Genomic DNA, 57,671 nt, shown 5'->3' on the forward strand with positions numbered 1-57,671 from the left:
ATCTACACGCGTAAGATCGTCGGCAGCGTCAGATGTGTATAAGAGACAGCAGTACAGGAGTAGCGCTTCCATCAGGAAGGTGCTGCTGACGGCCTGCTCCAGCATCGGCCCGAAGCTGAAGCACACCTCGTCTTCCCCCTGAATCGCCGGCGTGGCCTGGTCGACGGACCTGACGTGCAGGTTCAACTTGGGATGCAAAGCGCTGAAGGCGTCGACCACCGGCGCGAGGACGGTTGACACGACGATCCGCGGCGCCGCGATGGACATGTGGCCGGTGAGCGGCTTGAACGTGGCCTTGCGCACCGCGTCGAGCGCCGCGGCGGCGCCCGCGCGATCACCGGCGCGCTCCGCCGCCCGGGCGACGCCCTCGGCGACGAGGGCCACGCCCGTCCCGGTCAGCAGGGCGGCGGCGTGCGCGACGGCCGGATCGGCAGGATCGGCAGGATCGGCGCGCACTGCGGAATCGGCGGGGACGGCGGGAACCGTCAGGCGCGCATCGAGCGACAGGCGCAGGCCGTCGGCGAGAGGACCGGACGGGAGATGCGGGTCGAGGGCTCCGGCCGCGGGCTCGAGGCCGGAGAGCGTCGCCCGTGGCAGCCAGAGGCCGAGGAGCGATCCGCCGCCCAGCGCGCGCAGGCGGACGGCGCGCTCGGGGTGCAGGAGGCAGAACGCGCCGCCGGGCAGGATCCGCGCCGCCCCGTCGTCGACCCGGAGCACCAGGGGCGCGTCCGCGACGACGACGCCGAGGACCGTGTCCTCCGCGCGCGCCCTCCAGGCCCAGTCGTCACCGGCCGCGAGCGCGTGCCTGGTCGCCTCGGCAGCGGGCAGGCTCCGCGCGGCGAGCGGCGGGACGGACCCGCCCTCGAGCGTGCGCAGCGCGCGGTCGACGATCGCGGCAATCCCCATCTCGCCCTTCCCGGTCCGCGCATGCCTTCTCCCCAGAAGCGACATACTGCCCTGAGATCATAAACCGATATAGCGCACGGGCGGCGAACGAGTCCGTGAACGATGCCCCGCGGTGACCGCGCGCGGCCCGACAGGCGGGGCCGCGGCGCTCAGAGCTTGCGGAGGAGCACCGACTCCACGGCGTGCGACGCGCCTTTGTTCAGCACGAGGGTGGCCCGGTGCTTGGTGGGCATCACGTTCTCGACGAGGTTCGGCAGGTTGATCTCGTTCCAGTAGCCGAGGGCCGTGGCGACCGCCTCGTCGTCGGTGAGATGCGCGAACACGTTGAAGTAGGAGGACGGGTTCGTGAACGCCCCCTCGCGCAGCGCGAGGAAACGGTCCACGTACCACTGCGTGACGTGCTCGAGCTCGGCATCGACGTAGATGGAGAAGTCGAAGAGGTCGCTCACCGCGACGTCGTTCGGCGCAGGAGGGGGCTGGAGGACGTTGAGCCCCTCGACGATGACGACGTCGGGCCGGCGGACCACGACGTGGGCGTCGGGGACGATGTCGTATCGGATGTGCGAGTAGAACGGTGCGCGCACCTCGGCCGCACCGCTCTTCACCCTGGTGAGGAACTCGATGAGGGCGCGCCGGTCGTAGGACTCGGGGAAGCCCTTGCGGTCCATGATGCCGCGGCGCTCCAGCTCCGCGTTGGGGTACAGGAAGCCGTCGGTCGTGACGAGCTCGACGCGGGGCGTGCCGGGCCAGCGACTCATCAGTTCGCGCAGCAGGCGGGCGATCGTGGACTTGCCGACCGCGACGGATCCGGCGACGCCGACCACGAAGGGCGTCGTGTCGTCGTCCTCGCCGAGGAAGCGGCTGGTCGCCTCGCCGAGCCTCTTGGTCGAGGTCGCGTAGAGGCTCAGCAGGCGGCTGAGCGGCAGATACACCTCGCGCACCTCCGCGAGGTCGAGCCGATCGCCGATGCCGCGGATCTCGACGACCTCGGTCTCGCTGAGCGGCTGGTCGAGGTCTGCGGCGAGGCGCGCCCAGTCGGCACGGTCGATGCGGCGGTACGGCGACATCGCCGACGGGGTGGACGGCTCGACGGGCTCGGGACTCACGCTCTCCATCGTATCGGCGCGTATTCTCGTCCCGTGCGTCTGGGAGTGCTCGACATCGGATCCAACACCGTCCACCTGCTCGCCGCCGACGTGCATCCCGGCGGCCGTCCGCTCGCGACGACGAGCGATCGCTCGGTGCTCCGTCTCATGCGGTACCTCACCCCCGCGGGTGCGATCAGCGACGAGGGCGTCGCCGCCCTCGAGGACGCCGTGCGCCAGGCGCGGAGGGTCGCCGGCCAGGAACGGGTCGACGCGCTGCTCGCGACGGCCACGAGCGCCGTGCGGGAGGCGACGAACGGCGCCGAGGTGATCGCGCGGATCGAGGCCGCGCTCGGTCAGCCGCTGCAGGTGCTGGATGGAGAGACCGAGGCGCGGTTGACCTTCCTCGCGGTGCGCCGGTGGTTCGGCTGGGCAGCGGGGCAGATCCTCCTCTTCGACATCGGCGGCGGCTCGCTCGAGCTCGCCGCGGGGTCGGAGGAGCTGCCGGACCTCGCCGCCTCGGTACCTCTGGGCGCCGGACGGCTCACCGTGCAGTTCCTCCCCGACGACCCGCCCGGCGAGGCCGCGGTCGAACGGCTCCGGGCGCACGCGGCCGCGCTGGTGGAACCGATCGCCACGGCGTTCGCGGCGCTCCCGCGACCGGATCACGTCGTCGGCTCGTCCAAGGCGATCCGCTCCCTCGCCCGCCTTGTGGGGTACCCGGCCCCGGGCTGGTCCGGATCGGAACGCATGTTGCTGCCCCGGGAGGCCCTCGGAGCGTGGATCCCCCGGCTCGCGCGCCTCCCCGCGTCCGCGCGCCAGGAGCTGCCCGGCATCACCGCCGACCGCACGTTCCAGATCGTCGCCGCCGCGGTCGCGCTGCACACCGCCATGACCGCGCTGCGCGTGGACGAGCTGGAGGTGTCGCCGTGGGCGCTGCGCGAGGGTGTGCTCCTGCGCTACATCGAGGATCAGGCGCACCGCGCGCCCGAGGACGACCGGACGCGCCAGAAGGAGTGAACCGGCCGCGGAACGGCGCCCTCCGGGATCACTCGAAGACGTCGACGCCTCCTCCCACGCCGCCTCGCGGCCCGCGTCCCTGGACCCCCTCAAAGCTGCGAAACCGCTGGGAAACGAGATAACATAACGGAACGATTCGGGCAGAGGGGACGCTGAACGATGGACTTCGTCGCACCCTCGCACGTGCTCGAGGGACATCTGGGACTGAGCGCGCACGAGGCGGGGATGGTCGCGGCGGAGCGCTATCGGTCCGTGCTGGTGACCGTGCACCGACCTCGGGCCCGCTCCTGGACGTGGCGCGAGCGCCCCCCGGAGGCCGCGCGCGCAGCGGTGCTCTTCCCCCGCGGCGACGACGCCGACGAGCGCCGTCCCCCCGCCGGCCTGTTCGTGCCGCCCGGCGCGACGCAGACCCTCGTCTGGAGCAGCACCTCCGAGATCGTCGCGATCTGGGTGGCCTGGGAGGCACTGCAGGGTCGACAGCGGCACGCGCCGCCCGCCACCTCGGTGCTGCCCGCTTCGCCCATGATCATCGCTTTCCGTGCGTTCTCCCGGACGATCGCCCGCGCCCGCGAAGCGAGCACGCTCGTCTCGCAGTACGCGATCGAACGGCTGCTCACCGACATGACGGCAGGGGCGCTGCGGGAGCTCGCGGCGGTCTCGGCGCCCGACCACGATCCCGTCCCCCTCGAAGAGCGGGCGCGGTCGGCGATGCGGGTGCACCGCGACGATCCGGACTTCACGGTCGCAGAACTCGCCGACGAGCTGCACGTGTCGCTGCGCCATCTGGAGAGGGCCTTCGCGGAGGGGGGAACCACTCCCGCGGCCACCTTGCGGGCGCTCAGGGTCGAGGTCGCGGAGTCTCTGCTGACCGATCCGGATCTGGCAGAGTTGAGCATCGACGAGGTCGCCGCGCATTCGGGGTTCTCCGGCGCCCTGCAACTGCGCAGGGCACTGCGTGCGGCGGGGCTCCCGTCTCCGAGCGCGATCCGCGGGCGCCCGCTCGGCCCGGTGCAGGGCCCTCGGGGATCCTGATCTCCCCGGTGTGAAGATCTCGCCGGAGCGGGCCGAGGAGAGTCGAGAGCCTCGGGGAAGCACCCTGCCCGGGACCGTGCGCGCAGCTGCGGACGCCACTGCGCGTCCTCGATCGGCGCCCGGGACGCACATCGGTATTCCAGAATGAAAGAGTCGTCCACACGGCTTCCGCCGACGTGCTGGATCCGCTAGAGTCGCAACGTTCGCACCTGTCGTCTGCGAATCCGAGCCGTGTGGGAACGGACCGGAAGCCCGTGATGTGGGATCACGGGAGTAGGCGACACCGAGGGGTCGGTTGTCGTGCGATCGCTCCGTCCGCTGCCCGCGGTCGGTCTGGGGAAAAGCACTGGGGAAAGGCGATGACGCACTGGGGATTGCGTTTCACGATGGTTCGTGGAGCCTCGACATGACGTCCGTCGAGGAGGCTCTGAGCCTCACGCGCACGGCTGTCGCCGCGCCGATGCCGATGACGGGCGAGCCCGTCGCGGCCGGCGCATCGGCGGCACCGCGCGCCACCGCCACGCTCACGCGTCGGCGGGACTGGGAGCGCCGCTTTCGCGCGCGCCTGCAGCTGAGCGACTCCGCGACGGTGCTGTGCGCCGTCGCCGTCGGAGCCGCGATCGAATTGCGCGAAGGCGTGACGCCGTCCGGCGTCGCCCTTCGCGCGGTTCTGCTCGCCGTGCTCTGGCTGGGACTGCTCACGCTGCTGCGCACCCGCGACGCGGCGTTGTTCCGTTCGCGCCGGGAGGAGGCGAAGGCGTTGACGAACGCCACCGTCCTCTCCTTCGGCATCGTCGCCATCGCCGTCGTCGTCTGGGGCGGACAGGCGATGCGACCGATGGTCCTGGCGGCGCTGCCGCTCGGCGCGACGGGTCTGCTCGCCGGCCGCCTCCTCTGGCGCGCACGGCTGCAGGCCCACCGGAGGAGCGGCCGATTCGCCTCCCGTGCGCTCGTCGTGGGCGACCGCGACGACGTCGAGAGCGCGATTCGGGCGCTGCTGCCGGCCGAGAAGTCCGGCTACCAGGTCGTTGGGGCGACCCTGCTGGACGGCAATGCGCGCGATCTCCTCGTCGGAGACGTGCGGATCCCGGTGTTCGGGAATGCGCTCACGGTGGGGACCGTCGCAGCGCAGCTCGGCACCGATACGGTCGTCGTGACGAGTCGCCCGGCTGGGGACCCCGACTTCGTCAAGCGACTGAGCTGGCGATTGGAGGGCACCGCCGCCGAGCTGGTGCTCTCCAATCGTCTTCCGGACGTGACCGCCCCTCGCCTGCGGTTCTCCGCGGTGGACGGGCTCCCGCTCATCCGCATGCGACTCACCGAGTACCGCGGCCTCGCGCACGTGTGCAAGCGGATCCTCGACGTGGTCGTCGCGACGATCGCGTTGATCCCGATCGCGATGATGGCCCCCGTGCTGGCGGTGCTCATCAAGCTCGACTCCCCCGGACCGGTGCTGTTCCTGCAGGAACGTGTCGGGCGGGACGGCCGGCTGTTCCGCATGGTCAAGTTCCGCTCGATGAGCACGGACGCCGAGGCGCGACTCGCCTCCCTCGGGGAGCAGAACCAGGGCTCGGGTCTCCTGTTCAAGATGAAGGAGGATCCCCGGGTGACCCGCGTCGGCCGGATCCTGCGCAAGCTCTCGCTCGACGAGCTGCCGCAGTTCTGGAACGTGCTCACCGGAGACATGAGCGTCGTCGGCCCCCGGCCGCCGCTGCCCAGGGAGGTCGTCGGCTACGAGGAGCATGTGACCCGCCGCCTCTTCGTGAAGCCGGGGATCACCGGCCTCTGGCAGGTCTCGGGACGCAGCGACCTCTCTTGGGAGGAGAGCGTCCGCCTCGACCTGAGATACGTCGAGAACTGGAGCGTCCCGGACGACGTCCGGATCATGTGGCGCACCGCCAGGGTGATGCTCCAGCCGAGCGGAGCCTACTGACAGATTTCGGCCGCAGACAGCGGCCGTGCAGGACCGGATCCGCGACCAGGCCTCCCGTCGCCTCCTGTGCTCTTCCTCCCCCAGAGCAATGGCGAAACCCTGGTCGCGGATCCCTAGGACGTGACAATATCGGTGCAAGGGACGCGGTTCGGGGAGGACCGCGGCTGGGGTTACGGCCGGGGAGGGCCGTGGGGAGGCGGCAGCGATGTCGGACGTAGGGGAACGCGGTGGGCGACGATCGCCGCAACAGGGGAACGACCTGCTGGAGAGGATCCGGGTCGTCCGGATCGCGGGCAGCCCGGTGCATCTGGTCGACGAGGAGCAGGCCCAGCGCGTGATCTCGTCGTCCGCCGGTGCCGCGGGACGACGCCCGCTCGCCGTGGCCTCGATCAACCTCGATCACGTCCATCACTTCCCCGTCTTCCCGGCAGAGACCTCCGAGGAGGGACCGGAGTGGTTCAACCTCATCGACGGCGCCCCCATCGCGGCCCAGGCCCGTCGCCTCACCGGCCTCGCGCACCCGCGTCTGGCGGGGAGCGATCTGATCGAGGGGATCCTCATGCGGGCCGCGTCCGCCGGGCTCTCGGTCGGCGTGATCGGCGGCAGCGACGAGGCCACGTCCGCGATGCAGCGGCGGCTGCGTACGGACTGGCCCGCGCTGCGGTTCGCCGGACGCTGGTCCCCCACCCGGTCGGAGCTCGCCGACGACGCCACGCAAACCCGCGTGGCGCACGCGATCCGCGCGGCCTCGGTCGACATCCTCCTCGTCTGTCTCGGCAAGCCCCGCCAGGAGGAGTGGATCCAGCGCTACGGCGCGGCGTCCGGCGCCCGGGTGTTGCTGGCCTTCGGCGCCGTCGTGGACTTCCTCGGCGGACGCATCCGACGCGCACCCGCATGGGTGTCCCGCGCGGGTCTCGAATGGGCGTGGCGGCTCGCGCGCGAGCCGCGTCGCCTCGCGCGCCGGTATCTCGTCCAGGGACCGCCCGCGTATCTGGCCGTGCGACGCTCGCGCACGGAGGGCCGCTCGTGACCGCGCCGGAGGTTCGGCGGACCGGCCTCACGCCGGCGATGCGCGCCGTGCTGATCGGAGTGCTGGCGGTCGTCGTCGTCGGCGTGGCGATCGCCGTCTGGTTCTGGGTCGCGGGGCCGGGGGCCGGATCCGCCGCGCCCGCTCCCACCGCGACGGTCGCGGGGCCGCGTCCCGGCGCCACCCCGACCTCGGGATCCGAGGTGCGCCCGCCCACCGCCACCCCGGGAACCGGTCTGCCTCCCCTGTCCGACGAGACGCCGCTCGTGAAGGCGCCCCTTCCCGCATCGGGCTCCGCCGACGGCGCCGTCGTCGCCGGATTCCCCGAGAACGTGCTCGGTCCGCTGCCCGGATCCACGCTCGGCTCGACCTCGATCGCGACCGAGGGCACCCGGATGCAGGCCACGCTGATCGCATCGAGCACGTCGCCGGAGGACGACATCCGCGCCCACTACCAGCAGCTGTGGGCCGGCCTCGGGCTGCATCCCGAGACCACCTCGGACGGCACGCTCTCGTTCACCGGCGCGTACGAGTCGGTCACCCTCGCGATCTCCTCGTCCGGCACCGGCAATCGCTACACGCTCTCCGGCGTGTTCCGGACGGAGTGAGGCGCCGTGTACATCTCCTTCTCGAACAAGCCCTCGCCGACAGACGAGACAGCCGCGACGGACGCGCCGGACGACAGCGGCGCAGCGAAGCGCACGAAGAGGCCTCGCGGGATCCGCACGGTCTCGTCCACGGTCGTCGCGTTCGGGATCGTCTCGATGCTCACCGACATCTCCTCGGAGTCCCTCACCGCGATCCTTCCGCTGTACGTCACGGCATATCTCGGTATGTCGACAATCGCGTTCGGGTTCCTCGACGGGCTCTACCAGGGCGTGAGCGCACTCGTCCGCATCGCGGGCGGCTACACCTCCGACCGCCTGGACCGCCCGAAATGGGTCGCGTTCGTCGGGTACGCGGTGGCGGCCGTGGCGCGCGTCGGCCTGCTGTTCGGCGCGGGCTTCGGCGTCCTGACGGCCGTGATCTCGGCGGATCGCATCGGCAAGGGGATCCGCACCGCACCCCGCGACGCCGTGATCACGGCCTCGTCGCGTCCCGAGACGCTCGGGGTCTCGTTCGGGGTCCATCGCACGCTCGACAACATCGGTGCGGCGGTCGGCCCGCTGCTCGCCTTCGTGATCCTGCTGCTGATCCCGGACGGGTTCGGGACCGTCTTCGTCGCCTCGCTCGCCTTCGCCGCGCTGGGCGTGGTGATCCTCGGCCTCTTCGTCCCCGACGTGCGCACCCGTGGTCCGCTGGTCCCACGTGGCGCCCCGACCGCAGACGTCCCCGCGGCGGGAACGGCACCGGCACGGAGACGCGTGCGCCTCTCGGAGGTGTTCAGCGGGCCGATGCGCCGCGTGCTGGCGGCCGCGGGAATCCTGGGACTGCTCACGATCGGCGACGGCTTCGTCTACCTCGTGCTGCAGGCCCGCAGCGGCTTCGCGGCGCAGTGGTTCCCTCTTCTCTACGTCGGCACGAACGTCGCTTTCCTGGCCTTCGCGATCCCGCTGGGCCGGCTCGCCGACCGGATCGGCCGGGCGCGCGTGTTCGTCTTCGGCCACGTCGGGCTGCTGGCGGCGTACCTGATCGCGGTCACCCCGCTCTCGGACATCGCGGCCACGCTGCTCTGCCTGCTCTGCCTCGGCGCCTTCTACGCCGCGACGGACGGGGTGCTGGCCGCGCTGGCCGCCCAGCTGACGACCCCGGAGACTCACGGAACGGGCATCGCCGCGGCGCAGACGGTCGTGGCGCTCACCCGGTTCGTCTCCGCGGCCGGCTTCGGAGTCCTCTGGTACACCCTCGGCCGGCAGCCCTCGATGCTGATCGTTGCGGCGCTCCTCATCGTCGCGGTCCCCCTCGTCGCCCTTCTGCTGAGGCCCTTCCTGTCGGCCAGGGGTCAGGAGGTCGGCACGTGAGCGCGCGCCTCAAGTGGATCCTCATCGCGATCGTGGCCGTCCTCGCCCTCGGCGCGACCGCCGGCGTGGGCGCCGTGTCCTGGGCGCAGTATCAGGCGCGGCAGGACCGCCCCTCCTCCGTCGGCACGACCGAGGGCGGGAAGGCGCTCGGCAGCGGGGATCGGATCGTCTTCCGCAACACCGCGGCAGGACAGGGCTACGGTCTCGTCGCCAGCGTGCCGCTCGCGGATCCCGAGGGCACGCGAGCGCTCACCTCGATCGCCTGCGACCGGGTCTCCGCCACGCCGACGCTGCTCTCGTGCCTGTTGTCTGAACGCGGCATCACCCCCCACTACACGGCGCGGCTCTACGACGCCGACGGCACGCCGCAGCAGGAGTGGCCGCTGCCCGGCGTGCCGAGTCGCACCCGCTTCTCGCCGGACGGCTCCCTGGTCGCGACGACCTCGTTCGTGACCGGGCACGCCTACGCCTCGGTCGGCTTCTCGACCGAGACCAGGATCCGCAAGACCGCGAACGGCGAGGACGAGGGAACCCTCGAAGACTGGACCCTGCTGATCGACGGTCAGCAGAGCGCGCCGGTCGATCGCAACTACTGGGGGGTCACGTTCGTCGACGACGAGCACTTCTACGCGACCGTGGGGATGACGCTGACCGGACGGACGTACCTCGTCGAAGGCGACATCGCCACGCACACGATGCGCACGGTCACCGACACCGTCGAGTGCCCTTCGCTCTCCCCCGACGGACGCAGGATCGCGTTCAAACGGGTCACCTCCGGTTCGGGGCCGACCGTGCACTGGTCGCCCGCGATCTACGACATCGCATCGGGCACGGTGTCGGTGCTCTCGGTCGAGAAGCGCTCCGTCGACGATCAGATCGCCTGGCTCGACGACACCACGCTCCTCTACGGCATGCCGAACGGCGCGCCGGGCGACTCCGACGTGTGGCGGCTGGACGCCGACGGATCCCGCACGCCGCAGAAGTTCATCGCGCACGCCTGGTCGCCGACGGTGGTCCACGGCGCGGGGAAGACGCCGTGACCGCTCACTCGGTGCCGGACCGGCCCGCCGTGCGCCCCCGCTCCCGCCGCAGCACGAGCAGCCACGCGGCCGCGGCCCCGACCACGGCCCCGAGCGCGTTCGCGGCGACGTCGCGCAGGCTCGGCGTGCGATCCGGGATCACGATCTGCGCCAGCTCCACCGCGACCGACAGCAGGATCGCGAGCACCGTGCCGCGCCAGGCGTGGCGGAACAGCAGGGTGAGCAGGAAGCCCAGCGGAAGGAAGAGGATGACGTTGCCGGCGAACTCCACCCACCCTGCGCCGAAGGACGCGCCCGTGGCCGCATGGATCCGGTCCCTGATCGCGAGCACGACGGCTCCGTACGAGATCGGTGTCAGCACGATGACCCCCAGGGCGAGCAGATACGCGATGAGGCACCCCATCGCCCACTTCTGGCGTCCGGCCACCCCTGTTCGCACGGTCCTCATTCTGCCCGCAGCGGAGCGTTCCCGGTGAGCGCGGAGCCGAACGACCCGCACCCGGCGTCCTTCGTCGACGAGGGCGAGGTCGATGTCGCCGTCGTCGTGGTCACCTATCGGAACCAGGACGAGGTGCCCGCGCTCCTCGCGTCGCTCCGCGCGGAGGCCGCCGCGACCCGGTTGCGGGTCGTCGTGGCCGACAACTCGCCGGACGACGACACGATGGCGGCACTCGCGCTGCACCCCGACGTCCTCTCGTTCCGCACCGGAGGGAATCTGGGCTACGCGGCCGGGGTGAACGCCGCGATGGAGCACGCGCGGGACGCGCCTGCCGTGCTGATCCTCAACCCGGACCTCCGCGTGGCCCCCGGAGCGATCGCCGCCCTGCTGGCGAGCACAGGGCGTCATCCGCGCGCGGGGGTGATCGCCCCCCGCATCGTCGACGACGACGGAGCGCTCACGCCCTCGATCTTCCACGAACCCGGCGTCCTCAGAGCGTGGTGCGACGCCCTGCTGGGCCCGGTCTGGGCGTCGAGACCTGCGGCGTTGACCGAGTGGGTGCGCTCCCCGGACGCGTACGGCACCGCGCGGCGAGCGGACTGGGTGAGCGGCGCGGCGATGCTCCTCACCCGCGAGGCGATCGCCGCAGTCGGCGAGTGGGACGAGCGCTTCTTCCTCTACTCCGAGGAAACCGACTACTGCCGCCGCGTGCGCGATGCCGGGTTCGACGTGTGGCTGGATCCTGCGGCGACCGTGGCGCACAGTCAGGGCAAGTCCGGCTCCTCCCCTGCGCTCGCCGCCCTGCAGGCGGTGAACCGGGTGCGCTATGTGCACAAGCACGCGCCGGCGCGCGCCGGCGCCTTCCGGTGGGGCGTGCTCGTCGGCGAGGCGATGCGTGCGGCGCGATCGCCGCGGCACCGCGCCGCACTGTCGGCAGTGCGCCAGCCGCGCCGGTGGTCCCTGCTGCCGCACGCGACCTGGTCCGGCTCGGCGGAGCCCGCCCCGCCCACGGTCGTGATCCCGGCCCACGACGAGGAGGCGGTCATCGGCCGCACGCTGACCCCTCTGCAGGGTCCGGTCCGCGCCGGAGCGCTGTCGGTGATCGTCGCGTGCAACGGATGCTCCGACCGCACCGCGCAGATCGCGGCGAGCTTCGACGCCGTCCGCGTCCTCGACCTGCCGGTGCCGTCGAAGGTGGCCGCGCTGAACGCGGCGGACGGGATCGCTGGGGGGTGGCCGAGGATCTATCTCGACGCCGACGTGATGCTGCCTCCGGCGGCGATCCCCGGCCTCCTGCGGGCACTGAGGGCCCCGGGCGTGCACGCGGCGCGCCCCGCGTTCGTGTATGACGTCTCGCACTCGACCCCTCTCGTGCGCGCGTACTACCGCGCGCGGTTCCGGATCCCCGCCATGTCGTCCGCCCTGTGGGGTGCCGGGATCTACGCGGTGGACGAGGAGGGGCACGCGCGCATCGCGCCCTTCCCGCCGCTGGTCGCGGACGACCTGCACGTCGAGAACGCGTTCCCCGCCGCGCAGAAGGCGTTCCCGCCCACACCGCCCGTCGTCGTGCATCCTCCGCGGACGACGAGGGCCCTGCGGGCGGTGATCGCGCGCGCACGGCGCGGTGCCGACGAGCAGGGCGTCGACGACTCCGCACAGACGGCACGCGCACTCCTGCGCACCGTCCACGGCCCAGGGTCGTTCGTCGACGCGGTGGTCTTCGCCGCCGTCACCGTGGCCGCGCGCCGTCGCGGACGCGCACCCTCCTCGCCGCGCTGGGAGCGCGACGAGACGTCGCGAAGACTCCAGGGATAGTGGGATTTCGATATACCACGCTCCCGGAGTCTTGACTCGTAACGATACCGGGTCGTTATATTGAGCTGTCCGCCTGCGCTCCCGCACTCCCGACCACGAGAGCACCCGCCCCATGGCTTCGTCCGCCCACACCCGAAGGTCCCGCCGTTCGCACCGAAGAGTGCGGGCGGTCATCATCGCCGTCGTCGCCGCGCTCGTCGTGTCGGGGACCGCAGCCGCCCAGGCGTCGTGGCGAGGAGCCACCGACGACCCCGCCGCCCGAACGGGCAGCGTCTTCCGCGCGACGACCTCTCCGTCCTCGGCTCCCGCGGACGCCGCGCCGGCCGTCTCCTCGATCCGCGAGGTGTCCGCGCTCGCGGCGAGCGACGACGCGCCGGCCACCGACCCCGACGCGCGCGCGGTGGAGGTGGGCCTGCGCTTCGTGCCCCGGAGCGACGGACGCGTGACCGCGCTGCGCCTCTACAAGACGGATCGCCAGCCGGACGGGCAGATCGCCACCCTGTGGAGCCCACGCGGCGAGGTTCTCGCGCGCATCGCGGTCCACGGCGACGCGGAGACGGGATGGCAGACGGCCGCACTGCCGCAGGCCGTGGCGCTGCGCGCCGGCGCGACCTACACGGTCTCCTACACCGCTCCGCGCGGCGCCTACGCCGTCCGGGAGAACGCCTTCGACCAGCCCGTCTCCACCGATCTGCTGACCCTGCCCGCCGGTGCGGGGGTCTACTCCTACACGCCGGGGCGCCTGCCGACCTCCGTCTACCTCAACTCCGACTACTTCGTCGACGTGGTCTTCGAGGCGGCGCAGTCCACCGATCCCTTCGTGCCGCCGACGACGCCGGAACCGGCCGGCAACACGACCGGAGCGTTCGACGAGCGGGCCGGATCGTCGACCCCGACCGACACCGACCGCCAGTCGGTCGAGCTGGGAATGAGGTTCCAGCCGCGCGTGGACGGGACGATCTCGGCCCTGCGCTTCTACAAGTCGCGGGAGAACCAGGGGCCGCATACCGGCACGCTCTGGAGCGAGACCGGTGACGTGCTCGCCACCGTGCAGTTCTCCTCCGAGACCGCACAGGGATGGCAGACGGCACGGCTGAGCACGCCGGTCCCGGTCTCACGGGGCAAGACCTACGTCGTGTCCTACCTGGCGACCGCCGGAGCGTACATCGCCGACACGGGATACTTCGATCGGGGCCTCACGACCCCGCTGCTGAGCGTTCCCGTGAGCGCCGGCGTGTACGCGTATGGGAGCGGCTCGTTCCCCACCGAGGTGTACCAGAACTCCAACTACTACGTCGACGTCGTCTTCACGGCAGGCACCGCGACGCCGGATCCGACGACCACGCCGACACCGACGCCGGATCCGACACCGACGCCCGATCCGACGACGACACCGACGCCCGATCCGACACCGACGTCCACGCCCTCCCCGACGCCCAGCAGCACCCCGACGCCGACCAGCACTCCGACACCGACGACCCCGTCCACGCCGGACCCGGTCGACCCATCGACACCTCTCCCCGGGGTCACGCTGCGCGCCGTCGACGGAGGCACGTCGTACTACGGCCAGTACCGCAACGGGCTGCCCACCTCATCGGCCTACTTCCCCGTGGGCGTCTGGTTCGAGAGCGTGCTGTCGCCCGCCGACACCGCGGCCGACAAGGCCATCGGCCTCAACACCTACGTGCAGCTCACCGAGAGCTCCGATCTGTCCCTGCTCGCGCCGGCAGGGATGACGGCGCTGCTCACCACCCGCACGGACAGAGCCGCCGGATACCTGATGTCCGACGAGGCCGACATGTGGGCCGGCCCCGGCTCCAGCCCGTGGACGGGCCTGTATCCCGGCGAAGGCGACATCTGCGCGCCCGCGACCGCGACGTGCGGGTACAGCGTGCTCGAGGCGAACCTCAAGGACGCACCGTCGGGCATGATGACCTACGCCAACTTCGGCAAGGGCGTGACCTTCTGGGACAGCAACGCCCAGGCCGCCCGCTACCTGACCTACGCCGATCTCGTCTCCGCGGACAACTACTGGTTCACCGACCCCAACATCTGCGGCTTCTCCGAGGGCGGCTGGGGGCCGGGGAACGGGGTGGATCCGCTCTCCCCGTCGCAGTGCCGCCTGGCCGCGAACTACGGCTGGACCGTGGACCGGCTGCGCACCCTCGTCTCCCCGCACGAGAGCAAGCCGGTGTGGGCCTTCGTCGAGGTGGGGCACCCCTTCGAGGACGACGGGGCGCCGACGATCACAGGGCCCCAGATCCGCGCCGCGGTGTGGAGCTCGATCATCCACGGCGCCAGGGGAGTGATCTACTTCAACCACAACTTCGGCGGGAGCTGCATCTCGCAGCATGTCCTGCGCGACGCGTGCGGGAGCGCCGTGCGCGGCATGGTCCGGGACGTGAACGCGCAGATCGCGACGCTCGCTCCGGTCCTGAACGCGCCGTTCGTGGACGGCCTCGTCCGCACCACCGGGAGTGTCGACACCTCGGTCAAGGTGCAGGGCGGATCACTGTACGTCCTCGCCGGGGCGGCGACGAACGCGGCGCAGGACGTCACGATCACCTCCCAATGCCGCGCACCGTCGTCGGTCACCGTCCTCGGCGAGAACCGGACGATCCCGGTCGTCGACGGCACGTTCACGGACCGGTTCGCCGACGGCAACGCCGTGCACATCTACCGGTACGACGGCGGGACCTGCGGCATCGGCTGATCCGGTCCGCCCGTGCCGTCCGGTGCCGGCCCCCCGGGGCGCGGATCGACGACGACGGGCATCGGGCGCGGGGCGTCCTCCGGGTCGCGGTGTTCCACGCGCAGGTGGTCGCCGAGACGTCGGTGGGCGTCGACGTGCTCGCCGTCCGCGGAGCCGATCGTCCGCACGGCCGCGCACAGACCGACGACGAGGAAGAACACTCCCGCGGAGATCGCGAAGCTGAGCCCGTCGAAGAACAGGAAGAGCAGGGCGACGGTCGCCATCGACGCCGCCACGGCGCGCCCCAGGGTCCGGGTGTCGTCGAACGGCGTCCGCCGCGCGACGGAGGCCGCGGACCAGATCGCGACGCCGACGAGCCCGGCGAGCGCCAGCACCCCGAGGATCCCGAGCTCGATGAGCATCAGCACCCACTGGTTGTCGAAGATGTAGTAGCGGGCGAGGAAGGTCCCGAAGCCGTCGCCCACGAGCGGTGACGTCGCCAGGAACTCGGGGACCTGGGCGAACGCGTTGGTCCGCGACTGGGTGCTGGGATCGCTGCCCGCGCCCGTGAAGAGTCCGAGGATGGTGCTGAGCAGTCCGGGAACCACGACCACGACGACCGCGATCGCCGCGAGGGCCGCCAGGCTCACCCTCCACCGATACGCGCGCGGCAGCGCGGGCACGGAGGCCACGATCGCGATCGCGAGTCCGATCGTCGCGGAGCGCGACACGGCCAGCACGGAGACGACCACGATGAGCGCGGGCGGCACCCACCACCACCCGCGCGCGGAGGTCTTGGCGCGGAACCCGCCGAGTGCGGCCGCCGCGATGGCGAGCGGGAGGATCGCCGCCATCGCCGCCGTGAACTCGAGAGGATTCGTCGCGGTCGCCGCCGCGCGCGTGAATCCGCCCCGGTCGTCGACGCCGCCCACGTCGATCGCGATGCCCGGCAGAGCGGAGAACCAGTCCAGCAGCGTCGACTTGGTCAGGAACTGCGCGAGCCCCAGCACGGCCAGACACGTCGCGCCGATCACCAGCACGCGGATCAGCGTGGCGACGTCGTTGTAGGTGCGGAGCCCGTCGACCGCGATGAGCACCACCCCGGCCCAGGACAGCAGCCGCAGCATCGCCGTGAACGCGGGGCTGATCTGATCCGCCGGCTGTCCGCGCAGCAGCGCCGCCGCGAAGCTGACGAGCGCGATCACGAGCAGCAGCCCGAGCAGCCACCGCACGGGCTGGCGGACGGGGACGACGTCGTGCGCCCTGGTCTGCAGGCGCGTCAGCATCCAGACGACGAGCAGCACGATCCCCCAGAGCATCGCCGGGCGTCCGAGCGATCCCAGCGAGCCGATGGTCATGTTCGACGGGAACGCGAACAGCAGCACCACGTAGATCGTCAGGAGCGTGACCGCTCCGCCCCTGCGAGCGCCGCGGAACGAGCGGTGCAGGCGCGCTTCGACCGGCGGGGCCGTGAGCCGCGGGACCCGCGCCGGTTCCCCGGTCACCGCGCGCTCTTCGAACCGGCCCGGGGATGCCCGCGCAGGGCGAGAGCGGGATCCTCGTCGTCCGCGTCGGGATCCTCTCGGACGTCCGCCGCGTCGTCCGCCGAGTCCGGCGCGTCGTGGCGTGCCGTGCGGGCGTCGACCGCGGGCTCGGGTTCCTCGTCCCGCGGCTCCTCACCCCGGGCCTCCTCGTCCCGAGCCTCCTCGTCCCGCAGTTCGTCGTCCCGCGGTTCGTCGTCCCGCGCGTCGTCGTCCCGCGGATCCCCTCCCGGCACGCGGGTCGACGCCGACCGCTCCGTCGCGGTGTGCCGGCGCGAGCGCGTCGCCAGCCCGTCGACCAGGCTCGCCACGAGGATGGCGACGACGAGCACACCGATCCCCACTCCGCCCGCGGCGATGATGCGACCGCGTTGCTGCGGCGTGCCCTTCTCGTCGACGGAGAGGGTCGACAGCGTGATCCGCTCGTTCTCGGGGATGCTCTCCTTCGCCTGCAGCTGCTTCAGGGTGTCGGCGTTCGCGGCGACCATGAGCGCGAGGACGCTCCCTGCCGTGCGGTCGTCGTCCGCGGTCACCTTGGTCAGCACGACCGGCCCCGAGGCCACCGGATCCCGGAGGACCTCGATCTGCACGCCCGGATGCCGGGCGAGCACGGGCTGCAGCGCGGATTCCGAGCCGACGGTGCGCACGAGGACGTCGGCGGGTGCGGTGAGGCCGCCGAGGTAGAGATACGGGTTCGTGGCGCCTTCGGGCAGCGTGCCCCGTCCCGGCAGCAGGAGCTGGGAGGCGGTCCGCTGGTACGCCGGGTGGACCGTGGTCCACACCCCCGCCGCCGCCACGAGAGCGAGCACGATGCCGGGGACGACGATGTACCACCGTCGGAGCAGCCCCCTCAGCGTGTCCAGAGCGTTCATGCGGTCTCCCCCTTGATCTCGCCCGGCGCCGGAGTCCAGGCGTGCGTGCGTGCGTGCTCGCGTCCGCGCGCGTGGCCGCGTCGCCGGATCTTCGAGCGGTCCAGGACCAGGGCCACGCCCCAGCCGATCAGCGCGCCCGCCGCCGCCATCGCCAGATAGGCGAGGATCTGGGAGGAACGCGTCGCCGTGACGTGCTCGATGCGCATCGTGAGCGGCTCGACGTGCACCCGGATGCGCTGGTCGGCATCCGCGACGACGGACTGCTCCGTCGCCACCACGGTCTGGATCTCGGCCAGGATCCGCGCCTGCTCGTCGGCGACCCATCGCTCGGTGCGGCCGACGACCTGCACCTCGATGATCGCCGAACCGTGGCTCGCACCCCACTGGGTGCCCTCCTGCTGCAACCCGACGAGCGCACCCTGGCGCACGCCCGCGCCGTAATAGGGAGCATCCCCCCGCGAGTACTGCGGCGTGGGCCTGCCCTGATTGACCTGCGCGGCGACGGTGCCTGCGAACGCGATGATGCTCTCGTTGTTCGTCCCGTTGTCGGGAGTGAGCGTGCTGGCCGCAGGGAGGGTGAACGAGACGACCGTGCGCGTGCTGTAGGTGCCGCCGTCGCGTGCGAAGAGCACGGCGAGGAGGCACGCCGAGACGACGGCGATGGCGAACACGTACCACCGTCGCCGGATCACCCCCAAGACGTCTCGAAGAGTCACCGGATCCCCTCCCCTGGGATCATGCTAACCGCCTACCCCCGATCGCAGATCGGAATCCGCTCGCGGACTCCTCGGCACCCGCTGTGTCTCCTCCGCGGCCGCGACGAGGGCGTTCAGCCGATCCGCGCGCTCCCGCCAGCTGTGCGCACGCGCGAACGTCTGCCGTGCGCGCTCCTGCGCGGGGTCGTCGGAGCGTGCGATGAACGCCCGGACGGCCTCCACGAAGGACGCCGTGTCGCCCGCGACAGCCACGTGCGGCGTGTCCAGCCAGCGGGATGCAGGCAGCTCCGTCGACACCACCGGCAGGCCGTGGGCCAGGTACTCCAGGGTCTTCAGCGGCGAGCTCGCGCGGTTGAACGCGGTCGGCAGATAGGCGGTGAGTCCCACGGCGGCGTCCGCGAGCCGCGCCTCGAGCTCCTCGGACGGCACCGCGCCCTGCCAGTCGGCGAGGGGATGTGCGAAGAGGGTGCGGAAGGCGTCCTGCACGGACGCGTCGCGGGCCACCATCGGACCGACGATCCGCAGGGGGATCCCCGCGTCGAGGACCGCCTGCAGCGCGCGGATGTCGGTGCGTTCGTTCAGCTGCCCCATCACCACGGCGATCGGCAGACGTCCCGGGGCGCGCGGGGTGCGGTCCGGGATCGCGGGGGCGCCGTTGGGGAGCACCGCGCTGAGGCCGGCCGGCCACGCCCCGAGACCCTCCTGCAGCGGTGGGGACACGACCGCGAGCGCATCGGCGCGGCGCGCGTTGCGCCGCAGCGTACGCCCGATGAGCCGCGCGGAGAGCCCCATCATCCCGGCGCCGGCGACCCAGTCGTCCGTCACGTAGAGCACGCGCGCCGCCGCGTCGTCCGCCGGGAGCGGGGCCAGCGGGTTGGCGACGACGATCGCCGAGCCGGGGTACGCGCGACGCGCGCGACGCAGCGCGATCCGCCGCAGCAGGTCGCTCAGCCCGCGTGTCGGCCACCGGGTCGCGCCGGGCGGTGCGGCGATCCGGTACCGGACGACGCTCCCCGTCTCCTCCGGCCGCGGCACGAGCGCCGAACGCCAGCCCCGCCACGCACGACGGCTGGGCGGATCCATCCAGACGACGGTGCGATCGGCGACCAGCTCCTCGACGATCCTGCGATCCGTGCCGCGGGTGTCGTCCCATCCGACGCCGGCGAACCAGATCAGCGGCGCGGGGCGGACGTCGTCGGTCATGACGGGACCCGCTCGGCGTCGCGGCGCGCGGCGACGGGGCGCGCGTTGAAGTCGTCGAGGGACTCCCGTCCCAGGACCCGGCTGATCCGCTTGCGCGCGTAGTAGCCCGCATACCGTGCGAGCGCGGCGATCTCCGCACCGACCTGTCGCTGCGATCCCTCGGCGAGCGCCTCGCGGTACACCTGGAGCTGCACCGCGCTGGCCCGTGTCAACGAGAACCGGGAGCGGGCGAGCTCGAGGCCGTACTCCCCGAGCACGGCCCGCAGCGACGGGGCCGCGAGCAGCGGAGCGAGCTCGGCCTCGAGCGCATCGGCGCCGCCCTGCTCGCCCTCCCCGACCCCGTACCAGCCCGTCCAGGAGAACCGGTCGACGGTCTCCGAGGTCAGCGTCCGCCAGAAGCCGGATTCGCCCTGCACGATGAGCGGCTTGCCGAAGGCGAGGGAGCGCAGGGCGGATCCGCCCATGCCGAGCGCGACGTCCGCCACGGCATAGGCCGGTCGCGGATCGTCGAGGCGCCCGGTGAGCACCACGGTCCCCTCCCCGTGTCGCTCGTTGACGCGGCGGGCGCGCTCCGCCACCTCGTCGCGGGCAGGACCGTCTCCGACGAGGACCAGCCGCACCGGGAAGCGATCGGAGATCCGTCCGACGACGTCGATCGCGGCGAGGGTGCCCTCGAGCTTGAGCTCGCGGGCGAAACGGGTGACCGAGACCACGTTCACACGCCCGTCGTCGAGGCCGTACCTCATGCGGAACGCATCGACACCGACGGGCAGGGCAGGGTCGTTGAAGGCGAGGTCGACGGGCGGCTCGATCGTGCGGACGCGCGGGCGGCCCGCACGGCGCTCGACCGCGGCGATCTGCTCCGTCCCCACCACGAGCTCGACGTCGTGGGGGATGAACGGCGGGACGGACATCGACATCACGGTGCCCACGACCCGCGCGGGGGATCCGAGCGCCGCCGCGAGCACCGCGTCCAGCACGGGTGGCCACTCGTAGCCGTGGATCACGTCGACACCGCGCGCGCGGACCAGGTCGACGAGTGCCCTCGCCGTCGTCGGCGACGGCCGTCGGCCGGGCGGCGGCGCCTCCACGAACTCGAGGCCGAGCTGGTCGATGCGGCCGTTCAAGGCGCCGGGGCGCCCGAAGACGAGCACCTCGTGTCCCAGATCGCGCACGCCCGCCGCGAGCTCGATCGCGTTGAGCTGGCTTCCGCCGATCCCGAGGTCGTGCGGGTACACGATCACCTTCATGCCGGACTCCCCTCGACGCCGACGCCTCGGAAGGCCGCCACCGATCGTCGCGAGCACAGCAGCGCCCCGCCGATGACGGCGGTGCAGAACAGCCCGGCCAGCAGCGACGCGACGAACGCCCCCGGCACGAACGCCGAGATCAAGAGGCTGCCGCCGAGCGCCACGAGGCCGAACAGCAGCGGCACGAGCGTCGTCCTGGCGAGGGCGACGAGGTGCACACCGGCGCGCCCCAGGGCCCAGCCGTAGCAGCCCACGAGCACGATGCCGGCCACGACGAACTGGGCGAGCGCGACACCGCCCGTGCCGCCGAGCCTCGCCCCGATCAGCAGGGCAGGGATGAGCAGCGCAAGCCACACGAGCTGGACGATCAGGAGGGTCTTCGACTTGCGCAGCACCGCCAGGAAGTCATAGGAGAGCTCGAACACGATGCGGATCGCGGCCTGCAGGGCGAGCCACTGGAGGGCGAGGGCCGCGGGCTCCCACTGCGGCCCGTAGACGAAGGAGACGATCGGAAACGCCGCGCCCGCGATGAACGCGCAGGCCGGCAGCGCCACGGCCGTCAGCAGCCGCAGACCGTCGCGGAAGGTGCGGTCCATGAGGTCGCGCTGCGCCTGGATGCGGGCGAAGGCGGCCGGGGCGACCGCGCGGATCGGCTGCGACAGGATCATCACCGGCCAGCTCGCCAGGTTGAACGCGAGCAGGTAGAACCCGAGCGCCTGCGTGCCGAGCGTGGTCCCGACCACCAGTTGGTCGGCGTAGCCGACGGCGAAGACGACCAGACTCGATCCCGCCAGCGGCAGGCCGAAGCGCAGGAGCGGGCCGACGACCGCACGATCCCAGCCGAAGCGGATCCCGGACGGGCAGAACGCGACGAGCATCCCGGAGAACACGACCGAGGCGACCACGCGGCCGATGGCCAGGCTCATCGCCCCCCAGCCCAGGGCGGCGAGGACCACGGAGATTCCGGCGCCCAGCCAGATGTTGACCTGGTCGGCGGCCGCACGGCGCCCCTGCTGGAAGTCCCGCTGCAACAGCGCCGCCGGGGTCGCCACGATCCCGTTCAACGGGACGCAGACGAGCATGAGGCGCACGACGTCGGTCGCCGACGGGTCGCCCATCGCCGCGGCGAACGCGGGGGTGAGCATCCAGGCGACGAGGAAGAAGACCAGGCTCGCCGCGGTCGAGATCGTGGCGACCGTCGGGGCGATGCGCCGCGGATCGCCTTCCCAGCGCACGATCGCCAGGCTGATCCCCAGCTCGTTGAAGCTCAGCACCGCCGCGAGGGCGACGAGGGCCACCGCATACGTGCCGAACGCGTCAGGGCCGAGGAGGCGTGCGATCGCGATCGAGATCAGCAGGGTGCCGAACTTGCCGATCGCCGTGTTCGCGAAGCTCCAGACGAGCGCCCTCCGCGCCCCGGGGGCCGCGCGGGCGCCCTTCCTCTCCCCCGTGGTCACCATCACTCACGCCACCGCTGCGCGCAGCGCCGCCGCCACGGCCTCCTGCTGGTCGGGCCGCAGGTGCGGGAACATCGGCAGGGAGAGGATCCGCGCGGCGGCGGCCTCGGCGACCGGGAACTGTCCTGCCCGGTGTCCGAGACCGGCGTACGCCTGCGTGAGCGGGACGACGGTCGGATAGTGGATGCCCACCCCGATGCCCGCGGCGGCCAGTTCGGCCATCACCCGGTCGCGGTCCTCGACCCGCACCACGTACAGATGCCAGACGTCCTCGTTCCCGGGGCGGACCGAGGGAGGCCGCACGCCCTCGATGTCCCCGAGGAGGTCCGCGTAGCGGGCGGCAGCCTCGCGGCGGGCGGCGTTCCACCCGTCGAGTCGGCGCAGCTTCGCGCGGAGGACGGTCGCCTGGACCGCGTCCAGACGTGCGTTCATCCCGATGTGGTCGTGCACGTACTTGACCGCGCTGCCGTGTGCGGCGAGCGTGCGGATGAGCGCCGCGGCGTCCGCGTCGTCGGTCATCACGGCGCCGGCGTCGCCTGCGGCGCCCAGGTTCTTCCCCGGATAGAAGCTCGTCGCGGCGATCCGGGCGAGCGATCCCGCGCGCCCCTGCCTCGAGGTCGCGCCCTGCGACTGCGCCGCGTCCTCGACGATCACGAGGCCGTGGCGCTCGGCGATCGGTGCGATGCGCTCCACCTCGGCCGTCTGGCCGAAAAGGTGCACCGGCACGATCACGCGGGTGCGCGGCGTGATCGCGGCCTCGACCGCGTCCGGGTCGATGAGCAGGTGTTCGTCGTCGACGTCGACGAACACCGGGACGGCACCGATGCGGGACGCGGCCTCCGCCGTCGCGATGAACGTGTTGGCCGGCATGATCACCTCGTCGCCCGCGCGCACGCCCGCGGCGCGGTACGCGAGTTCGAGAGCATCGGTCCCGTTCGAGACGCCCACGACGTGGCGGACGCCGATGTAGTCGGCGTACTCGCGCTCGAAGGCCTCCACCTCTGCGCCGCCGATGAACCCTGCGGTCTCCAGCTGTCGCCGCCACACGGGAAGGATCTCCTCGGCGACCTCCGCCTGCTGCGCGGCCAGGTCCAGGAATGGGACGTTCATCTCTTCTCCCCCAGGTTTCGCGCCGGCACCCCGGCCCAGGTCTCCCCCTCCGGCACGTCCTCGAGGACGGCCGCTCCCATGCCGACGACGGCGTCCGCGCCGATCGCGACCCCTTGTCGTACGGCGGCGTTCATGCCGACGTACGCGGCCTCGCCGATCCGCACCCCGCCGCCGAGGGACACTCCCGCAGCGAGCGTGGCGAAGTCCGCGAGTACATCGTCGTGGGTGATCGTGCTGTTCGGCATGACGACGACGTGACGTCCGAGCGTCGCGTCCGCCGTGACCACGACCGCGTCGAGCAGGATGCTGCCGGCGCAGATCATGCTGCTCGCGCCGATGCGCGCGGACCGCGCGGCGAAGATCTCGTAGCGGTCTTCCCGGACCCCCGCGTCGGCGAGCCGGCGGACGATCCCGCGGCGCCCCGCGCCCGGCCCCACGCACACGAGGAGCTGCTCCGGGCGCTCCGCGGCGAGCGCGACCGGCCCGAGCACGGGGAAGCCCGCGAACTCGCCGCCGTGACGGCTCTCATCGTCGTCGAGGATCCCGGTGACGCCGGCGATCCCCGCCGCGACGACCTCGCGTGCGAGCCCGCTCGCACCGATCAGGAGTAGTCCCTCGCTCACGATGTCGCCCCCTGCGGATCGCGGAGCACCGCGATCACGCGGTCCTGATCAGCGTCGGTGAGCGCGTGGTAGACGGGGAGGATGAGCGTGCGTTCGTTCAGTCGCTCCGTCACGGGCAGGCCGCCCTCCGGCACCCGGTCGCGGTACGGCGGCTGGCGGTGCGCGGCCATGATGCCACGACGGGCCGAGATGTCCGCCGCGGCGAGCGCCTCGAGCAGTCCCTCGCGGTCGAGCGGGTACCGCTCGTCGACCTCCACCCAGAAGGACTGCACGTTGCCGGTGCCGTAGGACGGGTCCTCGACCGCGCGCAGGCCGGGGATCGTCGCGATCGCCTCCCGGTAGCGATCCGCGATCGCGCGTCGACGGGCGACGATCTCCGGCAGCCGCCCGAGCTGCACGAGCCCGACCGCCGCCTGCAGGTCGGTCATCCGGAAGTTGAACCCCACCTCGGTGTACTCCTCGGCCGGCGGCAGCGTGGAGCGATGGCGGTCCGCGGCCGAGACGCTCATGGCGTGCTCGCGCAGGTGCCTGGCGCGGTCGGCCCAGTCCTCCCGCGTCGTGGTGAGCATGCCGCCCTCCCCGGTCGTGAGGAGCTTGCGGGGGTGGAAGGACCAGGCCGCGATGTCCGCGCCCGCGCCGACGGGGCGGCCCTTGTAGGTCGACCCTGCGCCGCAGGCCGCGTCCTCGATCACGACGATGCCGAGCGGATCCGCCACGGCGCGCACGTCGTCGAGGTCGAGCGGAACGCCGCCCTGATCCACGGCGATGACGGCGCGCGTCCTGGGCGTGAGCGCTGCGCGCAGGGTCTCGCCGGTGATGTTGCCGGTCTCCGGATCCACATCGGCGAACACGGGGTCGGCACCGACGTAGCGCACCGCGTTGCTCGTCGCGACGAAGGAGAACGACGGCACCACGACATCGTCGCCGGGGCCGATGCCCGCCACGATCAGCGCGAGGTGCAGCGCGGTCGTGCAGCTCGTCGTGGCGACGGCGTACGGCGCCTGCACCGCGGCGGCGAAGTCCTCCTCGAAGCGCTTGACACGGGGGCCCTGCGCGACCCAGCCGGACGCGATCGTCTCGGCGACGGCGTCCGCCTCCTCCTGACCGAGCCAGGGGACCATGACGTTGATGCGCGCGCTCATCGCACGACCTCGGCACGCCCTGCGGAGATCTCCTCGCGCAGCGGCCGCCACCACTCGACGAGCTGGGCGAGTCCGTCCTCGAGGCCGATCGAGGCGCGGAAGCCGAGGTCGCGCTCGGCGGCGGAGACATCGGCGAGGCGGCGCGCGACGTTGTTGACCGTGCGCGCAGGTCCGTACTCGACGCCGAGGTCCGACCCCATCACGCGCAGCAGCGTCTCGGCCAGCTCGCGCAGGCTCGTCTCGGCGCCGCTCGCGATGTTGTAGGTGCCCTCGACGATGTCGCTCTGCGCGGCGAGGACGTTCGCGCGCGCGATGTCGGGCACGCACACGAAGTCCATCGTCTGCGTGCCGTCGCCGAAGATGAGCGGCGGCCTGCCATCGGCGATGCGCTCCATCCAGCGAACCAATACTTCGGTATACAGGCCGTGCACGTCCATACGGGGGCCGTACACGTTGAAGTAGCGCAGCAGGACGTAGTCGAGGCCCTTCATCGCGCGGAAGCTGCGGATCAGGCCCTCGTTGAACGTCTTGGCGGCGCCGTAGAGCGTGTCGTTGTTCTCGTGGTGGTGGCGCTCGGTCGTCGGGAAGTCCTCCGCCATGCCGTACACGGAGGCGCTCGACGCGGCGACCAGCTTCTGCACGCCGTGCGCCGCCGCGGCCTCGACGACGTTGAAGGTCCCGTCCACGAGCACCTCGAGCGCGAGGCGGGGCTCCTCGGCGCACTGCGTGATCCGGATCGCGGCCTGATGGAACACGATGTCCTTGCCCGCCGTGACCTCCTCCACCGTGTCCCTGTCGCGGATGTCCCCGTCGATGAGGGTCGCGCGTCCGGTGGCGAGCGCGTCGTCCAGGTTGGCGACGCGTCCGCGGACGAGGTTGTCCAGCACGTCGACGTGATCCGCGCCGGCCTCGAGCAACTGGTCCACGAGCGTGGATCCGATCGTGCCGGCGCCGCCGGTGACGAGGATCTTCGCTCCTTCGATGCGGGTCATGCCATCTCCAATCGGGTGGTGGTCTGGACGGGGAAGGGTGCGCCGGAGGTCTCGAGGCTGCCGCGGGCCGCTTCGAGGATCGACAGGACCCGGAGCCCCGAGGCTCCGTCCGTGCGCGCCTGCCGGCGGTCCCGGATCGCGGCGGCGAACTCGGCGGTCATGTTCGACAGCGCCTCCTTCTCCTCCAGCGCGGGCGCCCAGGTGTCGCCGAGCCGGTAGGAGATCTGGGCGGCCCTCGCGTCGCTCGTCGTCGCCTTCGACTGCTCCGCGAGATCGACCCCGCGGTCGTAGACGCTCACCCGCTGCTGCGGGTTCAGGTCGTCCCAGACGAGCGTGCGGCGCGTGCCCCCGATCACCATCTGGCGGATCTTGGTCGGGCTGAGCCAGTTCACGTGGATGTGCGCGATGGCACCGCCCGCGAGGGGCAGCGTCAGGTAGCCGATGCAGCTCTTCCCCGTGCGCAGCGGATCGGCGCCCACGGCGGTCACGGACTCGGCATCGAGCCCCTGCGGCAGGATGAAGTCGATGATCGACAGATCGTGCGGGGCGAGGTCCCAGAACACGTCCACGTCGGGCTGGATGAGACCGAGGTTGATGCGCACGCTGTCGACGAAGAGGATCTCGCCGAGCTCGCCCGCCGCGATCAGCTCACGGATCTTCAGCACCGCCGGGGTGTAGCAGTAGGTGTGGTCCGCCATGAGCACGAGACCCTTGTCCCGCGCCGTCTCGACCATCTCGACGCCGAGCGCGCGGTCGGCCGCGAGAGGCTTCTCGACCGTGACGTGCTTGCCCGCGGCGAGCGCGGCCATCACGATCGGGTGGTGCGTGCGGGCGGGCGTCGCGACGGCCACCGCGTCGATGCGCGGGTCGGCGAGCACCTCGTCGAGACGCGTCGACACGGCCACGCCCCCGACCCGGTCGGCGACGTTCCTCGCGCGCTCCTCGTCGAGGTCGCAGATGACGGCGAGGTCCCAGTCCGGGCTCGCGGAGAAGTTGCGTGCGAGGTTCGGGCCCCAGTATCCGGCCCCCACCACGGCTACGCTCAGCCGTTCAGTCACTTCGGTCCTTTTCTGTCGTGCCGGCCTCCCCAGACGGCACCACGGCCTACGGGGTGGGCGTGAACGTCACGTCCACCCAATAGTTGTTCGCGGACAGGTTGGAGGGGAAGTCTGCGGAGTAAACCCAGGCGCTGCCGTTGGCCGGCGTCGCGAAGGGCGCTGCGGTCGTCGCGTCGGCGAGCGTGCCCAGGTCCACGGCGTAGCGGCCGGTGGTGCTGTAGAGCCCGACGCGGTACTCGGTCCCCGGCGTGAGGGTGACCGGAGTCGCGAACTGCGCGGTCTGCCAACCGTCGGCGGTCTCGCCGAGGAAGACGACCTGCGCGAGCTTCTGCCCGTCGGCCTGCCAGAGGTAGCCGGTGTGCTGGCCCGTGTTCGCGCTGCCCTTGTAGAAGCGGATCCCGGTGGCCTTGCCCGCGGTGTCGACCGTGAACCGTGTGGCGACCTGCACGGCCGCGGAGTCGTTCCACGCCGCGTTCGCGGGGAGGGCGTCTCCGAAGATGGTCTCGGCGTCGAGCACCGGAGGGGCCGCGGCGGTCGTGAACGACCACGAGCCTCCCGTCACCGTCGCCCCCGGGACGGTCACCGTCACCGTGTACGTCGCGCTCCAGCTCAGCGGATCGGTCGGCGCGAACGCGACCGTCCCTCCCGCGGCGTCGAACGTCGACGCACCGGAGACGGCGCCCAGCGGGCCCGTCAGCGAGATCGCTGCCGTGGACGGCGATCCGGCGAGCACCGCGCTGATGCGGTCCGTGGGGGCCACGCCCGTGGCCGAGGCACCCGGGGTCTGCGACGTCAGGGCGTACGTCGGCGCGGCGGGTGCCGGCGCGGGGTCCGCCGCGGGCGCGGCGCTCGTCGTCGGCGTCGGCGAGGGCGTCGGCGTCGGCGAAGGCGTCGTGGTCGGCGAGGGCGTCGGGGTCGGCGTGGACGCGTCGGTGGACGGCGCTGCCGGTGCGGCGACCTTCGCGGCCACCCCTGCGCCGAAGGTGACCTCGGCATCGACGAAGTACCCGGACGAGTTCCACGACGAGGTCGGGAAGCCCCCGCCCGTCCCATACCGGAACAGGCCGTTGGCGGGCGCCAGGCCCACGATCTTGCCGTTGGCCTTCTCGTTGTAGAAGTAGCCCGGAGCGCTCGCGTAGTGGCCGTTCGGCGCGTAGTACGAGACGACGTAGGTCGTGCCCGCCGTGAGCGCGACCGGCGACGAGAGCACCGCGCGCTGCCAGCCGGTCGCCGTCTCCCCGGTGAACGTCACCTGGGCGAGCCGTGTGCCGTCGGCGGTCCAGAGCGAACCCACGTGGGTCCCGGAGTTGCCCGTGCCCTTGTAGAACCGGATCGCGGTGGCGCTGCCGGCGTCCGTCACGCGGAAGGCGGTGCCGACCTCGACCGCGCCGGAGTCATCCGCGGCCGCGGTCGCCGGGGCGTCGGTTCCGAAGAGCGTGCTCCCGGTCGGCGTGACCGTCGCGGCCGTGGTGAAGCTCCACGTCTCCAGCGTCTTCCCGGCGAGCGCCACGGTGACCGTATAGGACGTGCCCGCGGCCAGAGCGGCCGAGGGAGTGAAGGTGAGCCGTCGGGTCGAGGCATCGTAGGCGCTCGTGCCGGCGATTGCGGCTCCCTGGGCGACGGCGACCGAGATCGCCGGGGACCGTCCCGTCACGTCGCGGTCGAACGTCGCCCCGATCGACCCGTCGACCGCCGCGTCGGTCGCGCCCTTCGCGGGACTGTAGGACGAGAGCACGGGCGTGTCGTCCGCCGGGGCGAACTCCACGTCGACGAAGTAGTTCGTGCTGTTCCACGACGATGCGGGCATCGTGCCGCCGGTGCCGTAGCGGTACCGTCCGTTGTTCGAGGTCTCCGAGACGAGTGCGCCGCTCACGATCGCCGTCGACAGGCCGCCGGACGAGTACGAGTACGCACCCTTGGGCGCGAGGTAGGAGACCGTGTAGACGGCCCCCGGGGTGAGCGAGACCGGCGTCTGCAGCGAGGCGCGCTGCCATCCGGACGCGGACTCCCCCGCGAACGTCACCGTGGCGAGCCGCGTGCCGTCGGGACCCCAGAGCGATCCGACGTGCGTTCCCGTGTTCGCGGAGCTCTTGTAGAACCGGATCCCCGTCACGCTCCCGGCGGCGGTGGCGTGGAACGCCATGCCCAGCTCGACCGAGCCGGTGTCGGTGTCCGCCGCCACCGTCGGGGTGCGGTCGCCGAGAAGCGTCGTGACGGAGGATCCGCTCGCCGCGACCGCGAAGGACCACGTCGTGTCGGAGACCGTGCCTCCCGAGGCTCCCTTGAGGCCGGTGAGCGAGGCGGTCACGGACGCGCCCGCCGGAAGCGCCGCGGAGGGTGTGAACGTCACGGTGCGTGCGTCGGCCGACAGCGCCCACGAGCCGGCCACGGCCGTCCCGTTGACCCGGACCGTGCCGGTGTAGCCCGTCGCGATCGCGGCGCTGAACGTCGCGGCGATCGTGCCGTTCGCCGGAACGCCCGTCGCCCCGGTGGTGGGCGAGGTCGCCACGAGCACCGGCGCCTGGGCGGAGGGCTGGAAGACGACGTCGACGAGATAGCCGGTGGAGGACGCCGTCGTCGGGAACGCGTTCTGGTACGTGAACACGGAGCCGTTCTGCGGGACCGTCAACGGCCCGCGGGTGAAGGCGGCGCTGAACCGTCCCGGCGTCGCCGAGTAGCCGCCCGCCGGGGCCACGTACGACACCACGTAGGTCTGGCCCGCGGTGACGTGCAGGGCGGTGCTCAGCTTGGCGGTCTGCCAGCCGTAGAGCGAGGAGTCGTCGAACGTGACGCTGGCCAGCTTGGTCCCCGTCGAGCTCCACACCGCGCCGGTGTGCGATCCGCCGTTGCGGGCGCCGCGGAAGTACTTGATCGCGGTGATGTCGCCGTCCTGCGAGGGCGTGATCGTCACGCCCAGGGTGATCAGGGTCGAATCGGTGTCCGCGTCGATCGTGGGACGCTCGCTCTCCGAGAAGAGCGTGCACGGGCAGGTGCCCTCCGGCAGGTCGGCGGTCTGCGTGGTGAAGGACCAGGCTCCTCCGGACAGCGTCAGGCCGGCGGAGTCCTTCGCCGCGGGTGTCGCGGTGTAGGTGGTCCCCGCCGCGAGCTGCGCGGTCGGCGTGAACGTGACGGTCTTCGACGTGGCGTCGTAGGAGGAGGATCCGGCGACGGCCGTGCCGCTCGCCGTCTTCAGCGCGATCGACGCGCTCGACGCGACCACCGCGCGGTTGAAGGTCGCCGAGACCTTGATGTTGAGCGCGACGCTCGTGGAGGTGGCCGCAGGCGTCCTCGCCACGACCGAGAGAGGCGATCCGTCGACCGAGGTGAACGTCGCGTCGACGTAGTAGTTCGCGTCGCCGTAGGTGCGCGTCGGGAACTCGCCGGGGTTGCCGTAGACCCCGGGGCTGGCCGCGCCCACGCCGCTGGCGACGGTGAGCGGCGTCGAGGGCGTGGCGTGGTACGGCCAGTACCGTTCGACGTAGGCGTAGCGCCCCTTCGGGGCGGTGTACGAGACGATGTAGCTCGTTCCGGCGGACACGGCGACCGGCGAGGAGAACTGCGCGGTCTGCCACCCGCTCGCGGTCTCGTTGGAGAACTGCACGGTCGCGAGCGACTGCCCCGAGGCCGACCACAGCGTCCCGGTGTGCACCCCGGTGTTGGCCGAGCCCTTGTAGAAGCGGACGCCCGAGACGAAGCCGTCCGTCGACGGGGAGAAGCGCAGGCCCAGCTCGACCGCCTGCGTGTCGTCGGCGGACGCCTGCGCGGGCACCGTCGTCCCCCACACCGTGTACGGCCCCGGCACCGTGATGGTGCGCTTCGTGCCCGCGGCGGAGTAGTTCCCGCTGTCGTCCATCGCGCGCGCGGCGATCACGGTCGACCCGTACCCCTGGATCACGGTCGTGTAGGTCCAGGACGTGGTGCCGGTCGCGGGATGCCAGGTCGTCCCCCCGTCTGTGGACACCTCGACGCCGGCGACGCTCCCGCCGGTGTCCGACGCCGTCCCGCTGATCGTGACCGTCGTGCCGTGCGCGATGCTCGCGCCGGCCGCGGGGGTGCTGATCGTGGTCGTCGGCGCCGTCGTGTCGGTGCTCTTCGTCGCGGCGGAGAGACCGCTCATGAGGCTGCCCGGCTGCGCCCCCATGTCGGCGAGCAGGTTGACCTGCGCCTGCTGCATGCGGACGTCGGCGGCCGCGCCGTTCCCGTCGTGCTGCTGATCGAGTCCCCAGCCCCACTGGATCGTGCCGGCGCCGAAGACGAGCGCCCCGCTGGCCGCGCGGTACATCGTGAGGTGGTGCTCGGTCGTGCCGGGCACGACGACGCTGCCGTAGTCGGTGAGGTACTGCGGAGTGCTGCCCACGGTCGTCGAGAGACGGAAGAGCCCCGCCGGGCGGAAGCCGTTGTCGACGTCCTCGTCCGATTCGTAGCCGATCGTGTGCGCGGCGAGCGCCTGACTCGATCCGCTCGCCAACGACGCGAGACTGGTGTTGCGCCATAGCCGCAGCTTGCCCTGCGCGCTCGTCACGGTGATCGGCAGATCCGTGTTGTTGCTCATGAAGATCGTGCCGGTGAGCCCGTTCTCCGGCAGCGTCCCGCCCTGGGCGGCGGTCGCGAAGCGCGGATCGCGCCAGGTCCCCGTCCACTGGGTGGTCGGATCGATCTTCGCGTTCGCCCAGGTCTCCTTGTAGGAGACCAGCGTGCGGTACGCGGCGCCCCCTGGCGCGGTGGACGCCTCGTAGCGGGTGCGCCAATAGACCTCGTTCCCCGAGAGGAACTGCAGGTTCACCCCGGCGTCCCGAGCGGCCTCGACGTTCTTGCGCTGCGCTCCGGACCAGTACTCGTCGTGGCCGACGGACAGGAACGTCTTGTGCGTGAGCAGCTGTGAGCCGCTGCGATCCGTATCGACCCCGGCGATGTAGGTCATGTCGTAGCCGTTGCGCTCGAGGAACCGCACCGTCGCGTACTCGGAGCTGAAGTAGAAGTCGCGTCCGTCGTTGTCGCCGCGGGTCGCGAACGGACGGTTGTAGCTGATCTTGTAGGCGCGACCGTTCGCGGCGCCCTGGTAGAAGTCGGATCCGCCGTACGTGTTGTAGGCCTGCCAGGTGGGATCCGAGGTCTGGAAGACCACGTCGGAGCGGCTGCCGTCGTTGCGGACGATGAAGATGATGTGGCTCGCGCCGCCGGTGTCGTTGCGGGTCAGCTTCGCGATGTAGACCCCCGACACGGCGCTCGACGGCACGGCCCAGGACGCGGAGACGCCCCAGGTCCCGCAGTCGTACAGCTCGGTGGACACGTCGGAGATGCACTGGGGCTGCTTCTGCGGAAGCGCCGCCGTGACGGGCACGGACTGGATGAACCGCGCCCCGAGGCCCTGATACCAGCCGGTGCGGTAGATGTCGACCTTGTAGGACGTGGCGTTCGTGTCGACCTTGAAGTCGATCGTGGAGCCGGCGTTCACGCTGATGTCCGAGGCGAAGCCCTGGATGCTCGAGTCCCCCGCGCCGTCGATGTCCCAGACGTCGGGGCTGGTGCCGGGTTTCGAGTTCTCGCAGACGATCGGATTGATCGTCGCCCCGCAGGAGCTGCCTGCGGCGTTCGCCGACATCGGCAGGTCGAAGGCGACCAGCGCCGTCAACGCGATGATGAGCGCGACGACGAGCGTCAGCGCACGCCGCGCACGGCGCGCGATACGCAGTTCCCCAAAAATGCTCATGTCCCCAGTTCTCGATCCTCGGATCCGAGACGAGCTGCGCTGACCGAACATCTCCCAGCAGATGTTCCGCCCCTCATCATCACCCCAGATGAGACGAGAGCGCGAGCTTCCCCGATCGGCATGCTAGCGCACTCGACAGCCTCCCGTCACGCATTTCGGCGTTCTGATATTCCGGAAGTCCGCTCATGGCGACTCCCTCCCCGTACTCGGCGCTCTGCGGGGGCTGCGGGAGGGGGGCGCTGCACTCCTATGCTGAAGTCACTCGCCCCACGGAGGTCCTCATGAGCAGCGCAGCATCCCCGTTCGTCGCCCCGTCCGCCGACGTCGACCCGCGTGCGGAGATCGGCGCCGGCACGCGCATCTGGCACCTGGCGCAGGTCAGGGAGGGCGCCAGGCTCGGCACCGACTGCAACATCGGTCGCGGCGCCTACGTGGGACCGGACGTCGTGATCGGCGACAACTGCAAACTCCAGAACTACGCGCTCGTGTACGAACCGGCCCGCCTCGGCGACGGCGTGTTCATCGGCCCTGCCGCCGTGCTGACCAACGACGAGTTCCCGCGCGCCGTCACCGTGGACGGCACGCTCAAGTCGGGCGACGACTGGCACGCGGTGGGCGTCGAGATCGGCGACGGCGCGTCGATCGGCGCCCGCGCGGTGTGCATCGCCCCCGTGCGGATCGGTGCGTGGGCGCTCGTGGCCGCCGGCGCCGTCGTGACGAAGGACGTCCCGGCGCATGCGCTCGTGGTCGGGGTGCCCGCCCGTCGGATCGGGTGGGTCGGTCGCGCGGGCCGTCCGCTCACCCCGCAGGACGGGGAATGGGTGTGCCCGGAGACCGGAGAGCGGTATCGCGAGGCGGACGGCGGGCTGCAGCGCGTCGGGTGAGCGACGCGCTGCGGGCGCCGGCCGCGCTCAGCCGAGATGCTCGCGGATCAGATGCTCCGCGATCGCCATCGAGCTCGTCGCCGCAGGGGACGGGGCGTTGCGCACGAGCGTGACCGCGCCGACCCGGTCGATCGCGAAGTCGTCCAGCAGCTCTCCCCCTCGACCCCAGGCCTGCGCCCGCACCCCGGCCGCGGTCGTGCGCCGCAGATCCGAGGACCGCAGCTCGGGGATGAAGCGCCGCGCCTTTCCGAAGGAGCGCGGCTTGAGCAGCGAAGCGCTGATCTCGTCGACGCCCATCCGCCAGTGCTGCCTCGCCAGGGGCCAGGCGCCGGGCCACCGCAGCGACTCCCACGTGTCCCTCGCCGACCAGCGCCCCCAGCTGTACCCCTCCCGCGCGAGCGCCGGCACGGCGTTGGGTCCCACGTGCACGTCGTCGTACACCCCGCGGGTGAAGTGCACCCCGAGGAAGGGGAATCGCGGATCGGGGACGGGGTAGATCATGCCGCGCACCAGATCGGCGCGCTCGGGACGCAGCGCCCAGTACTCTCCGCGGAACGGGAGGATGCGCGGAGAGGGATCGGCGCCGACGAAGCGGGCGACGACATCGGACTGCAGCCCGGCGCACACCACGACGCGATCGAAGACCTGCTCGGACACCGGAGTGACGACGCGCACCCCGTCACCCTCCGCACGCATCGCCGACACCGTGCTGCCGAGCAGGATCCGGCCGCCCTCGGCACGCACGTCCTGCGCCATCGCCTCGGTGATCGTCGCGTAGTCGACGACCGCCGTGTGCGGGGAGTGCACGGCGGCGACCCCGTGCGCGTGCGGCTCGATCGCCCGGATCCCCGACGGGTCGTCGATGCGCACCAGATCGGGCACGCCGTTGGCCCGCGCCCTGCGCTCGATCTCGTCGAGGGCACCGCGTTCGGCGTCGTCCACCGCCACCACGAGCTTTCCGACCTCGCGGTACGGCAGGCCCTTCTCGGCGCAGTAGTCCCGGATCAGCCCGCGACCGCGCGCGCACAGCATCGCCTTGAGCGAGCCCGGCGCGTAGTACAGGCCCGCGTGCACGACCCCGGAGTTGTGCCCGGTCTGGTGCGCGGCCAGACGCTGCTCCTTCTCGATCACCGTGACCTCGTCGCCGCGCCGCGCGAGGGCGCGGGCCAGCGCGACGCCGACGATCCCCCCGCCGACGATTCCCACCCTGTTCCCCATGCGGTCAGCATATCCACGGCCACGATCCCAGGATTTGGGCACCGCGTGTCGATGCCCTAAGCTTGACCCTTGGTGTGCGATCACTGCTGGTCGCACGCACGAACGTGAGCCCTCCACTGGCGTGTTCCGCGAGGAACCACCCCGGAGTGGGATTCACGAACCTCTCCGTTCGATTCAAGAAAGCAGCACTATCGTGACGCGCACTTACACCCCGAAGGCCGGGCAGGTCCAGCGTGACTGGGTCGTCATCGACGCCACCGACGTCGTTCTCGGTCGCCTCGCCTCCCACGCCGCAGCGCTCCTGCGCGGCAAGCACAAGGCCACCTTCGCCAACCACATCGACTCGGGTGACTTCGTCATCATCGTGAACGCCGACAAGGTCGCGCTCACCGGTCAGAAGCTCGAGAAGAAGATCGCCTACCGCCACTCGGGCCACCCGGGCGGCCTCAAGGCCGTCGCCTACTCCGAGCTGCTCGAGAAGAACCCGGTCCGCGCCGTCGAGAAGGCGATCCGCGGCATGCTCCCGAAGAACAGCCTCGGCCGCCAGCAGCTGTCGAAGCTCAAGGTCTACACCGGCTCCGAGCACCCGCACGCCGCTCAGCAGCCCAAGACGTACACCCTCGACCAGGTCGCCCAGTAAGCGCCGCTTTCACGAAAAAGGACATACTCGTGGCTGACATCCAGGACACCACCGACTTCCCGCAGAACTTCACCACCTCGACGCCCGACGCCGAGACGGTGGAGACCGCCCCCCGCCCCGTGCTCAGCGTCCCCGGCGCTGCCGTGGGCCGTCGCAAGCAGGCCATCGCCCGCGTGCGCCTCGTCCCCGGCGCCGGCACCATCACGGTGAACGGCCGCTCGATCGAGGACTACTTCCCGAACAAGCTGCACCAGCAGCTGATCAATGACCCCTTCACCGTGCTGAACCTCGCCGGTGCCTACGACGTGATCGCCCGCATCTCCGGCGGCGGCCCCTCGGGCCAGGCCGGTGCCCTGCGCCTGGGCATCGCCCGCGCGCTGAACGAGATCGACGCCGAGAACAACCGCCCGACCCTGAAGAAGGCCGGATTCCTCTCGCGCGACGCTCGCGTGAAGGAGCGCAAGAAGGCCGGTCTCAAGAAGGCCCGCAAGGCGCCGCAGTACTCGAAGCGCTAAACCCTACAGTTCCTTCATGGCCCTGTTCGGTACCGACGGGGTGAGGGGGCTGGCCAACGGTCCCCTCACCGCCGATATCGCGCTCACCCTGGCCCAGGCGACAGCTGTCGTCCTGGGCCAGGGCCGTATTGCCGAGGCCCGCAGGGCCGCCGGCAAGCGTCTCACTGCGGTCGTCGCCCGCGACCCGCGGATCTCGGGGCAGTTCCTCAGCGCCGCGGTCGAGGCGGGACTGGCCTCCTCCGGGGTGGACGTGCTCGACGCGGGCACGCTGCCCACCCCGGCCGCCGCGTTCCTCATCGCCGACATCGACGCCGACTTCGGCGTGATGATCTCGGCGTCGCACAATCCAGCGCCCGACAACGGCATCAAGATCTTCGCCCGCGGCGGCGTGAAGCTGCCCGACGTCGTGGAGCAGCGCATCGAAGAGGCGATGTCCGGCGACAAGCTGCGCCCCACCGGCGCCGACGTCGGCCGCGTGCAGCGCTTCTCCGACGCGGAGGACCGCTACGTCATGCATCTGCTGGCGTCCCTGCCGCACCGGCTCGACGGCCTGCACGTCGTGCTCGACTGCGCCCACGGCGCCGCCAGCGGGGCCTCGCCCGAGGCGTTCCGCCTGGCCGGCGCCAAGGTGACCGTCATCGGCGCGGAGCCGGACGGCATCAACATCAACGACGGCGTCGGATCCACGCATCTGGACAAGCTGGCCGCCGAGGTCGTGCGCGTCGGAGCCGATGTCGGCATCGCCCACGACGGCGACGCGGACCGCTGCCTCGCCGTGGACGCCGAGGGCGCGATCATCGACGGAGACCAGATCATGGCGATCCTGGCCGTCGCGATGAAGCAGCGCGGCCGACTCGTCGAGAACACCCTCGTCGCCACCGTAATGAGCAACCTGGGCCTGCACCGCGCCATGGCCGAGCACGGCATCACCGTGCGCCAGACCGCGGTCGGCGACCGCTACGTCCTCGAGGACATGAACGCCGGCGGCTACTCCCTCGGCGGGGAGCAGTCCGGCCACGTCATCATGAGCGACTTCGCCACCACCGGCGACGGCGTGCTCACCGGGCTGCACCTGGTCGCCGAGATGGCGCGCCAGAAGAAGACCATGGCCGAGCTCGCCTCGGTGATGACGGTGTTCCCGCAGCGACTGGTCAACGTCAAGGGCGTCGACCGGACGCGCACCGACGACGAGATCGTGCAGCGTGCGATCCGCGCGGTCGAGGCGGAGCTCGGCGACACCGGGCGGGTCCTGCTGCGCGCGTCCGGCACCGAGCAGCTCGTCCGCGTGATGGTCGAGGCCGCCGACGAGGCGACCGCGGAGCGGTGCGCGCACCAGCTCGCGGAGGTCGTGCGCGAGCGTCTCGCCCTCTGACCCGCGGATCCCGATCCGCCGTGCGCTCCCGGTGCGTTCACCGGAAGTGCACGGCGGTTCGACCGACCGTCGTGCCTAGAATCGTGCCGTGACCTCAGGGCGGGATCCACGATCGGCGCGAGGGGGCTCCGACGACGCCTCCGGCTCCCCCGCGGCCTCCGCAGGGGCTGCCGCGGGCCCCGACGCCCCGCGCGGGCGCCCGGAGCGTCGGCCGCTTCTGCGCAGCGTGCGCTTCTGGGTCCCCGTCTCGATCCTGATCGTCGTCCTCGCCGTGGGCGCGATCGGCGCCGCCGTCGCGAAGCACCTGTACGACCAGGCGATGTCGGCGAAGTCCGACCTCGAGACGGCGATCCCGCTTCTCGACGACGTGCAGCAGAAGCTGCTCGCGAACGACCCGGCGGGCGCGAAGGCCACCGTCGCGCGGATCTCGACGCTCACCTCCGACGCGGCGCGTCGCACGAGCGGATCGCTGTGGACGAACGCGGAGTGGGTCCCGGTCGCCGGACCGAACCTCACTGCCGTCCGGGTGACCGCCGACGCGGTGAACACCCTCGTGCGCGACGCGGTCACCCCGCTCACCGCCGTCGATCTGGGGGCGCTGATGCCGAAGGACGGCGGGGTCGACCTGGCGCACCTGTCCGCCCTCGCCGCCGATGTCGAGACCGCGGACCGGAGCATCGCCGCGGTCCGCGCCCGGATCGGGACGATCGACCGGGCGGCGCTCGCTCCGCCGGTCGCCGATGCCGTCCACCGGCTGGACACCGCGCTCGCGAGGATCGAGCCGATCCTCACGCCCGTGCACAACGCGCTCACGATCCTGCCGCGGGCCCTCGGCGCCGACGGGCCGCAGCACTACCTGCTGATCTTCCAGAACAACGCCGAGTCGCGCGGCACCGGGGGCAATCCCGCGGCGATCGCGATGCTGACCGCGCAGGACGGCCGGCTCAGCCTCACTCAGCAGGCGGGGTCGCAGGACTTCGTCAACGGACGCGCGGATCCGGTCACCACGCTGAACCCGCAGACCGAGGCGCTGTACGGATCCAAGATCGGACGGTACATCCAGGACTCGACGCTCTCGCCCGACTTCACCGAGACCGCCGCGATCGTGCGCGCGTTCTGGGCGGAGTCCTTCGGCACGCCCGTCGACGCCGTGGTCTCGGTGGATCCCGTCGCCCTCGGCGACCTGTTGTCCGCGATCGGCCCGGTGCAGATGCCGGCTCCGTTCGACAGGACGCTCACGGCCGAGAACGCGGTGCCGCTGCTGCTCAACCAGGTCTACGCCGACTATCCCGACCCCGCCGTGCAGGACGCCTTCTTCGCGGCGGCCGCGCGGAGCGTCTTCGAGGCGCTGCTGAGCAGTCACGCCGAGCCGAAGGCGCTGCTCGGCGCCCTCGTGACGGCCGCGGACGAGGGACGGCTGATGTACGCGACGGACGACGCGGATCAGGCCCGCCTCCTCGCCGGGACCCCGGTCGGCGGAACGCTCCCGACCGACAACGCCAAGACCACCGACCTCGGCGTCTACCTGGACGACGTCACCGAGGGCAAGCTCGACTACTACCTGCAGCTCGGCATCGCCGCGTCGAGCACGCAATGCCGCACGGACGCCGCCCCGACGTTCACGACCACGGCGACGCTGCAGAACACCCTCGCCCCCGACGCGGTGGCGGGCCTCGCCCCCTACATCTCCCCCGCCCGGTTCTTCCCGAAGGGCGACATCTCCACGGACGTCTACCTGTACGGCCCGGTCGGCTCGACGCTCACCGGCGTCACCGTCGACGGAACGCCGGTGGATGCGACGGGCCTGCCCCACCTCGGCCGCACGGCGGTCAGGGTCAACGTCCTCACCGCGCCGGGGCAGACCGCCACGGTCGCCGCGACCTTCACGGCTCCGGTGGGGGACTACGGGCCGCTCGCCGTGCGTCACACGCCGATGGTGCGCCCGACGACGGTCGCGCTCGACAGCCCGGGGTGCACGCGGCGGAAGTAGCCCGGCGGGCGACGTCGCGAACATCGGGATGGGCGTCGCCGTCGTGCTCGTACTCTCCGCCGCGGTGCTGCTGAGGGCGCTCGCGGGCTGACGACCGCCCCGACGGCGCCTAGGGCCTCCCCAGGCCGCGGTAGGTCCACCCCGCCGCGCGCCAGGCGCCCCCGTCCAGGCAGTTGCGACCGTCGACGACGATCCGGCCGGTCGTGAGCGTCGAGGCGTGCTCCGGGCTCAGCTCCCGCCGGTACAGGTCCCACTCCGTGACCAGCACCAGGGCGTCCGCCCGGCGGATCGCCCTGTCTCGATCCTGCTCGTATTTGAGCTGCGGATGCGCGATGCGCGCGTTCCCGATGGCCTGGGGATCCGTGACGGTCACCTTCGCGCCGAGTCCGCGCAGCCGGGTCGCCACGTCGAGCGCCGGGGAGTCGCGGACGTCGTCGCTGTACGGCTTGAACGCGGCGCCGAGCATCGTGATCCGACGACCGACGACGGAGCCCCCGAACGACTCGACGACGAGACGCACGGCCTCCGCACGCCGACGCAGGTTGATCGCGTCGACCTCGCGGAGGAAGCCGACCGCCTCCCCCTTGCCCAGTTCCTCCGCACGCGCGGCGAAGGCCCTGATGTCCTTCGGGAGGCATCCGCCGCCGAAACCGATCCCCGCGCCGAGGAAGCGTCGTCCGATCCGCTCGTCGTGGCCGAGGGCGTCGGCGAGCAGCGTGACGTCAGCGCCCGACGCCTCGGCGATCTCGGCCATCGCGTTGATGAACGAGATCTTCGTGGCGAGGAAGGCGTTGGCAGCGCCCTTTACGAGCTCTGCGGTCTCCCGGTTGGTCACGAGGAACGGGCTGCCTTCGGCGATCGGGTCCGCGTACGCCTCGCGCAGGCGTCGCACCGCACGACGGCCCGCCTCGTCGTCGCCGGCGCCGACGACGAGGCGGTCGGGGTGCAGCGTGTCGTGCACCGCCCATCCTTCGCGCAGGAACTCCGGATTCCACACCAGGGTCGCGCCGCGCTGCTCGATCGCGGGGGCGAGCTCCGCGGCCGTCCCCACGGGAACGGTGGACTTGCCCGCGACGACGTCGCCCTCCCGGAGATGGGGCAGGAGGCCCGTCAGCGCCTCGCGCACGAAGCGCAGATCCGCCGCCGAGGCTCCGGCGAGCTGCGGGGTGCCGACCGCGAGGAAGTGCACGGCGGATCCGGCCGCGTCCGCGACGTCCGTCGAGAAGCGCAGCCGCCCCGATCCGATCCCCGCGGCCAGGAGCTCGTCCAGACCCGGTTCGTAGAACGGGGCCGTGCCGGCGGCGAGCGCCGCCGCCTTGGCCGGGTCCGCGTCGACGCCGACGACCTCGTGGCCGAGCGAGGCCATCGCCGCCGCATGCACCGCACCCAGGTATCCGCAGCCGATCACCGACATCCGCATGCTCAGAGTTCACCGGCGCCCCCTCACCGGCACACGGCGCCGAGGGGTCCGCGGGGTGACGGGTGCGTGAACGATCGGCGCGGCCCGTCGTTCTCCTCGACGCTCAGGGCGTCGTGTCGCGGGCGGTGCCCTCCGTGCCCGTGACCGTCGGGCTCGTCCCGGTCTCGGACTCGCGCCGCTTGAGGTGCGCGGTCACGAGGATCGGCAGGTGGTCGGACTGCCCCTGGGGAAGCGTGCGCACGGAGTCCACGACGAACCCGCTCGCCGCGGCGAAGTCGTAGAAGCCGCGGAACACCCGGTACCGCGTGTAGGTGTGCTGATCGCTCATGACGAGCTCGTAGCCGTCGTCGCGCATGTGCTCCGACAGCCGTTCCTTGAACACGGGGTAGTTGAAGTCCCCGACGATGAGCTGCGGAAGGCCCCAGCCGAGCTCGGACAGCTCGGAGAGCGCGGCGCGGATCTGGTCGCGACGAAGGGCGTTGCGTGCGGTGAGCGGCGCGGCGTGCAGCGACGCGACCAGGAAGTCCCGCCCTGCGTCGATGTCGCGGAGCCGCACGCCGAGCAGACGCTCGTGCGCGGGGCGCAGCACGCGGTCGTGCAGCGACTTCTTCACCGACACCGAGGCCGCGTCCACCAGGTGGAAGGCGCTCGGACGGTAGTACACCGCGAGCCCCAGGCGATTGCGCTGCGTGGTGTCCGCGATCACCAGGTCACCCGCGACCGGCGGCAAGGACTCGGTGTCGCCCTCCTGGACGCACAGCACGTCGGCGTCGTTGGCCTCGGCGAGGTCGTCGAGCTCGTGCGCGGCACGGTGCTTGCGCAGGTTGTAGGAGATGATCCGCATCGTGGTCCCACCGTACCCGTGCGCCCTGGGCGAACCCGGGATGCGCCCGGGAGTTCATCAGGTGTTCCCGGGATGCGCCAAGCCGTGCGTCGCCGCGTTCAGCCGTCGAGGTCGCGACGGTTGCGGGTCTGCTCGGCGCGCGCCGCGAGCAGGGCGTCGGCGGGGTATCCGACCTCCGTGAGGGTGAGACCCCGGGCCGGGAGCACCTTGAACGCGCTCGTGCGGGTCAGCTCGTCGCGGAGCCGGGCGAGGTCCTCGACCGCGAGACGGCCCTCCCCCACCGCCGCGCACGCCCCGACGAGCGCGCGCACCATGCTGTGGCAGAACGCGTCGGCCTTGACCTCGGCGACGAGCACCCCCGCGGCATCGCGCGTCCATCGGTAGTCGAGCAGAGTCCGGATCGTCGTCGCCTCCTCGCGCGCCTTGCAGTAGGCGGCGAAGTCGTGCAGACCGATGAGCGTCTGCGCGGCCTCGTCCATCGCCTCCGCATCCAGCGACGCGGTCTGATGCGTCGTGTCGTGCCGCAGGAGGGGATCGTACCCTGCGCGCCCATCCGCGAGGCGGTAGCGGTACCGGCGCCACACGGCGGAGAACCGGGCGTCGAAGCCGTCCGGGGCGAGCGAGGCGCGGGTCACCGTCGCGTCGGGATACCGCCCCAGCACGCCGCGGATCCGTCGGGCGAGCGACGCGGCGGGATCGGCCGCTCTCGTCCCGTCGCGGGTGACCACACGCGACCACTGCCGCTCGTCGAGGTCCACGTGCGCGACCTGGCCGGTCGCGTGGACCCCCGCGTCGGTGCGTCCGGCCACGACGAACTGCGGATCGGAGCCGCCCTCGTCGGGGCCGACGATGCGGGCCAGGGCGGCCTCCAGCGTGCCCTGGACGGTGCGCAGTCCCGTCTGCCTGGCCCACCCCCGGAAGTGGGTGCCGTCGTAGGCGATGTCGAGACGGATGCGCACCGCCTCAGGCTACCCTCCCCCTGCACGACGGAATCTGCACTGGGACTGAGTGCCGTCGTGTGCGACACTGAATCGCAACGCAGCAGAAGACCGGCACCCGGGCCGGCACGACCGAGATCGAAGGAGATCCCATGGTCCGCAGCACGTTCGCCGATGTCGAGATCCCCGCGGTCCCGATCCACGAGTATCTGTTCGGCGGCATCTCCGAGCACGACCTCGACCGCACGGCCCTGGTCGACGGCATGTCGGGGGCGGAGACCAGCTACCGCCAGCTGATCGGCCAGATCGATCTGTTCGCCGGGGCGCTCGCCGCGCGCGGGATCGGCGTCGGCGATGCCGTGGGGCTGCTCTGCCCCAACGTGCCGGCCTTCGCGACGGTGTTCCACGGGATCCTCCGCGCGGGCGCCACGGCCACCACGATCAACGCGCTCTACACCGCCGACGAGATCGCGAACCAGCTCCGCGACGCCGGGGCGACCTGGCTCGTGACCGTGAGCCCGCTCCTCCCGCAGGCGCAGGCCGCCGCCGCACAGCTCGGGATCCCGGCGGACCAGCTCATCGTGCTCGACGGCGCGGAGGGGCATCCGGATCTGCGCACCCTCCTCGCCGAGGGGCATGCGGCGCCGGACGTCTCCTTCGATCCGGCGACGCATGTCGCGGTGCTGCCCTACTCCTCCGGGACGACGGGGCGGCCCAAGGGCGTCATGCTCACGCATCGCAACCTCGTCGCCAACGTCGCGCAGAGCTCGATCTCGATCGAGCTGAACGACGACGATCGGGTGCTCGCCGTCCTGCCCTTCTTCCACATCTACGGCATGACGGTGCTGCTGAACCTCGCAGTCCGCGAACGGGCGACCCTCGTCACGATGCCGAAGTTCGACCTGACGGAGTTCCTCCGGATCGTCGCCGAGCAGCGTACGACCTGGCTGTTCATCGCGCCTCCGATCGCGGTCGCCCTCGCCAAGCACCCGCTCATCGACCAGTACGACACGTCATCGGTCGCCGTCGTGTTCTCCGGGGCGGCGCCGCTCGACGGGGCCCTCGCGGCCGCGGTCGCGGAGCGGCTCGGCTGCACGGTGCGCCAGGGGTACGGCATGACCGAGACCACCCCCGTCACGCACACCATCCCCGTCGATCGCGACGACATCGACCTCTCCTCCGTCGGTCTGCTGCTGCCGAACACCGAGGCCCGGTTGCGCGCGGAGGACGGATCCGAGGTCGAGATCCCTCTCGAGGGCACGAGTGCCCCCGGCGAGCTGCTCATCCGCGGCCCCCAGGTGATGAAGGGCTATCTGAACCGTCCCAATGCGACCGCGGACATGCTCGACGAGGACGGCTGGCTGCACACGGGAGACGTCGCGACGGCCACCGCGGAGGGCGTGTTCCGGATCGTCGACCGTCTCAAGGAGCTCATCAAGTACAAGGGCTACCAGGTCGCTCCGGCGGTGCTCGAGGCCGTGCTGCTCGAACACCCCGCGATCGCCGACGCCGCCGTGATCGGCGCTCCGGACGACGATGGTCAGGAGGTGCCCAAGGCCTTCGTGGTGCGCCAGCCCGGCGCCTCGCTGGACGAGGACGAGGTCACCGCGCATGTCGCGGCCCACGTGGCGCCGCACGAGAAGGTGCGCCTGGTCGAGTTCATCGACGTGATCCCGAAGTCGGCGTCCGGCAAGATCCTCCGCAAGGATCTCCGAGCCCGCCCCTGAGCCTCGCGTTCCCCGGATCCTCGCGTTCCCTCAGCCGCCGTCCGCCGCGGCCCGCGACGGGTCGGGAGCCCGGCGGAAGACGACGAAGTGGTAGAGCAGGAACCGGACGAGGACGACGACCACGATGCTCCCCACGTTCACGGTGTTCAGCATCGCGAGACCCGCGGGTCGCCCCGTCGCGAGGAGCACCCCCTCCGCGCCGAGCCACAGCAGCCCCGCGCCGAGCGCCGTGCAGACGACGTTCACGGTCAGGAACAGGATGATCTCGACGCCGCGACGGCGACGGTCGCGATGCCGGAACGTCCACTCCCGGTTGCCGAAGTAGGCATTGACCAGCGCGACCGTCGAGGCGGCCACCTTCGCGATCACCGCGTTCCATCCGAAGAGCCCGACGAAGAGGTTGAACACGCCGATCTCGATGAGGGTGCTCAGCGCGCCGACGATGAGGAAGCGGGTGCCGACTCCGGCGAGACGGCGCAGGCGGTGACCGCGGTCCATAGCGCCATTAGACTACCGCGGGAACAGGCACGGTCCCCGTCGCCTGCCGTTGCGGATCCTGAGGTACGAGTGCCCTACGCCCATCTCGCCGTCGTGATGCCGGCCTACAACGAGGCCGAGGGGATCGCGGGGTTCATCGACGAGATCCGCCGCGCCGTCGCACCGCTCGCGGAGCGCGTCACCTTCGTCGTCGTCGACGATCGCTCGGCCGACCGCACGGCCGCCGTGCTGGCCGGCGTCGACGATGTCCAGGTCGACTCCCGGCCCGTGAACAGAGGGCACGGCCCCACCGCCCTCGTCGCGTACCGGCGCGGTCTGGCCCTGCACCCCGACGTGCTCGTGCACGTCGACGGGGACGGCCAGTTCCTCGGATCCGACCTCGCCGCCGCGGTCCGGGCGCTCGGTCGCACCGGCGCCTCGGTCGTTCACGGGGTGCGACGGCACCGCACAGAGGCATGGCATCGCCGGGTGCTCACGCTGTGCGTGCGGCTGCTGATCGCCTCGTGGGTCGGTCGCGGGATCCCCGACGTCAACACCCCGCTGCGCGCGTATCGCCCCGATGCCGCGCAACTGCTCGTGGACCTCGTGCCGAGCGACGCGCTGGTCCCGCACGTGCACTTCTCCCTGGCCGAGGCCCGGGCCGGGCTGGACGTGCGCTACCTGCCTGTGCAGAGCATCCCTCGTCGCGGATCCGAGGCCACGGGCACGATGTGGGGTCGCGCGGCGAGACCCTCGCTCCCCCCGAAGAGGCTCCTCCTGTTCGCACGGGACGCCCTGCGCGAGACGTGGGCCTGGTCCCTGCGCCCCGGCGCACCACTGCGCACCGTCGCACCCGCCCCCACGCGCGCCGTGGGCCCGGCGGAGGCCGAGCCCACGGCCGACGAGGACGCGCCGCCCTCATGACCTCTCGGCTCCGCACGACCGCGTTCTGGGTCCTGCTCGCCGTCCTGGTCACGGCGAACGCGATCGTGATGCTGCACAGCCTTCTCGTGCTGCGCTTCTGGGAGGACGAGGCGTTCAACCTCACCGTGCCGCGCAACCTCCTCGCCGGGTGGGGCTACACGAGCGACGGCACGCTCTCCGGTTCCACGCCGACCCCCTTCGACCCGCGCATCTCCACGGGACCGGTGGTCCTGCTCCCCGTCGCCGCCGTGCTCGCGACGGGACTCGATCCGATCCTCGGTGCCCGACTGATCCCCCTCGCCTACTGGCTTCTGCTGCTCGGGGGACTCGCGGTCCTCGGTCGCCGCCTGAGCGGACGCTTCGGCGCACTGACGGCCGTGACCGTGCCGCTCGCCTTCGACACCGCGGGCGGGTTCTCCCCCATCCAGGGACCCGCCGATCTGCTCGGCGAGGTCGCCGCCGCCGCCTGGATCGTGTGGGGGCTCGTCGTGCTCCGCCGCCGCCCCTGGCTCGCGGGGTTGTTCCTCGGCCTCGCCGTGCAGGCCAAGCTCATCGCCGTGCTGGCGCTGCCCGCGTTCGCGGTCGCGCTGTTCCTCCTCGCGCCGCCCGCTCCGTTCGCGGCGCGGGCGGCGGCCACCCTCCGTCGCGGGATCCTGCCACTGCTGCTCGCCGCCGCGCCGACCCTGCTCATGGAGCTCGCGGCGCTCCTCTCCCTCGGTCCCGACGGTTACGTGCGACATGTCCGATCCCTCGGGCACTTCGTGCTGAGCGGGGGCCAGCAGTACGCGCCGACGACCATCCCGGAGAAACTGGCCACGCTCGCCGAGGCCTGGTTCGTGCCGTGGCCGTTCGTCCTCGCCGCGGGCGTCCTCGGCCTGACGGCGGTCGTGGCCGCCGCGCTCGCCCCGGCTCTCCGGGCCGAGGGCAGGATCCGCGGCTGGCCGCCGCACGGCCCGCACCTGCGCGCGCTCGGGATCGGCTCCGCACTGGGCCTGCTCACGTTCGTGGGCTGGTGGGCACAGGCGTCGCAGCTGCCCCTGTGGGTGCGTCACCCCGCCGTCGGGGTGTTCGCGTTCACGCCGGTCCTCGCCGCGGTCGTCGTCCGTGCCGCGACGGCCCTCTGGCATCGCTCTGCCCACGGAATCCCCGCCGCCGTACGCGGCGCGCACGTCGCCAGACGCGCCGGGGCCCTCCTCTCCCTCGCGATGCTCCTCGTCGTGGGGGCGGGCGGCGCGATCGCGGACACGGCGAGGGCGCTGAGCCCTCCTGCCGCCGAGACGCTCGCCCAGCAGCGCGCGGCGGTCGTGCCGGTCGCCGCGTGGGTGCGGGACGAGGGGGTGCTCTGGATCGCCGCCAAGCCCTGGGGCGGCCCCGTCTCGTCGATCGTGCTCAGCGGCGCCCACGTGGGCCTCTTCGACGCACCGGCCATGCGCGAGACGCCCACGCTCGGCGGCGCACCGTGCGCGAAGGGCTCGGCGCTCGTGTCGGCCCGCGCCATCGTCGTCTGCCCGGCCGGCTGAGGACCGCGCCGGGCGCCGCCGGGGAACGACGAAGCCCGCCGTCCCGGACGGGACGACGGGCTTCGATCGAGTCGGACCCGGAGGTCTTACTCGGCCTTCTCCTCGGCAGCGGCCCCGGCCGGAGCCTCGGTCTCGGCGGCGGGGGTCTCGACGACCTCCTCCTCGACGACCTCGGTCTCGGCGGGAGCCTCGGCGGCGGGCTTCTCCGCCTTCGCCGGCTTCGCGGCGGCCTTCTTCACCTTGGGGGTGACGGGCTCGAGCACGAGCTCGATCACGGCCATGGGCGCGTTGTCGCCCTTGCGGTTGCCGACCTTGGTGATGCGCGTGTAGCCGCCCTCACGCTCGGCGACGAGCGGCGCGATCTCGGCGAACAGGACGTGCGTCGCCTCCTTGTTGCGCAGCACGGAGAGCACGCGACGGCGCGCGTGCAGGTCGCCGCGCTTGCCGAAGGTGACGAGGCGCTCGGCCAGCGGACGCAGGCGCTTGGCCTTGGTCTCGGTGGTCTTGATCGACTTGTGCACGAACAGCTGGGCGGCGAGGTTCGCGAGCAGCAGACGCTCGTGGGCGGGGCCGCCTCCGAGACGGGGACCCTTGGTGGGCTTGGGCATGATTGTCTAACTCCTGGATCGGAAGGGTGCGGGTATCAGAAGGATTCGTCTTCGGAGCCGCCGTAGAAGTGGGCGCCGTCGAAGCCGGGCACCGAGTCCTTCAGCGACAGGCCGAGCGAGACGAGCTTGTCGCGCACCTCGTCCACCGACTTCTGTCCGAAATTGCGGATGTTCATGAGCTGCGTCTCCGAGAGGGCGACGAGCTCCGACACCGTGTTGATGCCTTCGCGCTTGAGGCAGTTGTACGAGCGGACGGACAGATCGAGGTCCTCGATCGGCATCGACAGCTCGTTGGAGAGGACGGCCTCGACCGGCGCCGGGCCGATCTCGATGCCCTCGGCCTCGACGTTCAGCTCACGGGCGAGACCGAACAGCTCGGTCAGCGTGCGACCGGCGGAAGCGACGGCGTCGCGCGGGACGATCGAGTTCTTCGTCTCGACGTCCAGCACCAGCTTGTCGAAGTCGGTGCGCTCGCCGGCGCGGGTCGCGTCGACGCGGTAGCTGACCTTGAGCACGGGCGAGTAGATCGAGTCGATCGGGATCTGACCGGCCTCGGCGTACTCGCTGCGGTTCTGCGCGGCGGACACATAGCCGCGGCCGCGCTCGATCGTGAGCTCGAGCTCGAACTTCGCGGTCTCGTTGAGGGTCGCGATGACCAGCTCGGGGTTGTGCACCTCGACACCGGCCGGAGCGGAGATGTCCGCCGCGGTGACCTCACCGGCGCCCGTCTTGCGCAGGTAGGCGGTGATCGGCTCGTCGCGCTCCGAGGAGACGACCAGCTGCTTGATGTTGAGGATGATCTCGGTGACATCCTCCTTCACACCGGGGATGGTGCTGAACTCGTGGAGGACGCCGTCGATGCGGACGCTCGTCACGGCCGCGCCGGGGATCGACGACAGCAGGCTGCGACGCAGCGCGTTGCCGATCGTGTATCCGAATCCGGGCTCGAGCGGCTCGATGATGAACCGGCTGCGGTTCTCGGAGATCTTTTCCTCGGTGAGAGTGGGACGCTGTGCGATGAGCACTGTGTGTTCCTTTCGATCACGTGCCCGCTATATGACACGTGTGGGTGAGGTCTTGAGTTGTGGAGGAAACGCGGGTGAGGATCCCCGGATCCGATGCGATCGGATTCCGAGGATCCTCAGAGGGCGTCAGACGCGGCGGCGCTTCGGCGGGCGGCAGCCGTTGTGCGCCTGCGGCGTCACATCCTGGATCGAGCCCACCTCGAGGCCGGCGGCCTGCAGCGAGCGGATCGCGGTCTCGCGGCCGGAGCCCGGACCCTTGACGAGGACGTCGACCTTCTTCACACCGTGCTCGGCGGCCTGACGGGCGGCCGACTCCGCGGCCATGCCGGCGGCGTACGGGGTGGACTTGCGCGAGCCCTTGAAGCCCACGCCACCGGACGAGGCCCACGCGATGACGGCGCCGGACGGGTCGGTGATCGAGACGATGGTGTTGTTGAACGTCGACTTGATGTGGGCCTGGCCCAGCGCGATGTTCTTCTTCTCCTTGCGGCGCGGCTTGCGCGCGGCGGCCTTGGGTGCAGCCATGAAAGTTTCTCCTCTTCCCTAGGCCGCTTAGCGGGCCTTCTTCTTGCCGGCGACGGTGCGCTTCGGGCCCTTGCGGGTACGCGCGTTGGTCTTGGTGCGCTGACCGCGCACCGGAAGGCCGCGGCGGTGACGCAGACCCTCGTACGAGCCGATCTCGACCTTGCGGCGGATGTCGGCGGCGACCTCACGGCGCAGGTCACCCTCCACCTTGTAGTTGCCTTCGATGTGGTCGCGCAGCGCGACCAGCTGGTCGTCGGTGAGGTCCTTGACGCGGATCGACTCGTCGATCTCGGTGGCCTTGAGGATCTCGACCGAACGGGTACGGCCGATGCCGTAGATGTACGTGAGGGCGATCACCACGCGCTTGTCGCGCGGGATGTCGACGCCGGCAAGACGTGCCATGCGGTAACTCCTGGAGTGTGGTGGAGGTGTGGAACAGGATCGGTGCCCGGGCCTCCGCCCGAGGTGTCCCCCTCACGGGTTCTGATCCTGCCTGTGTGATGTGGTCGTTGAGCGAGAGCAGCGAGACGAAACGCCGCGATCGCCCACGCGACCGATATTGAGTTGTTCCTGCAAGAGGTTTCGGCCCGGTCGCCTTCGGCGTCCTCGCTCAACCGTGACGTTCGCGTGTCAACGCGGCTGCGCCGCATTGACACGACTCACGTCAACCCTGGCGCTGCTTGTGGCGCGGGTTGCTCTTGCAGATCACCATGACGCGGCCGTGACGACGGATCACCTTGCAGTGATCGCAGATCGGCTTGACGCTGGGGTTGACCTTCATATTGCTTCCTTCTCGCTGTCTTCACCGGGCAGGCGCGGACGCCTGGGGTGTTACTTCTCGACCGGCCTAGCGGTAGCGGTAGACGATGCGGCCGCGCGTGAGGTCGTAGGGCGAGAGCTCCACGACGACGCGATCCTCGGGGATGATGCGGATGTAGTTCTGCCGCATCTTTCCTGAGATCGTCGCAAGGACCTTGTGCCCGTTGCTGAGCTCAACGCGGAACATCGCGTTGGGCAGAGCCTCGGACACGACGCCCTCGATCTCGATGACACCGTCTTTCTTAGCCATAGCCTCGCTGACGCTTCTGCAGACCGGTCGATCTGCGGTGGGTGGGTGGGTGGAGCTGTGCGGATCCGGACACGCCGGTTCATGGCGCAAAGCACCAAGGATCTATGGTAGTCCGGATCCGCGCTTCGGGCAAATGCCCGCCAGGTCACTGACCGGTGGTGACGCCGTGCTTGCTGAGGAACGCGGTGAACTTGGCGGTGTCCGCGCTCTTCTGCAGGTCGAGGCGCTCGCCGTTGATCTCGATCGTGGGCGTGCCCTGGATCTTGTGGGAGGTGGCCTGCGCCGCCGGGTACTTGAGGAACGTGCCGTCCTTGATGCACGACGCCGCCTTGTCGGCGCCGACCGTCTTCGCGTCGTCGGTGAGCTGCGCGTCGGTGGGTCCGGCGGTGTTCTCGGCCGGCTGGTTGGTGAACAGCAGGTTGAGGTAGTCCAGGAAGGTGCTCGCGCTGCTGTCCTGCGCCACGCAGTAGGCCGCGGCCGCGGAACGCGACGAGTACTGGTTCTGCGAGTAGCGGTCGAGGATCGCGATCGGGTGGTACTCGAGCGTGATCTTGTTCTCTTTCGCGAGCCCCTGCAGCTGCTGGCCGTAGGTCGTCTCGAAGTTCTTGCAGATCGGGCACTGGAAGTCCACGAACAGCGCGATCTTGTCCTCGCCCTTGCCGACCGTCAGGGCTCCGGTGTCGGAGTTGACGATCGAGCCCTTCGGGGCCGGCCCGGCATCGGTCGCCTTGTTGTTCATCCAGACGACGAGACCGATCAGCGCGAGGATGACCACGACGACCGCGGCGGTGATCCCGATGACGAACCCGTTGGTCCTGCCCTTGGCAGCGGCCATTGCACATCCATTCTTCCGGGACCCGCCCGTGCGGATCCGACGACAGTGTTCCTATTCTGCCCGCACGCGGCTTTGAAGCCCCCGAAAGCCGCTCAGGCGAGGGGGACGGGGACGATCCCGAACGGCGCCAGTCCTGCGGCGCCGCCGTCCTCGGCCGTGAGCACCCAGATGCCGTCCTCGTGCCGGGCGACGCTGTGCTCCCAGTGCGATCCGTCGGAGCCGTCGACCGTCGTGACCGTCCAGTCGTCGTCCTCGACGTAGGTCTGGTCAGAGCCCGCGGTGACCATCGGCTCGATCGCGAGCACCAGCCCTGGCTTCACCTCGGCACCGCGATCCGGGGTGCGGTAGTTGAAGAGGCTCGGCGCCTCGTGCATCTTGCGTCCGATGCCGTGCCCGACGTACTCGCGGAGGATCCCGTAGGGACCGCCGAGAGCGCTCGGACCCGCTCCGAGGATGTGATCCTCGATCGCCGCGCTGATGTCCCCCAGGTGACGTGCGGTCGCCATCGCGGCGACACCCGCCCACATCGACCCCTCCGTCACGCGCGAGAGCGCGGAGCGCGCCTCGACCAGGGCGGGCTGCTCCGGATCCGGCACGACGAGGGAGATCGCGCTGTCCCCGTTCCAGCCGCGGAACTGCGCGCCGCCGTCGATCGACACGAGGTCCCCCGGCTGGAGCACCCGGGATCCGGGGATCCCGTGCACGACCTGATCGTTGACCGAGATGCACGTGGCATGCCGGTAGCCGCGCACGAGCTTGAAGTTCGACTCCGCACCACGATCGACGATCACCCGATCGGCGATCGCGTCGAGCTCGCCGGTGGTGACGCCGGGGCGCACCGCGGCGCGCACCGCCGCGAGCGCCGCCGCCGTGATGAGGCCGGGCTCCACCATGGCCTCGAGCTGGGCGCGGCTCTTGTAGATCGACCGCCGGAACGCCACGTCAGACCGCTGCCGTGCGGGCCAGACCGCGCGCGGCGAGCGCGGCGAAGATGCGCTCGGTGATCTCGTCGAGACCGCCGACCCCGTCGATGCGGTCCACGATGCCCTTGGCGCCGTACGCCTCGAGGATGGGAGCCGTCTCGCGCTCGTAGATGTCGAGGCGATGCGAGATCGCCTCCGGGGTGTCGTCGGCGCGGCCCTGCTCCGTCGCGCGGAGCTCGAGACGCTGGATGCTCTCCTCGCGCGGCACGTCGAGGAGGATCACGGCGTCGAGCGACGTGCCCTGCGCGGCGAGGAAGTCGTCCAGGTGGACCACCTGCGCCGCGTTGCGGGGGTAGCCGTCGAGCAGGAACCCGTTGGCCGCATCCGGCTGGGAGATCCGATCGCGCACGAGGGCGCCGGTCAGCTCGTCCGAGACGAGGTCGCCCGTGTCGAGGACGGCGGTGACCTGCTTGCCCAGATCCGTGCCCTCCTTGATGTGGGCGCGGAAGATGTCGCCCGTCGAGATCACGGGGATCCCGTACGCCTCGGCGATCCGCACGCCCTGCGTGCCCTTGCCGGATCCCTGCGGCCCGACGATGAGCAGCCGGGCGGTGTTCTGAGCGGATGCCGTCATCGGAGGAGCCCTTCGTAGTGGCGCTGCTGCAGCTGCGCGTCGATCTGCTTGACCGTCTCCAGACCCACGCCGACGATGATGAGGATCGAGGCGCCCCCGAACGGGAAGTTCTGGTTCGCGCCGACCGTCGCCAGGGCGATCAGCGGGATGAGCGCGATGATGCCGAGGTAGAGCGAGCCGGGCAGCGTGATGCGCGTGAGCACGTAGTCGAGGTACTCGGCGGTCGGGCGCCCCGCGCGGATGCCCGGGATGAAGCCGCCGTACTTCTTCATGTTGTCGGCGACCTCGACCGGGTTGAACGTGATCGCGACGTAGAAGTACGTGAACCCGATGATGAGGAGGAAGTACACCACCATGTAGATCGGGTGGTCGCCCTTGACGAAGTACGTCATGATCCAGGTCGCCCACGCCGGCGGCGTCTTGCCGTCCTGCGGGATGTTGAACTGCGCGATCAGCATCGGGATGTAGAGCAGCGAGGAGGCGAAGATCACGGGGATCACGCCCGCCATGTTGACCTTGATCGGGATGTAGGTGTTGGTGCCGCCGTAGGTGCGGCGGCCGACCATGCGCTTGGCGTACTGCACCGGGATGCGCCGCTGGGACTGCTCGATGAACACGACGAGCGTCATGACGACGATGCCGATCACGAGCACGAGCAGGAAGGTCTCGAAGCCCTTGGTCTGCCAGATGCTCCACATCGCACCGGGGAAGGTCGCGGCGATCGAGGTGAAGATGAGCAGCGACATGCCGTTGCCGATGCCCTTCTCGGTGACGAGCTCGGCGAACCACATGATGAGGCCGGTACCGGCGGTCAGCGTGATGATGAGCAGGATCTGCGCCCACCACACGTCGTTCGTCAGCAGCTGCTTGCAGGAGGCGACGCCGGTGCTGCCGAACAGCTGCCCGCTGCGCGCGACCGTGACGAGCGTCGTCGACTGCAGCAGCGCGAGCGCGATGGTCAGGTAGCGCGTGTACTGGGTGAGGCGGGCCTGACCGGCCTGACCCTCCTTGTGCAGCGTCTCGAAGTGCGGGATCACCACGCGCAGCAGCTGGGTGATGATCGTCGCCGTGATGTAGGGCATGACGCCGAGGGCGAAGATCGACAGCTTCAGCAGGGCGCCACCGGAGAAGAGGTTGACGAGACCCAGCAGGCCCTCTGTCCCCGAGTTCTGCGCGAGGCAGTCGGTCACGTTCGGGAAGCTCACGAACGGAGCGGGGATGGTGGCTCCGAGGCGGTAGATCGCGATGATCGCGATCGTGAAGCCGATCTTGCGACGCAGATCCGGCGTGCGGAAGATCCGCGCGATGGCGCTAAACAAAAGCATGCCTCCTGAAAGGGATGACGCCCGAGCAGGGACAGTCGCTTCCCAGGGTAACGCAAGAGGGGCCGGAGCAATCTCCGACCCCTCTCGACAGGGTGTTACTTGACGGATCCGCCGGCGGCGACGATCTTCTGCTCGGCAGAGCCGGAGACCTTGTCGACCGACACGGTCAGCGCCACGGCGATGTCGCCGTTGCCCAGGACCTTGACCTTCTCGTTCTTGCGAACCGCGCCCTTGGCGACCAGGTCGGCGACGGTCACATCGCCCCCGGCCGGGTAGAGCTCCGCGAGCCTGGCCAGGTTCACGACCTGGTACTCGACGCGGAACGGGTTCTTGAACCCGCGCAGCTTCGGGGTGCGCATGTGCAGCGGCATCTGCCCACCCTCGAAGCCGACGCGCACGGTGTTGCGGGCCTTGGTGCCCTTGGTGCCGCGACCGGCCGTCTTGCCCTTGGAGCCCTCACCGCGACCCACGCGGGTCTTGGCGGTGTTGGCGCCGGGGACCGGACGCAGGTGGTGCACCTTGAGCACGCCGGGTCGCGAGGCCTGGGCCTCGGCAGCCTTGGCGGCGGCCGGCTTCTTGGCGGCGGTCTTCGTCGCCGCTTCCTTCTTCTCAGCCATTAGTCGATCTCCTCAACCTTGACGAGGTGAGCGACCGTGCGGACGTAGCCGCGGGTCTGGGCGTCGTCGGGACGGACGACCGAGTCGCCGATCCGCTTGAGGCCGAGGGAACGCAGCGTGTCGCGCTGGTTCTGCTTCTCGCTCACCTTGGACTTGACCTGCGTGACCTTGAGGCGCGCAGCCATCAGGCACCTGCCTTCTGCGCAGCAACGGCCTCGGCCTCTGCGCGGACGAGACGCGCCGGGGCGACCTGGTCGAACTCGAGGCCACGACGCGCGGCGACCGCACGGGGCTCCTCGAGCTGCTTCAGGGCCTCCACCGTCGCGTGCACGATGTTGATCGTGTTCGACGAGCCGAGCGACTTCGACAGCACGTCGTGGATGCCGGCGCACTCGAGCACGGCGCGGACCGGACCACCGGCGATGACACCGGTACCGGCGGCGGCCGGACGCAGCAGCACGACGCCGGCAGCGGCCTCGCCCTGCACGGGGTGCGGGATGGTCGACGCGGAGCGCGGGACGCGGAAGAAGTTCCGCTTCGCCTCCTCGACACCCTTCGAGATCGCGAGGGGGACCTCGCGGGCCTTGCCGTAGCCGACACCCACGAGACCGTTGCCGTCGCCCACCACGACGAGCGCGGTGAAGCTGAAGCGACGGCCACCCTTGACGACCTTCGACACGCGGTTGATGGTCACGACGCGCTCGAGGAACTGGTTGTCCCCGCGGTCGCGCGAGTTGCGGTCGCGTCCGCCCTGACCGCGGTCACGGCCACCACGGCCGCCGCGGCGCTCGTCGCGCTGCGGAGCCTCGGTACCGGCCGCCGTCTCGGCGGGAGCCGTAGCCGTCTCGGTCACTTCGTTCTCCTTGTTGTCACTCACAGTGCCAGACCCCCTTCGCGGGCGCCGTCGGCGATGGCCGCGACGCGACCGGCGTACCGGTTGCCCCCACGGTCGAACACGGCCTCGGAGACACCGGCGGCCTTCGCACGCTCGGCGACGAGCTCGCCGACCTTGCGGGCCTTGGCGGTCTTGTCACCGTCGAACGACCGCAGGTCGGTCTCGAGGGTGGAGGCGCTGGCCACGGTGCGGCCCTTGCTGTCGTCGACGAGCTGCACGAAGACGTGACGCGCAGAACGGGTGACGACGAGGCGCGGACGCACCTCGGTGCCCTGGATCTTCTTGCGAAGACGGGCGTGACGACGCGAACGGGCGTCGGACTTCGTCTTGATCGCCATGGTTACTTACCACTCTTTCCGGCCTTGCGACGCACGACCTCGCCGGCGTAGCGCACGCCCTTGCCCTTGTACGGCTCGGGCTTGCGGATCTTGCGGATGTTCGCAGCCGCCTCGCCGACGGCCTGCTTGCTGATGCCGCTGACGGTGAGCTTGTTGTTGCCCTCGACCGTCAGGGTGATCCCGGCGGGCGGGTCGACCAGGACGGGGTGCGAGAAGCCCAGGGCGAACTCGACCGAGCTGCCCTTCTGCTGCACGCGGTAGCCCGTGCCGACGACCTCGAGACCCTTGGAGTAGCCCTGGGTCACGCCGATGATGTCGTTGCTGATGAGGGTGCGGGTCAGACCGTGCAGCGAACGCGAGGAGCGCTCGTCGTCCGGACGGGTGACGAGAACCTGGTTCTCCTCGACCGACACCTCGATGGGGGAGGCCACGGTGAGCGAGAGCTCGCCCTTCGGGCCCTTCACCGAGACGTCGCGGCCGTCGACCGAGACGGTCACGCCCGCGGGGATCTCGATGGGAAGTCGTCCAATACGCGACATTTCAGATCACCACACGTAGGCGAGAACTTCTCCGCCCACGCCCTTCTGCTCTGCCTGGCGGTCCGTGAGGAGCCCCGAGGAGGTGGACAGGATCGCGACGCCGAGGCCGCCGAGCACCTTGGGGAGCTCCGTGGACTTCGCGTACACGCGGAGGCCGGGCTTCGAGACGCGCTTGATGCCGGCGATCGACCGCTCGCGGTTCGGGCCGTACTTCAGCTCGATCGTGAGGTTCTTGCCGACACGGGCGTCGGAGACCTCCCAACCGGCGATGTAGCCCTCCTGCTGGAGGATCTCGGCGATGTGGGTCTTCAGCTTGCTCGACGGCAGCGTCACGGAATCGTGGTGCGCCGAGTTCGCGTTGCGCAGACGGGTCAGCAGATCTGCGACCGGGTCTGTCATCGTCATAGTTGTCTTCTTTCGTTCATGAGGTTCCGGCTGCCGTTACACGGCAGACGGCCTGCGATGAGCACGCAATTTTCAATTGTTCCATACCGCGGATCGCTGTGCGAACCGCGGAAAGGTCGTTGAGCGAGGCGGCGGAGCCGCCGAGCCGAAACGCGCTGTCCTGACGGACCCGTTTCGTCTCGGCCGCCTTCGGCGTCCTCGCCCAACGACCCCGGTATCAGGCCGCGTCGTTCGACTTGAACGGGAAGCCGAGGTGGCGGAGCAGCGCCCGGCCCTCGTCGTCGTTCTTCGCCGTGGTGACGACGGTGATGTCGAAACCGCGGACGCGGTCGATCTTGTCCTGATCGATCTCGTGGAACACGCTCTGCTCCGTGAGACCGAAGGTGTAGTTGCCGTTGCCGTCGAACTGCTTGTCCGAAAGACCGCGGAAGTCGCGGATACGGGGCAGCGCGAGGTTCACGAGGCGGTCCACGAACTCCCACGCGCGGTCGCCGCGGAGGGTGACGTGCGCGCCGATGGCCTGCCCCTCGCGCAGCTTGAACTGCGCGATGGACTTGCGGGCCTTCGTGACGATCGGCTTCTGGCCGGTGATCTTGGTGAGGTCGTCGACCGCACCATCGATCACCTTGGAGTCGCGCGCCGCCTCACCGACACCGGTGTTGACGACGACCTTGACCAGGCCGGGGATCTGCATGACGTTCTCGTAGCCGAACTCGTCCTGCAGAGCCTTCTTGATCTCGTTGTTGTACTTCGCCTTCAGGCGGGGCTGCACGGTGACAGCACCCGCGGCGTCAGCAGCCGCCATCAGAGGTCCTTACCGCTCTTCTTCGCGTAGCGCAC

The 57,671-nt window shown here is 71.1% G+C and carries 55 protein-coding genes (1 of these 55 running past the window's edge); 17 read left to right on the plus strand and 38 right to left on the minus strand.

What is annotated here, in order from left to right:
• Positions 1-906: hypothetical protein (locus Q0P88_RS11475; RefSeq protein ID WP_295014233.1), on the minus strand; the 906-nt coding region annotated here is incomplete at its 3' end.
• 149 nt (positions 907-1,055) lie between these two features.
• On the minus strand, positions 1,056-2,021 hold the full coding sequence (gene coaA, locus Q0P88_RS11480; protein ID WP_295014235.1) for a type I pantothenate kinase: 966 nt from the start codon (positions 2,019-2,021) through the stop codon (positions 1,056-1,058).
• A gap of 24 nt (positions 2,022-2,045) precedes the next feature.
• On the opposite strand from coaA, the gene Q0P88_RS11485 reads away from it, so the two are divergent.
• From Q0P88_RS11485 to Q0P88_RS11515, 7 genes are all read left to right on the plus strand, one after another.
• Positions 2,046-3,011, plus strand: coding sequence for a Ppx/GppA phosphatase family protein (locus tag Q0P88_RS11485; RefSeq protein ID WP_295014237.1), 966 nt, complete (start codon positions 2,046-2,048; stop codon positions 3,009-3,011).
• A gap of 159 nt (positions 3,012-3,170) precedes the next feature.
• On the plus strand, positions 3,171-4,043 hold the full coding sequence (locus Q0P88_RS11490) for a helix-turn-helix domain-containing protein (RefSeq protein WP_295014239.1): 873 nt from the start codon (positions 3,171-3,173) through the stop codon (positions 4,041-4,043).
• Positions 4,044-4,449: 406 nt separating this feature from the next.
• Positions 4,450-5,976 (plus strand): sugar transferase, encoded by a 1,527-nt coding sequence (locus tag Q0P88_RS11495; protein WP_295014241.1) that lies wholly within the window; start codon positions 4,450-4,452, stop codon positions 5,974-5,976.
• Positions 5,977-6,181: 205 nt separating this feature from the next.
• A complete protein-coding gene (locus Q0P88_RS11500) occupies positions 6,182-7,006 on the plus strand; it encodes a WecB/TagA/CpsF family glycosyltransferase (RefSeq protein WP_295014243.1) in 825 nt (274 codons plus the stop codon).
• Positions 7,003-7,611 carry a hypothetical protein gene (locus Q0P88_RS11505; protein ID WP_295014245.1) on the plus strand — a complete coding sequence of 203 codons (609 nt, stop codon included), beginning with the start codon at positions 7,003-7,005 and terminating at the stop codon, positions 7,609-7,611. Before Q0P88_RS11500 ends, Q0P88_RS11505 begins: the two co-directional genes overlap by 4 nt.
• 6 nt (positions 7,612-7,617) lie before the next feature.
• Positions 7,618-8,964, plus strand: coding sequence for an MFS transporter (locus Q0P88_RS11510; protein ID WP_363316508.1), 1,347 nt, complete (start codon positions 7,618-7,620; stop codon positions 8,962-8,964).
• Complete coding sequence (locus Q0P88_RS11515) at positions 8,961-10,004, plus strand: hypothetical protein (RefSeq protein WP_295014247.1); 1,044 nt, start codon at positions 8,961-8,963, stop codon at positions 10,002-10,004. The genes Q0P88_RS11510 and Q0P88_RS11515 overlap by 4 nt, the downstream gene beginning before the upstream one ends.
• Positions 10,005-10,008: 4 nt before the next feature.
• Here the strand turns inward: Q0P88_RS11515 and Q0P88_RS11520 are convergent, their stop codons facing one another.
• Positions 10,009-10,443: a VanZ family protein gene (locus Q0P88_RS11520; protein ID WP_295014249.1), complete on the minus strand. Its 435-nt coding sequence runs from the start codon at positions 10,441-10,443 to the stop codon at positions 10,009-10,011.
• 33 nt (positions 10,444-10,476) lie between these two features.
• Between Q0P88_RS11520 and Q0P88_RS11525 the strand changes: the two genes are divergently transcribed.
• Together Q0P88_RS11525 and Q0P88_RS11530 are read left to right on the plus strand one after the other, a co-directional pair.
• A complete protein-coding gene (locus Q0P88_RS11525; protein ID WP_295014251.1) occupies positions 10,477-12,258 on the plus strand; it encodes a glycosyltransferase family 2 protein in 1,782 nt (593 codons plus the stop codon).
• 160 nt (positions 12,259-12,418) lie between these two features.
• The gene (locus Q0P88_RS11530) at positions 12,419-14,971 is read left to right on the plus strand and encodes a DUF4082 domain-containing protein (RefSeq protein ID WP_295014253.1); all 2,553 of its coding nucleotides are present in this window, start codon (positions 12,419-12,421) and stop codon (positions 14,969-14,971) included.
• On the opposite strand, the gene Q0P88_RS11535 is transcribed toward Q0P88_RS11530, so the two are convergent.
• Genes Q0P88_RS11535 through Q0P88_RS11590 form a run of 12 tightly spaced genes read right to left on the minus strand, consistent with a single transcriptional unit; the run spans position 14,935 to position 32,624 of the window.
• A complete protein-coding gene (locus Q0P88_RS11535) occupies positions 14,935-16,455 on the minus strand; it encodes an O-antigen ligase (RefSeq protein WP_295014255.1) in 1,521 nt (506 codons plus the stop codon). The two genes, Q0P88_RS11530 and Q0P88_RS11535, sit on opposite strands and share 37 nt — an antisense overlap.
• Complete coding sequence (locus tag Q0P88_RS11540) at positions 16,452-17,363, minus strand: hypothetical protein (protein ID WP_295014257.1); 912 nt, start codon at positions 17,361-17,363, stop codon at positions 16,452-16,454. The genes Q0P88_RS11535 and Q0P88_RS11540 overlap by 4 nt, the downstream gene beginning before the upstream one ends.
• Positions 17,360-18,079 (minus strand): hypothetical protein, encoded by a 720-nt coding sequence (locus tag Q0P88_RS11545; protein ID WP_295014259.1) that lies wholly within the window; start codon positions 18,077-18,079, stop codon positions 17,360-17,362. Before Q0P88_RS11545 ends, Q0P88_RS11540 begins: the two co-directional genes overlap by 4 nt.
• Positions 18,080-18,103: 24 nt before the next feature.
• On the minus strand, positions 18,104-19,282 hold the full coding sequence (locus Q0P88_RS11550) for a glycosyltransferase (RefSeq protein ID WP_295014261.1): 1,179 nt from the start codon (positions 19,280-19,282) through the stop codon (positions 18,104-18,106).
• Positions 19,279-20,532 carry a glycosyltransferase gene (locus Q0P88_RS11555; RefSeq protein WP_295014263.1) on the minus strand — a complete coding sequence of 418 codons (1,254 nt, stop codon included), beginning with the start codon at positions 20,530-20,532 and terminating at the stop codon, positions 19,279-19,281. The genes Q0P88_RS11550 and Q0P88_RS11555 overlap by 4 nt, the downstream gene beginning before the upstream one ends.
• Complete coding sequence (locus tag Q0P88_RS11560) at positions 20,529-21,992, minus strand: oligosaccharide flippase family protein (RefSeq protein WP_295014265.1); 1,464 nt, start codon at positions 21,990-21,992, stop codon at positions 20,529-20,531. The genes Q0P88_RS11555 and Q0P88_RS11560 overlap by 4 nt, the downstream gene beginning before the upstream one ends.
• Positions 21,993-21,995: 3 nt before the next feature.
• Positions 21,996-23,099, minus strand: a complete 1,104-nt coding sequence (locus Q0P88_RS11565; RefSeq protein ID WP_295014267.1) for a DegT/DnrJ/EryC1/StrS aminotransferase family protein — start codon at positions 23,097-23,099, stop codon at positions 21,996-21,998.
• Positions 23,096-23,722, minus strand: coding sequence for an acetyltransferase (locus tag Q0P88_RS11570; RefSeq protein ID WP_295014269.1), 627 nt, complete (start codon positions 23,720-23,722; stop codon positions 23,096-23,098). Before Q0P88_RS11570 ends, Q0P88_RS11565 begins: the two co-directional genes overlap by 4 nt.
• Positions 23,719-24,864, minus strand: coding sequence for a DegT/DnrJ/EryC1/StrS aminotransferase family protein (locus Q0P88_RS11575; RefSeq protein WP_295014271.1), 1,146 nt, complete (start codon positions 24,862-24,864; stop codon positions 23,719-23,721). The genes Q0P88_RS11570 and Q0P88_RS11575 overlap by 4 nt, the downstream gene beginning before the upstream one ends.
• Complete coding sequence (locus Q0P88_RS11580; RefSeq protein WP_295014273.1) at positions 24,861-25,856, minus strand: NAD-dependent epimerase/dehydratase family protein; 996 nt, start codon at positions 25,854-25,856, stop codon at positions 24,861-24,863. Before Q0P88_RS11580 ends, Q0P88_RS11575 begins: the two co-directional genes overlap by 4 nt.
• A complete protein-coding gene (locus Q0P88_RS11585) occupies positions 25,853-26,914 on the minus strand; it encodes a Gfo/Idh/MocA family protein (protein WP_295014275.1) in 1,062 nt (353 codons plus the stop codon). Before Q0P88_RS11585 ends, Q0P88_RS11580 begins: the two co-directional genes overlap by 4 nt.
• Positions 26,915-26,960: 46 nt before the next feature.
• Entirely contained in the window at positions 26,961-32,624 is a 5,664-nt protein-coding gene (locus Q0P88_RS11590) for a DUF4082 domain-containing protein (RefSeq protein ID WP_295014276.1), read from the minus strand.
• Positions 32,625-32,905: 281 nt separating this feature from the next.
• Between Q0P88_RS11590 and Q0P88_RS11595 the strand changes: the two genes are divergently transcribed.
• Positions 32,906-33,508, plus strand: a complete 603-nt coding sequence (locus tag Q0P88_RS11595; protein WP_295014278.1) for an acyltransferase — start codon at positions 32,906-32,908, stop codon at positions 33,506-33,508.
• A 27-nt stretch (positions 33,509-33,535) separates the two neighbouring features.
• On the opposite strand, the gene lhgO is transcribed toward Q0P88_RS11595, so the two are convergent.
• Positions 33,536-34,843, minus strand: coding sequence for an L-2-hydroxyglutarate oxidase (gene lhgO, locus Q0P88_RS11600; RefSeq protein WP_363316509.1), 1,308 nt, complete (start codon positions 34,841-34,843; stop codon positions 33,536-33,538).
• Between the two features lie 76 nt (positions 34,844-34,919).
• Here lhgO and rplM point away from each other — a divergent pair, with 76 nt between their 5' ends.
• The 4 genes from rplM to Q0P88_RS11620 all read left to right on the plus strand — a co-directional run bounded on the left by rplM (position 34,920) and on the right by Q0P88_RS11620 (position 39,243).
• Entirely contained in the window at positions 34,920-35,366 is a 447-nt protein-coding gene (gene rplM / locus Q0P88_RS11605; protein WP_295014283.1) for a 50S ribosomal protein L13, read from the plus strand.
• A gap of 29 nt (positions 35,367-35,395) precedes the next feature.
• Entirely contained in the window at positions 35,396-35,881 is a 486-nt protein-coding gene (gene rpsI, locus Q0P88_RS11610) for a 30S ribosomal protein S9 (RefSeq protein WP_295014285.1), read from the plus strand.
• 16 nt (positions 35,882-35,897) lie between these two features.
• Positions 35,898-37,253 (plus strand): phosphoglucosamine mutase, encoded by a 1,356-nt coding sequence (gene glmM, locus Q0P88_RS11615; protein WP_295014287.1) that lies wholly within the window; start codon positions 35,898-35,900, stop codon positions 37,251-37,253.
• A gap of 88 nt (positions 37,254-37,341) precedes the next feature.
• Positions 37,342-39,243, plus strand: a complete 1,902-nt coding sequence (locus Q0P88_RS11620) for a DUF4012 domain-containing protein (RefSeq protein WP_295014289.1) — start codon at positions 37,342-37,344, stop codon at positions 39,241-39,243.
• Positions 39,244-39,352: 109 nt separating this feature from the next.
• Here the strand turns inward: Q0P88_RS11620 and Q0P88_RS11625 are convergent, their stop codons facing one another.
• From Q0P88_RS11625 to truA, 3 genes are all read right to left on the minus strand, one after another.
• Positions 39,353-40,663 carry a UDP-glucose/GDP-mannose dehydrogenase family protein gene (locus Q0P88_RS11625; RefSeq protein ID WP_295014292.1) on the minus strand — a complete coding sequence of 437 codons (1,311 nt, stop codon included), beginning with the start codon at positions 40,661-40,663 and terminating at the stop codon, positions 39,353-39,355.
• 103 nt (positions 40,664-40,766) lie between these two features.
• Positions 40,767-41,507 carry an endonuclease/exonuclease/phosphatase family protein gene (locus Q0P88_RS11630; protein WP_295014294.1) on the minus strand — a complete coding sequence of 247 codons (741 nt, stop codon included), beginning with the start codon at positions 41,505-41,507 and terminating at the stop codon, positions 40,767-40,769.
• Between the two features lie 98 nt (positions 41,508-41,605).
• Positions 41,606-42,466 carry a tRNA pseudouridine(38-40) synthase TruA gene (gene truA, locus Q0P88_RS11635; protein WP_295014296.1) on the minus strand — a complete coding sequence of 287 codons (861 nt, stop codon included), beginning with the start codon at positions 42,464-42,466 and terminating at the stop codon, positions 41,606-41,608.
• Positions 42,467-42,597: 131 nt separating this feature from the next.
• Here truA and Q0P88_RS11640 point away from each other — a divergent pair, with 131 nt between their 5' ends.
• Entirely contained in the window at positions 42,598-44,172 is a 1,575-nt protein-coding gene (locus Q0P88_RS11640) for an AMP-binding protein (RefSeq protein WP_295014299.1), read from the plus strand.
• 30 nt (positions 44,173-44,202) lie between these two features.
• Here Q0P88_RS11640 and Q0P88_RS11645 read toward each other — a convergent pair whose 3' ends face one another.
• A complete protein-coding gene (locus tag Q0P88_RS11645) occupies positions 44,203-44,670 on the minus strand; it encodes a GtrA family protein (protein ID WP_295014301.1) in 468 nt (155 codons plus the stop codon).
• A 69-nt stretch (positions 44,671-44,739) separates the two neighbouring features.
• Here Q0P88_RS11645 and Q0P88_RS11650 point away from each other — a divergent pair, with 69 nt between their 5' ends.
• The gene (locus tag Q0P88_RS11650) at positions 44,740-45,573 is read left to right on the plus strand and encodes a glycosyltransferase family 2 protein (RefSeq protein ID WP_295014303.1); all 834 of its coding nucleotides are present in this window, start codon (positions 44,740-44,742) and stop codon (positions 45,571-45,573) included.
• Positions 45,570-47,093 (plus strand): hypothetical protein, encoded by a 1,524-nt coding sequence (locus Q0P88_RS11655; RefSeq protein ID WP_295014305.1) that lies wholly within the window; start codon positions 45,570-45,572, stop codon positions 47,091-47,093. The genes Q0P88_RS11650 and Q0P88_RS11655 overlap by 4 nt, the downstream gene beginning before the upstream one ends.
• An 86-nt stretch (positions 47,094-47,179) precedes the next feature.
• Here the strand turns inward: Q0P88_RS11655 and rplQ are convergent, their stop codons facing one another.
• From rplQ to rplX, 18 genes are all read right to left on the minus strand, one after another.
• The gene (rplQ, locus tag Q0P88_RS11660) at positions 47,180-47,701 is read right to left on the minus strand and encodes a 50S ribosomal protein L17 (protein ID WP_295014307.1); all 522 of its coding nucleotides are present in this window, start codon (positions 47,699-47,701) and stop codon (positions 47,180-47,182) included.
• A 35-nt stretch (positions 47,702-47,736) separates the two neighbouring features.
• A complete protein-coding gene (locus Q0P88_RS11665; RefSeq protein WP_295014309.1) occupies positions 47,737-48,726 on the minus strand; it encodes a DNA-directed RNA polymerase subunit alpha in 990 nt (329 codons plus the stop codon).
• 126 nt (positions 48,727-48,852) lie between these two features.
• Positions 48,853-49,251, minus strand: a complete 399-nt coding sequence (gene rpsK, locus Q0P88_RS11670; protein ID WP_017829189.1) for a 30S ribosomal protein S11 — start codon at positions 49,249-49,251, stop codon at positions 48,853-48,855.
• Positions 49,252-49,278: 27 nt separating this feature from the next.
• Positions 49,279-49,653 (minus strand): 30S ribosomal protein S13, encoded by a 375-nt coding sequence (gene rpsM / locus Q0P88_RS11675; protein WP_193596792.1) that lies wholly within the window; start codon positions 49,651-49,653, stop codon positions 49,279-49,281.
• 262 nt (positions 49,654-49,915) lie between these two features.
• Positions 49,916-50,032, minus strand: a complete 117-nt coding sequence (rpmJ, locus tag Q0P88_RS11680) for a 50S ribosomal protein L36 (RefSeq protein ID WP_005050492.1) — start codon at positions 50,030-50,032, stop codon at positions 49,916-49,918.
• Positions 50,033-50,098: 66 nt separating this feature from the next.
• A complete protein-coding gene (infA, locus tag Q0P88_RS11685; RefSeq protein WP_018171468.1) occupies positions 50,099-50,320 on the minus strand; it encodes a translation initiation factor IF-1 in 222 nt (73 codons plus the stop codon).
• Between the two features lie 145 nt (positions 50,321-50,465).
• Positions 50,466-51,155 carry a thioredoxin domain-containing protein gene (locus Q0P88_RS11690; RefSeq protein WP_295014316.1) on the minus strand — a complete coding sequence of 230 codons (690 nt, stop codon included), beginning with the start codon at positions 51,153-51,155 and terminating at the stop codon, positions 50,466-50,468.
• 92 nt (positions 51,156-51,247) lie between these two features.
• On the minus strand, positions 51,248-52,096 hold the full coding sequence (gene map / locus Q0P88_RS11695) for a type I methionyl aminopeptidase (protein WP_295014318.1): 849 nt from the start codon (positions 52,094-52,096) through the stop codon (positions 51,248-51,250).
• Between the two features lies 1 nt (position 52,097).
• Complete coding sequence (locus Q0P88_RS11700) at positions 52,098-52,712, minus strand: adenylate kinase (RefSeq protein ID WP_295014320.1); 615 nt, start codon at positions 52,710-52,712, stop codon at positions 52,098-52,100.
• A complete protein-coding gene (gene secY, locus Q0P88_RS11705) occupies positions 52,709-54,031 on the minus strand; it encodes a preprotein translocase subunit SecY (RefSeq protein ID WP_295014352.1) in 1,323 nt (440 codons plus the stop codon). Before secY ends, Q0P88_RS11700 begins: the two co-directional genes overlap by 4 nt.
• Before the next feature lie 101 nt (positions 54,032-54,132).
• Positions 54,133-54,654 (minus strand): 50S ribosomal protein L15, encoded by a 522-nt coding sequence (gene rplO / locus Q0P88_RS11710; RefSeq protein ID WP_295014322.1) that lies wholly within the window; start codon positions 54,652-54,654, stop codon positions 54,133-54,135.
• Positions 54,654-54,839, minus strand: coding sequence for a 50S ribosomal protein L30 (rpmD, locus tag Q0P88_RS11715; protein WP_018171461.1), 186 nt, complete (start codon positions 54,837-54,839; stop codon positions 54,654-54,656). The genes rplO and rpmD overlap by 1 nt, the downstream gene beginning before the upstream one ends.
• Entirely contained in the window at positions 54,839-55,507 is a 669-nt protein-coding gene (rpsE, locus tag Q0P88_RS11720) for a 30S ribosomal protein S5 (protein ID WP_295014325.1), read from the minus strand. The genes rpmD and rpsE overlap by 1 nt, the downstream gene beginning before the upstream one ends.
• Before the next feature lie 20 nt (positions 55,508-55,527).
• Positions 55,528-55,887, minus strand: coding sequence for a 50S ribosomal protein L18 (gene rplR, locus Q0P88_RS11725; protein WP_295014327.1), 360 nt, complete (start codon positions 55,885-55,887; stop codon positions 55,528-55,530).
• Between the two features lie 2 nt (positions 55,888-55,889).
• Positions 55,890-56,426, minus strand: coding sequence for a 50S ribosomal protein L6 (rplF, locus tag Q0P88_RS11730; protein WP_295014329.1), 537 nt, complete (start codon positions 56,424-56,426; stop codon positions 55,890-55,892).
• A gap of 6 nt (positions 56,427-56,432) precedes the next feature.
• Positions 56,433-56,831: a 30S ribosomal protein S8 gene (gene rpsH / locus Q0P88_RS11735; RefSeq protein ID WP_295014331.1), complete on the minus strand. Its 399-nt coding sequence runs from the start codon at positions 56,829-56,831 to the stop codon at positions 56,433-56,435.
• Positions 56,832-57,048: 217 nt separating this feature from the next.
• Complete coding sequence (gene rplE, locus Q0P88_RS11740) at positions 57,049-57,636, minus strand: 50S ribosomal protein L5 (RefSeq protein ID WP_295014333.1); 588 nt, start codon at positions 57,634-57,636, stop codon at positions 57,049-57,051.
• On the minus strand, positions 57,636-57,671 hold the 3' portion of the coding sequence (gene rplX / locus Q0P88_RS11745) for a 50S ribosomal protein L24 (RefSeq protein ID WP_295014335.1). The gene runs 324 nt beyond the window's last position; the window shows 36 of its 360 coding nt (coding positions 325-360); its start codon lies beyond the right edge, outside the window; it ends in the stop codon at positions 57,636-57,638. Before rplX ends, rplE begins: the two co-directional genes overlap by 1 nt.

Origin of the sequence: uncultured Microbacterium sp., from assembly GCF_945952435.1 — a bacterium.
GTDB lineage: Bacteria > Actinomycetota > Actinomycetes > Actinomycetales > Microbacteriaceae > Microbacterium.

Bases quoted from the DNA above. Each gene is read 5' to 3' on its own strand.
- coaA (WP_295014235.1), bottom strand. From the start codon at position 2,021: ATGGAGAGCGTGAGTCCCGAGCCCGTCGAGCCGTCCACCCCGTCGGCG.
- Q0P88_RS11490 (WP_295014239.1), top strand. From the start codon at position 3,171: ATGGACTTCGTCGCACCCTCGCACGTGCTCGAGGGACATCTGGGACTG.
- Q0P88_RS11495 (WP_295014241.1), top strand. From the start codon at position 4,450: ATGACGTCCGTCGAGGAGGCTCTGAGCCTCACGCGCACGGCTGTCGCC.
- Q0P88_RS11500 (WP_295014243.1), top strand. From the start codon at position 6,182: ATGTCGGACGTAGGGGAACGCGGTGGGCGACGATCGCCGCAACAGGGG.
- Q0P88_RS11540 (WP_295014257.1), bottom strand. From the start codon at position 17,363: ATGAACGCTCTGGACACGCTGAGGGGGCTGCTCCGACGGTGGTACATC.
- Q0P88_RS11550 (WP_295014261.1), bottom strand. From the start codon at position 19,282: ATGACCGACGACGTCCGCCCCGCGCCGCTGATCTGGTTCGCCGGCGTC.
- Q0P88_RS11555 (WP_295014263.1), bottom strand. From the start codon at position 20,532: ATGAAGGTGATCGTGTACCCGCACGACCTCGGGATCGGCGGAAGCCAG.
- Q0P88_RS11560 (WP_295014265.1), bottom strand. From the start codon at position 21,992: ATGGTGACCACGGGGGAGAGGAAGGGCGCCCGCGCGGCCCCCGGGGCG.
- Q0P88_RS11565 (WP_295014267.1), bottom strand. From the start codon at position 23,099: ATGAACGTCCCATTCCTGGACCTGGCCGCGCAGCAGGCGGAGGTCGCC.
- Q0P88_RS11575 (WP_295014271.1), bottom strand. From the start codon at position 24,864: ATGAGCGCGCGCATCAACGTCATGGTCCCCTGGCTCGGTCAGGAGGAG.
- Q0P88_RS11580 (WP_295014273.1), bottom strand. From the start codon at position 25,856: ATGACCCGCATCGAAGGAGCGAAGATCCTCGTCACCGGCGGCGCCGGC.
- Q0P88_RS11590 (WP_295014276.1), bottom strand. From the start codon at position 32,624: ATGAGCATTTTTGGGGAACTGCGTATCGCGCGCCGTGCGCGGCGTGCG.
- Q0P88_RS11595 (WP_295014278.1), top strand. From the start codon at position 32,906: ATGAGCAGCGCAGCATCCCCGTTCGTCGCCCCGTCCGCCGACGTCGAC.
- glmM (WP_295014287.1), top strand. From the start codon at position 35,898: ATGGCCCTGTTCGGTACCGACGGGGTGAGGGGGCTGGCCAACGGTCCC.
- Q0P88_RS11625 (WP_295014292.1), bottom strand. From the start codon at position 40,663: ATGCGGATGTCGGTGATCGGCTGCGGATACCTGGGTGCGGTGCATGCG.
- Q0P88_RS11630 (WP_295014294.1), bottom strand. From the start codon at position 41,507: ATGCGGATCATCTCCTACAACCTGCGCAAGCACCGTGCCGCGCACGAG.
- Q0P88_RS11640 (WP_295014299.1), top strand. From the start codon at position 42,598: ATGGTCCGCAGCACGTTCGCCGATGTCGAGATCCCCGCGGTCCCGATC.
- Q0P88_RS11645 (WP_295014301.1), bottom strand. From the start codon at position 44,670: ATGGACCGCGGTCACCGCCTGCGCCGTCTCGCCGGAGTCGGCACCCGC.
- Q0P88_RS11655 (WP_295014305.1), top strand. From the start codon at position 45,570: ATGACCTCTCGGCTCCGCACGACCGCGTTCTGGGTCCTGCTCGCCGTC.
- rplQ (WP_295014307.1), bottom strand. From the start codon at position 47,701: ATGCCCAAGCCCACCAAGGGTCCCCGTCTCGGAGGCGGCCCCGCCCAC.
- rpsK (WP_017829189.1), bottom strand. From the start codon at position 49,251: ATGGCTGCACCCAAGGCCGCCGCGCGCAAGCCGCGCCGCAAGGAGAAG.
- rpsM (WP_193596792.1), bottom strand. From the start codon at position 49,653: ATGGCACGTCTTGCCGGCGTCGACATCCCGCGCGACAAGCGCGTGGTG.
- rpmJ (WP_005050492.1), bottom strand. From the start codon at position 50,032: ATGAAGGTCAACCCCAGCGTCAAGCCGATCTGCGATCACTGCAAGGTG.
- infA (WP_018171468.1), bottom strand. From the start codon at position 50,320: ATGGCTAAGAAAGACGGTGTCATCGAGATCGAGGGCGTCGTGTCCGAG.
- Q0P88_RS11690 (WP_295014316.1), bottom strand. From the start codon at position 51,155: ATGGCCGCTGCCAAGGGCAGGACCAACGGGTTCGTCATCGGGATCACC.
- Q0P88_RS11700 (WP_295014320.1), bottom strand. From the start codon at position 52,712: ATGACGGCATCCGCTCAGAACACCGCCCGGCTGCTCATCGTCGGGCCG.
- rplO (WP_295014322.1), bottom strand. From the start codon at position 54,654: ATGGCTGAGAAGAAGGAAGCGGCGACGAAGACCGCCGCCAAGAAGCCG.
- rpmD (WP_018171461.1), bottom strand. From the start codon at position 54,839: ATGGCTGCGCGCCTCAAGGTCACGCAGGTCAAGTCCAAGGTGAGCGAG.
- rplR (WP_295014327.1), bottom strand. From the start codon at position 55,887: ATGGCGATCAAGACGAAGTCCGACGCCCGTTCGCGTCGTCACGCCCGT.
- rplF (WP_295014329.1), bottom strand. From the start codon at position 56,426: ATGTCGCGTATTGGACGACTTCCCATCGAGATCCCCGCGGGCGTGACC.
- rpsH (WP_295014331.1), bottom strand. From the start codon at position 56,831: ATGACGATGACAGACCCGGTCGCAGATCTGCTGACCCGTCTGCGCAAC.
- rplE (WP_295014333.1), bottom strand. From the start codon at position 57,636: ATGGCGGCTGCTGACGCCGCGGGTGCTGTCACCGTGCAGCCCCGCCTG.